This is a genomic window from Pseudomonas cuatrocienegasensis (assembly GCF_900110925.1).
Taxonomy (GTDB): Bacteria; Pseudomonadota; Gammaproteobacteria; order Pseudomonadales; family Pseudomonadaceae; genus Aquipseudomonas; species Aquipseudomonas cuatrocienegasensis.
The window spans coordinates 107250-164337 of sequence record NZ_FOFP01000004.1; the positions used below are offsets into that span (position 1 = coordinate 107250).

The 57088-nt window shown below is 62.0% G+C and carries 52 protein-coding genes and 1 tRNA gene (1 of these 53 running past the window's edge); 35 read left to right on the plus strand and 18 right to left on the minus strand.

Going from position 1 to position 57088, the window contains the following annotated elements; genetic code table 11:
* Positions 1–247: 247 nt before the first annotated feature.
* Entirely contained in the window at positions 248–925 is a 678-nt protein-coding gene (locus BMW49_RS07430; RefSeq protein ID WP_069517744.1) for a type 1 glutamine amidotransferase domain-containing protein, read from the minus strand.
* Positions 926–1122: 197 nt separating this feature from the next.
* On the opposite strand from BMW49_RS07430, the gene BMW49_RS07435 reads away from it, so the two are divergent.
* The 5 genes from BMW49_RS07435 to BMW49_RS07455 all read left to right on the plus strand — a co-directional run bounded on the left by BMW49_RS07435 (position 1123) and on the right by BMW49_RS07455 (position 10105).
* A complete protein-coding gene (locus BMW49_RS07435; RefSeq protein ID WP_069517742.1) occupies positions 1123–1707 on the plus strand; it encodes a TetR/AcrR family transcriptional regulator in 585 nt (194 codons plus the stop codon).
* A gap of 82 nt (positions 1708–1789) precedes the next feature.
* Positions 1790–5227: an AAA family ATPase gene (locus tag BMW49_RS07440; protein WP_069517739.1), complete on the plus strand. Its 3438-nt coding sequence runs from the start codon at positions 1790–1792 to the stop codon at positions 5225–5227.
* A gap of 161 nt (positions 5228–5388) precedes the next feature.
* Complete coding sequence (locus BMW49_RS07445; RefSeq protein ID WP_069517737.1) at positions 5389–7158, plus strand: methyl-accepting chemotaxis protein; 1770 nt, start codon at positions 5389–5391, stop codon at positions 7156–7158.
* Positions 7159–7481: 323 nt separating this feature from the next.
* Positions 7482–8780: an ABC1 kinase family protein gene (locus BMW49_RS07450; RefSeq protein WP_069517735.1), complete on the plus strand. Its 1299-nt coding sequence runs from the start codon at positions 7482–7484 to the stop codon at positions 8778–8780.
* 80 nt (positions 8781–8860) lie between these two features.
* Positions 8861–10105 (plus strand): SLC13 family permease, encoded by a 1245-nt coding sequence (locus tag BMW49_RS07455; protein WP_069517733.1) that lies wholly within the window; start codon positions 8861–8863, stop codon positions 10103–10105.
* Between the two features lie 296 nt (positions 10106–10401).
* Here the strand turns inward: BMW49_RS07455 and rlmF are convergent, their stop codons facing one another.
* The 7 genes from rlmF to BMW49_RS07490 all read right to left on the minus strand — a co-directional run bounded on the left by rlmF (position 10402) and on the right by BMW49_RS07490 (position 19769).
* Entirely contained in the window at positions 10402–11403 is a 1002-nt protein-coding gene (gene rlmF / locus BMW49_RS07460) for a 23S rRNA (adenine(1618)-N(6))-methyltransferase RlmF (protein ID WP_069517731.1), read from the minus strand.
* A gap of 198 nt (positions 11404–11601) precedes the next feature.
* On the minus strand, positions 11602–11898 hold the full coding sequence (locus BMW49_RS07465) for a winged helix-turn-helix domain-containing protein (RefSeq protein WP_069517729.1): 297 nt from the start codon (positions 11896–11898) through the stop codon (positions 11602–11604).
* Between the two features lie 49 nt (positions 11899–11947).
* A complete protein-coding gene (gene nhaD, locus BMW49_RS07470; protein ID WP_069517726.1) occupies positions 11948–13324 on the minus strand; it encodes a sodium:proton antiporter NhaD in 1377 nt (458 codons plus the stop codon).
* 972 nt (positions 13325–14296) lie between these two features.
* Positions 14297–17128, minus strand: coding sequence for a valine--tRNA ligase (locus BMW49_RS07475; RefSeq protein ID WP_069517724.1), 2832 nt, complete (start codon positions 17126–17128; stop codon positions 14297–14299).
* A gap of 214 nt (positions 17129–17342) precedes the next feature.
* Complete coding sequence (locus BMW49_RS07480) at positions 17343–17741, minus strand: DNA polymerase III subunit chi (RefSeq protein ID WP_069517722.1); 399 nt, start codon at positions 17739–17741, stop codon at positions 17343–17345.
* A gap of 7 nt (positions 17742–17748) precedes the next feature.
* A complete protein-coding gene (locus BMW49_RS07485; RefSeq protein ID WP_069517719.1) occupies positions 17749–18168 on the minus strand; it encodes a DNA polymerase III subunit chi in 420 nt (139 codons plus the stop codon).
* Between the two features lie 110 nt (positions 18169–18278).
* Positions 18279–19769 carry a leucyl aminopeptidase gene (locus BMW49_RS07490; RefSeq protein ID WP_069517717.1) on the minus strand — a complete coding sequence of 497 codons (1491 nt, stop codon included), beginning with the start codon at positions 19767–19769 and terminating at the stop codon, positions 18279–18281.
* Between the two features lie 143 nt (positions 19770–19912).
* Here BMW49_RS07490 and lptF point away from each other — a divergent pair, with 143 nt between their 5' ends.
* Complete coding sequence (gene lptF / locus BMW49_RS07495) at positions 19913–21034, plus strand: LPS export ABC transporter permease LptF (RefSeq protein WP_069517715.1); 1122 nt, start codon at positions 19913–19915, stop codon at positions 21032–21034.
* Complete coding sequence (lptG, locus tag BMW49_RS07500; protein ID WP_069517713.1) at positions 21027–22088, plus strand: LPS export ABC transporter permease LptG; 1062 nt, start codon at positions 21027–21029, stop codon at positions 22086–22088. Before lptF ends, lptG begins: the two co-directional genes overlap by 8 nt.
* Before the next feature lie 323 nt (positions 22089–22411).
* Here the strand turns inward: lptG and BMW49_RS07505 are convergent, their stop codons facing one another.
* The 3 genes from BMW49_RS07505 to BMW49_RS07515 form a co-directional block, all read right to left on the minus strand.
* Positions 22412–22909 carry an RDD family protein gene (locus BMW49_RS07505; protein ID WP_069517711.1) on the minus strand — a complete coding sequence of 166 codons (498 nt, stop codon included), beginning with the start codon at positions 22907–22909 and terminating at the stop codon, positions 22412–22414.
* 101 nt (positions 22910–23010) lie between these two features.
* Positions 23011–23223, minus strand: a complete 213-nt coding sequence (locus BMW49_RS07510) for a cold-shock protein (protein ID WP_069517710.1) — start codon at positions 23221–23223, stop codon at positions 23011–23013.
* Between the two features lie 309 nt (positions 23224–23532).
* Positions 23533–23617, minus strand: a tRNA-Leu gene (locus BMW49_RS07515).
* 116 nt (positions 23618–23733) lie between these two features.
* On the opposite strand from BMW49_RS07515, the gene queA reads away from it, so the two are divergent.
* The 6 genes from queA to BMW49_RS07545 all read left to right on the plus strand — a co-directional run bounded on the left by queA (position 23734) and on the right by BMW49_RS07545 (position 29781).
* Complete coding sequence (gene queA, locus BMW49_RS07520; RefSeq protein WP_069517709.1) at positions 23734–24783, plus strand: tRNA preQ1(34) S-adenosylmethionine ribosyltransferase-isomerase QueA; 1050 nt, start codon at positions 23734–23736, stop codon at positions 24781–24783.
* Between the two features lie 14 nt (positions 24784–24797).
* On the plus strand, positions 24798–25913 hold the full coding sequence (gene tgt / locus BMW49_RS07525; RefSeq protein WP_170829041.1) for a tRNA guanosine(34) transglycosylase Tgt: 1116 nt from the start codon (positions 24798–24800) through the stop codon (positions 25911–25913).
* Between the two features lie 40 nt (positions 25914–25953).
* Complete coding sequence (gene yajC / locus BMW49_RS07530; RefSeq protein WP_069517707.1) at positions 25954–26286, plus strand: preprotein translocase subunit YajC; 333 nt, start codon at positions 25954–25956, stop codon at positions 26284–26286.
* Positions 26287–26348: 62 nt separating this feature from the next.
* Positions 26349–28217, plus strand: coding sequence for a protein translocase subunit SecD (gene secD / locus BMW49_RS07535; RefSeq protein ID WP_069517706.1), 1869 nt, complete (start codon positions 26349–26351; stop codon positions 28215–28217).
* Between the two features lie 9 nt (positions 28218–28226).
* Positions 28227–29132, plus strand: coding sequence for a protein translocase subunit SecF (gene secF, locus BMW49_RS07540; RefSeq protein ID WP_069517699.1), 906 nt, complete (start codon positions 28227–28229; stop codon positions 29130–29132).
* 118 nt (positions 29133–29250) lie between these two features.
* Complete coding sequence (locus tag BMW49_RS07545; protein ID WP_069517697.1) at positions 29251–29781, plus strand: glycine zipper 2TM domain-containing protein; 531 nt, start codon at positions 29251–29253, stop codon at positions 29779–29781.
* Positions 29782–29873: 92 nt separating this feature from the next.
* Here the strand turns inward: BMW49_RS07545 and suhB are convergent, their stop codons facing one another.
* Complete coding sequence (suhB, locus tag BMW49_RS07550; RefSeq protein WP_069517695.1) at positions 29874–30689, minus strand: type III secretion system regulator SuhB; 816 nt, start codon at positions 30687–30689, stop codon at positions 29874–29876.
* A 412-nt stretch (positions 30690–31101) separates the two neighbouring features.
* Between suhB and trmJ the strand changes: the two genes are divergently transcribed.
* The 21 genes from trmJ to BMW49_RS07655 all read left to right on the plus strand — a co-directional run bounded on the left by trmJ (position 31102) and on the right by BMW49_RS07655 (position 50015).
* Entirely contained in the window at positions 31102–31881 is a 780-nt protein-coding gene (trmJ, locus tag BMW49_RS07555; RefSeq protein ID WP_069517694.1) for a tRNA (cytosine(32)/uridine(32)-2'-O)-methyltransferase TrmJ, read from the plus strand.
* Complete coding sequence (cysE, locus tag BMW49_RS07560) at positions 31874–32653, plus strand: serine O-acetyltransferase (RefSeq protein WP_069517692.1); 780 nt, start codon at positions 31874–31876, stop codon at positions 32651–32653. The genes trmJ and cysE overlap by 8 nt, the downstream gene beginning before the upstream one ends.
* Before the next feature lie 139 nt (positions 32654–32792).
* Entirely contained in the window at positions 32793–33284 is a 492-nt protein-coding gene (gene iscR / locus BMW49_RS07565; protein ID WP_069517690.1) for a Fe-S cluster assembly transcriptional regulator IscR, read from the plus strand.
* Between the two features lie 46 nt (positions 33285–33330).
* The gene (locus tag BMW49_RS07570) at positions 33331–34545 is read left to right on the plus strand and encodes an IscS subfamily cysteine desulfurase (RefSeq protein WP_069517688.1); all 1215 of its coding nucleotides are present in this window, start codon (positions 33331–33333) and stop codon (positions 34543–34545) included.
* A gap of 47 nt (positions 34546–34592) precedes the next feature.
* Entirely contained in the window at positions 34593–34979 is a 387-nt protein-coding gene (gene iscU / locus BMW49_RS07575) for a Fe-S cluster assembly scaffold IscU (RefSeq protein WP_069517686.1), read from the plus strand.
* 11 nt (positions 34980–34990) lie between these two features.
* Positions 34991–35314, plus strand: a complete 324-nt coding sequence (gene iscA / locus BMW49_RS07580; RefSeq protein WP_069517684.1) for an iron-sulfur cluster assembly protein IscA — start codon at positions 34991–34993, stop codon at positions 35312–35314.
* Between the two features lie 18 nt (positions 35315–35332).
* On the plus strand, positions 35333–35854 hold the full coding sequence (gene hscB / locus BMW49_RS07585; protein WP_069517682.1) for a co-chaperone HscB: 522 nt from the start codon (positions 35333–35335) through the stop codon (positions 35852–35854).
* A 50-nt stretch (positions 35855–35904) separates the two neighbouring features.
* A complete protein-coding gene (gene hscA, locus BMW49_RS07590; protein ID WP_069517794.1) occupies positions 35905–37770 on the plus strand; it encodes a Fe-S protein assembly chaperone HscA in 1866 nt (621 codons plus the stop codon).
* 2 nt (positions 37771–37772) lie between these two features.
* Positions 37773–38114 carry an ISC system 2Fe-2S type ferredoxin gene (gene fdx, locus BMW49_RS07595; RefSeq protein WP_069517680.1) on the plus strand — a complete coding sequence of 114 codons (342 nt, stop codon included), beginning with the start codon at positions 37773–37775 and terminating at the stop codon, positions 38112–38114.
* Between the two features lie 13 nt (positions 38115–38127).
* Positions 38128–38328, plus strand: a complete 201-nt coding sequence (gene iscX, locus BMW49_RS07600; protein ID WP_069517678.1) for a Fe-S cluster assembly protein IscX — start codon at positions 38128–38130, stop codon at positions 38326–38328.
* A gap of 359 nt (positions 38329–38687) precedes the next feature.
* Positions 38688–39119, plus strand: a complete 432-nt coding sequence (gene ndk / locus BMW49_RS07605; protein WP_069517676.1) for a nucleoside-diphosphate kinase — start codon at positions 38688–38690, stop codon at positions 39117–39119.
* A 24-nt stretch (positions 39120–39143) separates the two neighbouring features.
* Entirely contained in the window at positions 39144–40292 is a 1149-nt protein-coding gene (rlmN, locus tag BMW49_RS07610) for a dual-specificity RNA methyltransferase RlmN (protein ID WP_069517674.1), read from the plus strand.
* Between the two features lie 11 nt (positions 40293–40303).
* Positions 40304–41065: a type IV pilus biogenesis/stability protein PilW gene (gene pilW, locus BMW49_RS07615; protein WP_069517672.1), complete on the plus strand. Its 762-nt coding sequence runs from the start codon at positions 40304–40306 to the stop codon at positions 41063–41065.
* Positions 41062–42018, plus strand: coding sequence for a RodZ domain-containing protein (locus tag BMW49_RS07620; protein WP_069517670.1), 957 nt, complete (start codon positions 41062–41064; stop codon positions 42016–42018). Before pilW ends, BMW49_RS07620 begins: the two co-directional genes overlap by 4 nt.
* A gap of 3 nt (positions 42019–42021) precedes the next feature.
* Positions 42022–43134, plus strand: coding sequence for a flavodoxin-dependent (E)-4-hydroxy-3-methylbut-2-enyl-diphosphate synthase (gene ispG / locus BMW49_RS07625; RefSeq protein WP_069517668.1), 1113 nt, complete (start codon positions 42022–42024; stop codon positions 43132–43134).
* A gap of 28 nt (positions 43135–43162) precedes the next feature.
* Positions 43163–44452, plus strand: a complete 1290-nt coding sequence (gene hisS, locus BMW49_RS07630) for a histidine--tRNA ligase (protein WP_069517666.1) — start codon at positions 43163–43165, stop codon at positions 44450–44452.
* 26 nt (positions 44453–44478) lie between these two features.
* Positions 44479–45123 (plus strand): tetratricopeptide repeat protein, encoded by a 645-nt coding sequence (locus BMW49_RS07635; protein ID WP_083251695.1) that lies wholly within the window; start codon positions 44479–44481, stop codon positions 45121–45123.
* Positions 45116–46267: an outer membrane protein assembly factor BamB gene (gene bamB, locus BMW49_RS07640; RefSeq protein ID WP_069517664.1), complete on the plus strand. Its 1152-nt coding sequence runs from the start codon at positions 45116–45118 to the stop codon at positions 46265–46267. The genes BMW49_RS07635 and bamB overlap by 8 nt, the downstream gene beginning before the upstream one ends.
* Before the next feature lie 125 nt (positions 46268–46392).
* Positions 46393–47865, plus strand: coding sequence for a ribosome biogenesis GTPase Der (gene der, locus BMW49_RS07645; RefSeq protein WP_069517662.1), 1473 nt, complete (start codon positions 46393–46395; stop codon positions 47863–47865).
* A gap of 173 nt (positions 47866–48038) precedes the next feature.
* Positions 48039–49187: a pyridoxal phosphate-dependent aminotransferase gene (locus BMW49_RS07650; RefSeq protein WP_069517660.1), complete on the plus strand. Its 1149-nt coding sequence runs from the start codon at positions 48039–48041 to the stop codon at positions 49185–49187.
* Positions 49188–49211: 24 nt separating this feature from the next.
* Complete coding sequence (locus BMW49_RS07655; RefSeq protein WP_069517658.1) at positions 49212–50015, plus strand: amidohydrolase; 804 nt, start codon at positions 49212–49214, stop codon at positions 50013–50015.
* A gap of 29 nt (positions 50016–50044) precedes the next feature.
* On the opposite strand, the gene BMW49_RS07660 is transcribed toward BMW49_RS07655, so the two are convergent.
* Positions 50045–51148, minus strand: coding sequence for an alkene reductase (locus tag BMW49_RS07660; protein WP_069517656.1), 1104 nt, complete (start codon positions 51146–51148; stop codon positions 50045–50047).
* Positions 51149–51267: 119 nt separating this feature from the next.
* On the opposite strand from BMW49_RS07660, the gene BMW49_RS07665 reads away from it, so the two are divergent.
* Complete coding sequence (locus tag BMW49_RS07665; protein WP_069517654.1) at positions 51268–51633, plus strand: winged helix-turn-helix transcriptional regulator; 366 nt, start codon at positions 51268–51270, stop codon at positions 51631–51633.
* A gap of 387 nt (positions 51634–52020) precedes the next feature.
* On the opposite strand, the gene leuA is transcribed toward BMW49_RS07665, so the two are convergent.
* The 5 genes from leuA to xseA form a co-directional block, all read right to left on the minus strand.
* Positions 52021–53691, minus strand: a complete 1671-nt coding sequence (gene leuA / locus BMW49_RS07670) for a 2-isopropylmalate synthase (RefSeq protein WP_069517652.1) — start codon at positions 53689–53691, stop codon at positions 52021–52023.
* 290 nt (positions 53692–53981) lie between these two features.
* A complete protein-coding gene (locus BMW49_RS07680; RefSeq protein WP_069517650.1) occupies positions 53982–55226 on the minus strand; it encodes a mechanosensitive ion channel family protein in 1245 nt (414 codons plus the stop codon).
* 202 nt (positions 55227–55428) lie between these two features.
* Positions 55429–55971: an isochorismatase family protein gene (locus BMW49_RS07685; protein WP_069517648.1), complete on the minus strand. Its 543-nt coding sequence runs from the start codon at positions 55969–55971 to the stop codon at positions 55429–55431.
* Positions 55972–55978: 7 nt separating this feature from the next.
* Entirely contained in the window at positions 55979–56803 is an 825-nt protein-coding gene (locus BMW49_RS07690; protein WP_069517647.1) for a peptidoglycan DD-metalloendopeptidase family protein, read from the minus strand.
* 67 nt (positions 56804–56870) lie between these two features.
* On the minus strand, positions 56871–57088 hold the end of the coding sequence (xseA, locus tag BMW49_RS07695) for an exodeoxyribonuclease VII large subunit (protein WP_069517646.1). 1162 nt of this gene lie beyond the right edge of the window; the window shows 218 of its 1380 coding nt (coding positions 1163–1380); its start codon lies beyond the right edge, outside the window — the gene reads right to left on this strand; the stop codon is at positions 56871–56873.

The window sequence follows — 57088 nt, forward strand, 5'->3', positions numbered from 1 at the left end:
AGAGAAGGGGCACCTAACTTTTATTGGCGATGCTTTCGAGAATTTCGCGAATAAAGGCTAGGCGCCCCCTTCGCTCCTACAGGGGCGTAACAACCAATTGGGACGTAGCCAAAACTCAGGCCATGCCTCACCGCGTAGCCTGGGTAGAGCGAAGCGACACCCGGGGCATCGATTCCCGGGTATCGCGGAGCTCAACCCAGGCTACCAACTGTATGCACCGCCGATTTTTGCTGGGTGGCTGCGCGGATCAGCCCAGCAGGGCCAGCAGCGCTTTCGCCGCCGCTGCCGAGCTGGCCGGGTTCTGCCCGGTGACAAGCTTGCCATCGGTAAGCACATGCACCTGCCAGTCTGCGGTCTTGCTGTAGTGTGCGCCCAGGCGCTGGAACTCATCCTCGATCAAGAACGGCACCACCTCGGTAAGGCCGACTGCTGCCTCCTCCGCGTTGCTGAAGCCGGTCACGTTGCGCGCTGCGATCAACGGTTTGCCGTCGTTATCACGCACCTTGAGCAGTACGCCTGGCGCATGACAGACAAAACCCTGGGGTTTGCCGCTGCGGGCGAAGGCTTCGATCAAGGAAATCGAGTGGATATCGGTGGCCAGGTCCCAGAGTGGGCCGTGGCCGCCGGGGTAGAACACCGCGTCGAAATCGTCAGCGCTTACCTCGGCCAGCAGGCCGGTATTGGCCAGCGCCTGCTGCGCGGCGGGGTCGTTGCGAAAGCGCTCGGTTTCAGCGGTTTGTGCGTCGGGCTCATCGCTCTTCGGGTCGAGCGGCGGTTGTCCACCGGCCGGCGATACCAGAGTGACCTGGGCGCCGGCATCCTTGAAGGCGTAGTAGGGCGCGGCGAACTCTTCGAGCCAGAAGCCGGTTTTCTTACCGGTGTCGCCGAGTTGGTCGTGGGAAGTCAGAACCATCAAAATTTTCATAGAACCCTCTTGGGTTGGCAGGCCAGCGTTAGGCGAATGGCCTTGCTGTGGTTGCCTGCGGAGAATGTGAGGAAAGGTTAGGCAATAATAGACCAGTCGTCTAGTATTTTTTCCCTCTGCCTGCACCTCAGCGTTTATGACGCCTTTGCGGTGCATGAGAAATATACGACTGGTCTATTGTTTGCTATGTTCCGCCCATGAAAGCGACCTACGACAATACCCGCCAACACCTGCTCGATACCGGCCACCGCCTGATGGCTGATAAAGGCTTTACCGGTGTTGGTCTCAGCGAAATCCTGCAAGCCGCCGGTGTGCCCAAGGGCTCGTTCTATCACTACTTCAAATCCAAGGAGCAGTATGGCCAGGCCGTGCTGGAGCACTACTTCGTCGCCTACCTGGCTGATATGGACCGGCGCCTGGCGTTGCCAGGGCTGAGCGCCTACGAACGGCTGATGGATTACTGGCAAGGCTGGCAGGCGCGCTGCGTGGCGCCGGGGCAGGGTGATGAGTGTCTGGTGGTGAAGCTGAGCGCCGAGGTGGCCGACCTGTCGGAGTCGATGCGCCTGACCCTGCGCGATGGCGCCGAGCAGATCGTGTCGCGCATCACCGCCTGTATCGAGCAGGGGCAGCGTGAAAGCAGCTTGGCCGCAGAGGGTGATGCCCGCCACCTGGCGGAAACCCTCTACCAGCTCTGGTTGGGCGCCAGCTTGCTGAACAAGCTGCAGCGTACCGGGCGCTCGCTGGAGACGGCCATGCGCAGCACCAGGCTGCTGCTCGCCTGAGTCAGGGCGTGCGCCGACACAAGTCTGCAGCGCGCGCCCGAGAATGCCAGAATGGCCCACCCCAACGGCCTGCGACCCGTGCATGAAAATCCTCAGCCTGCGCCTCAAGAACCTCAACTCCCTCAAGGGTGAATGGAAAGTCGACTTTGCCGCCGAGCCGTTCGCCAGCAGCGGCCTGTTCGCCATCACCGGGCCGACCGGCGCCGGCAAGACCACCTTGCTCGATGCCATCTGCCTGGCGCTGTACCACCGCACACCGCGCATGAGCACGCTGTCGGCCGGCGGCAACGAGCTGATGACCCGGCACACTGCCGATTGCCTGGCCGAGGTCGAGTTCGAGGTGAAGGGGCAGGGCTACCGGGCGTTCTGGAGCCAGCGCCGGGCGCGGGACAAGGTGGACGGCGCGTTGCAGGCACCGAAGGTTGAACTGGCGCGGCTCGATGGCGAGATCCTGACCGACAAGATCCGCGAGAAGGAAACCCTGACCGCCGAGCTGACCGGCCTGGATTTCGAGCGCTTCACCAAATCCATGCTGCTGGCCCAGGGCGGTTTTGCCGCCTTCCTCGAGGCCAGCGCCAACCAGCGCGCCGAGCTGCTGGAGGAGCTGACCGGCACCGAGGTCTACGGGCGCATCTCCCAGCAGGTGTACGAACGGGCCAAGGCTGCGGAGCAGGACCTGCGCCTGCTCAGGGGCCGCGCCGAGGCCATGGAGCTGCTCGATGAGGCGCAACGCACCGCGTTACAGGCCGAGGCCGAGCAGCTGCAAGGCGAAGAACAACCGCTGCTGCAGCATCAGCAAGCCCTGCAAAGCCAGCGGCGCTGGCGTGAGGCGTTGCAGCAGGCCGAGCACCAGCAGCAACAGGCCAGTGCGCGTCTGGCTCAGGCGCAGCAGGCGCAAACCGGCGCTGCTGATGAGTTACAGCGCCTGGCCGCCAGCGAGCCGGCCGCCCGCTTGCAGCCGCTGCACCAGGCCTGGCAGCAGGCCCAGGCGGATCTGCAGCAGGGCGAGACGGCTCTGGCAGCGTTGCAGCACCAGCTTACGCAGAGCAGCGAACAGCAGGTCAGCAGCCTGTGGCAGGCCAGTCGCTACGCCGCGCAGTTGCAGCAGCAACGCCAGTTGGTCTGGACGCAGGTGGAGACGAAGCAGCGTGAACTGCAGGCGCAGTTAAGCGCCCAGCCCCAGCGAGCGCATCTTGGCGAACTGCTGGGCGGCTGGCGCGCGCAGTTCGCTCAGCGTGCGCAGATGCAGGCCGAGCAACAGGCGCTGGACGCGCGTCTTGCCCAGGAGGCGCAGCAGATCGCCAGCTTGCAGCGCCAGGGCGATGAGCAGGCGGCGCAGTTGAGCACAGCGCACGCACACCTGCAGGCCGCGCAGCAGGCCGAGACCCAGCAACAGGCTGTGCTGCAAACCCTGCTGGGCGAGGCGGGTGAAGCCGGGCTACGGGCCAGCTGGCAGCAGTTGCAGCAGCGCAGCCGGGTGCTGAACCGCCTCGAGCACCTGGCCCTGGCGCGTGAGAAGCTGGCCGCGCAGGCCGCCGAACTGCAGCCGCAACTTGCCCAGTTGCAGCAGTTGCACGGGCGCAAGAGTGACGAGATCAACCAGCTTCGCGAGCGTTACAAGGCGCTCAAACAGCAGGTCAGCGACAAGGAAAAACTCCTGGAGCAGGAGCAGCGCATCCAGGCCCTGGAGACCTATCGCGCGCAGTTGCAGGCCGATGAGGCCTGCCCGCTGTGCGGCTCCCATGAGCACCCGGCGATCAGCCAATACCAGGCGCTGAATGTCTCCGCCACGCAGCAGGCCCTGGCGCAGGCACGCGGCGAGCTGGAGGTCCTGGAAGCCCAGGGCGCCAGTCTGCGCGATGAGTTGACCCGCCTGGCCACGCAGATCAGCCAGGCGCAGCAGCAAGCCGAGCAGTACCGCGAACAGGGCCAGCAGCTCGACGCCGACTGGCAGCAACAACAGACCGAACAGGGCCTGAGCCTGGCCGATGGCGCCGCGCTACAGGCCGTGCAGCAGAGCCATGAGCAGACCCTGGCAAGCCTGCAGAGCCGCCTGACTGCCGTCGAGGCCGGGCAGGGCCAGCTGCAGCGTTTGCGTCAGGCGCGGGAAAGCGCCGAACGTGAACTGAGCGCCGTCGAACAGCGTCAGGCGCTGCTGGCTCGCGACCTGGACAATGCCCGCAAGCAGCACGCCGAGCTGACCCAGCGCTTGCAACACACTCAGGCTGAGGACGACCGTCAGGCCCAGGCGTTGCTGGCCAGCCTGGCAGGTTTTGCCAGTGAATTGCCGGCCGATGGCGCCGCCTGGCTGGCCGAGCAGGAGGCCGCCTGGCGCGATTGGCAGCAGGCTCAGGCGCAACAGCAAGCGCTGCACGAGCAAGCGCGCGAGGCCCAGCGGCTACTGGCCGATGCCGAGGTGCAGGCGGCGCAGTGGCTGACGCGTTGGCAGGCCAGCGGTGAGCCGGCGCGCAACGAGCCGGATAAGCAGACACTCCCTGAGCAGGCGCTGGAGACGGCGGCGGCCAGCTTGGCCGCGGCGCAGCGCGAGGGCGATGCCCTGCGCGGCCGCGAGCAAAGCCAGATCGCGCTGCTCGATCAGCTGCGCACACGTTTGACCGAGTGCGCCGAGGCCTGGTCCCAGGCGCTGCAGGCCAGCCCGTTTATCGATCTGTCGGCGTTTCAGGCAGCGCTATTGAGCGACGACGAGCGCCAGCGCCTGCTGGCGCGCAAAGCCGAGCTGGAGCGGGCACTGACCGAGGCGAGCGCTTTGCAGGTGGCGGCCCAGACGCAGTTGGACGCACTCAGCAGCGCACCGCAAACCGAGCTGGATGTGCCGGCGCTGGATGAGCAGTTGCAAGCCCTGGCCGGCCAGCTGCGCAGCCTGAGCCAACGCCAGGGCGAGCTGCGCGCGCAGTTGCAGGCCGACGACGCGCGGCGCGGTAGCCAGCAGGCGCTGTTCGCCGAGATCGAAAGCAAGGCCCGCGAGTACGGCCTGTGGCAGCAGCTCAACGGGCTGATCGGCTCGGCCGACGGCGCCAAGTTCCGCAAGTTCGCCCAGGGCCTGACCCTCGACCATCTGGTGTATCTGGCCAACCAGCAACTCGCCCGTCTGCATGGTCGCTACCAGTTGGCGCGCCGCCACAGCGGCGAGCTGGAACTGGAGGTGATCGACACCTGGCAGGCCGATGTCGCCCGCGATTGCCGCACGCTGTCGGGCGGTGAGAGCTTTCTGGTCAGCCTGGCCCTGGCGTTGGCGTTGTCCGACTTGGTCAGCCACAATACACGCATCGACTCGCTGTTTCTCGACGAGGGCTTCGGCACCCTGGACGGCGAAACCCTGGAAATCGCCCTCGACGCCCTGGATAACCTCAACGCCAGCGGCAAGATGATCGGCGTGATCAGCCATGTTGAAGCACTCAAGGAGCGCATTCCGGTGCAATTGAAAGTGCACAAAGGCGTTGGTTTGGGATACAGCCGCCTGGATCCTGAATTTGGCGTCAATACCCAGAAAGCCGGATAGCAATTGATGTTATTTTGATGCTATACAGATTGAAAGGTTATTCAACCGCAATATCAAACAATATTATAGTTTTTATCTATTGAAGAAACCGTTTCAGGTGTCCGCTAATTCTTAGCGTGATGCGACGCGTATTTCAGAATCGATCTTCATCGAGGCAGGCCATGGCACTGTTTAATTTATTTTCCGATCAAGGAGCTGTAATCACTGCGATCGATAAGTCGCAAGCGGTTATAGAATTCAATACAGACGGTACCATCCTGACTGCGAACTCAATTTTTCTTGGGCTTATGGGCTACGGCCTCGATGAGATAAAGGGCAAACATCATCGTTTGTTCGTGGAAGACGGTGAACGCACATCGGCAGAGTACGAGCGCTTCTGGCAATCGCTGCGTGATGGCAAGGCTCAGATTGCCGAGTTCAAGCGCATCACCAAAAGCGGCAAGGATGTCTGGGTTCATGCGTCCTACACACCAGTTGTCGGGCGTGGCGGCAAGGTGACGCGGATCATCAAGTTCGCCACCGACATCACCGAGCAGAAAAACCGCACCGCCGACAGCGAAGGTCAAATCCAGGCGATCGGCCGTTCGCAAGCGGTGATCGAGTTCGATCCACAGGGCATCATCCTCACGGCCAACGACAATTTCCTTAAAGTTGTCGGTTATTCCCTGGCTGAGGTTCAGGGTAAGCATCACCGCCTGTTCGTCCGCCCGGAATACAACGATTCTTTGGAATACAAGCAATTTTGGGAGTGTTTGCGCGCCGGTACGTTCCAGGCGGGTGAATTTCTGCGGGTGGGTAAACAAGGGAAAATGGTATGGCTACAAGCCACTTACAACCCGATTTTTTCCGCCGACGGCAAGCTGATGAAGATCGTCAAGTTCGCTTCGGACATCAGTGACCAGGTTCGTCAGCGCCATGAATTCGAACTGATGTCGCTGGTCACCAACGAGACCGATAACTCCATTGTCATCACTGATGCCGAGGGATTGGTGGTGTTCGTCAACCGTGGCTTCACGGCCCTCAGCGGTTATACGTTTGAAGAGGTGCGCGGCAAGAAACCGGGCCATCTTTTGCAGGGACCTCATACCAGCAAGGAGACTGTCGAGCTGATCCGGCAGAAGATTCACAACCGTGAGCCGTTCTACAACGAAATTCTCAACTATGACCGTAATAAGAATCCCTACTGGATTTCCCTGGCGATCAATCCGGTTTTCAATGCACAGCGTCAGCTGACCAACTTCATTTCGATTCAGGCGAATATCACCGAAACCAAGGAGCGCTCACTTGAGTTCACCAAGCGTTTCGAGGCCATCGGCGTTAACAACGCGGTGGCCGAATGGTCCTTGGGTGGCCGATTGACCAGCGCCAACACCTTCATCATCAAGCACTTGCATCACCGCAACGAGGAAGAGCTGTTAGCCAAAGCGCGCAATCTTCGCGAGGTAGTGGGCGAGGAAATTTTCGCGCGGGTGGTCAAGGGCGAGCAGGTGGTCGGCGAATTCACGATTTTCGATTCGCAGAACAATCCCTGCTGGTTCAACTGCACGCTGTGCCCGATCACCGATTCCGAGGGCCGCGTTCGCAACATCGTCACTTATGGCGTGGATATCAGTTCAAAGATCGAAGCGGCGCGTGTCACCGACCAGGAAATGACTCAGGTGATCACGTCCAGCGACAAGATCAGCGAGATTATCAGCGTGATCAACAACATCTCGTCGCAAACCAATTTACTGGCGCTTAATGCAGCCATCGAGGCGGCGCGCGCAGGGGAGGCAGGGCGCGGTTTTGCGGTGGTGGCCGATGAAGTGCGCAGCTTGGCGACTCGCTCGGCCGAGTCTGCGCATCAGATTCAAAAGTTGGTTAGCGAAACCGGTGAACGGGTCAAGCGGCTGGCCGACTCGTTGCGCCGTCTGAGCGGTCCCAGCGCCTGACGCGCGCCTGCTCCTAAGCGTTAAAAGCCCGCCTTGCGCGTAATGTTTTTCATTCGATGGTTCCCCCGCTCTGCGTGGTAACCCCTCTTGGAGCGCTCTGCGTCCGCCGTCTTGAGACGCGGAGTGTCTTTGGCTGCATGCCCACGTCGAGACGGTTCGACGTCTCGACGTGGGAACGATCAGCGTAAGCGCCATTGTGGGAGGGGCCGGGCGGCGTTCCGCTTTAGCCGCGACAGGGTCGACGCAACACTTGTGCAGTCAGGGCTTGGTGCCGGCAGACGACGGGCGCATCATCGGGGTCGATCTTCACGAGTGCGTTCGTTATGGCCAAGCCTCCCGTTTCACCGCCTTCCGCCTCAGCCCTGGGGCGCTTTCTGACTCTCGCCGGCACCGCCACACGGATTGGCGGCAGCTTGTTGGGGCAGCGCTTGCGACCTGGGCGCTCAGGGATCGACTGGCAGCCGGTGGGCGACCTGCTCAGTGAGGTGCTCGGGCAGATGAAGGGGCCAGTGCTCAAGCTCGGGCAGATGGCCTCGCAGTGGCAGGGCGTCTTGCCGGCGCCGGTGGCCGAGGCGCTCGGCGCGCTGCAGAACCGCGTTCCGGCCTTGCCTTTCAGTGCCCTGCGCGCGCATCTGCAGCAGGTGTATGGCGCCGATTTGGCGCAGTTCTTCCAGCATATCGACGAGCAGCCCTTTGCGGCGGCCTCGCTCGGCCAGGTGCACCGCGCGGTGGCGCTGGATGGCCGGGCATTGGTGCTCAAGGTGCAGTACCCGGGGATTGCCGAGATCTGCGCGGCGGACCTGCGCCAGGTACGCCGCCTGCTGCCGTTAGGCCGGCTGTTTCGTGCTCCGGCGGCGCAGCTTGAGGCGGTGTATCAGGAACTGCAGCGGGTGATCGAGGCCGAGCTGGATTACCCGGCCGAAATGCGCCGTCTGCAGCAGTACCGCGCGCACTTCGCAGCCTGGCCGGGGCTGCGCTTACCGATGCCGCTGGAAGACCTGTGCCGCCCCGGCGTGCTGGCCCTGAGCGAGGAGCCCGGCCTGCCGTTCGCCGAGGTCGGCCAGGCGCCGTTGGCGATCCGCGAGCGCCTGGCCAGCACCCTGGTGGCCTGGCTCAGCGCCCAGGCTTTTGAACTGGGCCAATTGCACGCCGACCCGCACCCCGGCAACTTCGCTTACACCGCCGAGGGCGAGTTGGTGGTCTATGATTTCGGCTGCGTCCAGGCGCTGTCGCCAGCATTGCGCACGGCCTATGCGCGCACCTACCTGGCGCTGCAGGCGCGTGATGGTGAACGCCTGGAGCAAGCTTTTCAGGCCCTCGGCACGCGCCAGCCGCGCTCGGCGATTCCCTACGGGTTGTACCGCCAATTGCACGGTTTGCTCGGCCCGCTGTTGCAGCGCGGTGTGCACTGGGATTTTGCCGCGACGCCGCTGCACCAGCAGATTCAGGCGTTGCTTCCGGATGTGCTGGCCGCCCTCGGCAGCCTGCAACCAGCCCCCGCCACCTTGTTGGTCAATCGCACCCTGGAGGGCCACTACTGGAACCTCAGCCGACTGGCCGTGGCGCTACCTCTGGCCGATCTGCTGCACGCACCGCTTACTGCCAGCTTGTCCGAGGGCTAAGCCGGGTCATCCGCGACTTGCATTGAACAGGCTGCTAGAGTGCGCCGCTGTTGCGGGGTGATGGCGAAGAGGAAGGTGGCATGACGAGCATGTCATGGGTGGTACTGGGCGTGTTCGTGTTGACCTACCTGGGCATGGCCGCTGGCGGTGTGCGTGGGCTGCGCATGGACCGCAGCTGGATCGCTGGCGCGGCCGCCGTGCTGTTGCTGTTTATCGGCGCGCAGACCCCGGCTGAGGCGGCCAGCCATCTGGATGCCGGGGCTTTGCTGCTGTTACTGGCGCTGATGCTGGTCTCGGCGCAGTTCGAGTTCTCGGGCGTGTACGCCTGGCTCAATGGCCGGCTGGAGTCCTATGCGACGCAGCCGGCGCGCTTGTTGGCGGCAGTGGTCGTGCTGGGCGGGGTGCTCTCGGCGGTGCTGGTCAATGACATCGTCGCCTTCGCCCTGACTCCGTTGCTGTGCCACAGCCTGCTGGCGCGCGGGCTCGATCCACGGCCGTTTCTGCTGGCGTTGGCGCTGGCCTGTAATGCCGGCTCGGCAGCGAGCCTGATCGGTAACCCGCAGAACATCCTCATCGGCCAGGCTGGCGGTCTGGATTTCTGGGGCTACACCGCCATCGCCGCGGTCCCGGCCATAGGCGCGTTGCTGATCACCTACCTGGTGATCCTTTGGCAATGGCGTCACCGCTGGGGTACGGCGCACTCGGTGACGACCGAGGCGGCACAACCCGCCCAGGTCTATGGCGCGCGCAGTTACCTCAAACCGGCCGTGGCCACCCTGGTGCTGCTGGGGCTATTTGCCAGCGATCTGCCGCGGGAATGGTCGGCGCTGATGATTGCCGTGCTGTTGATGGTCTCGCGCCGCGTCGCCAGCCGCGATTACGTGCAGGCGGTGGACTGGAACCTGTTGCTGCTGTTCGCCGGGCTGTTCGTGGTCACCGGTGCGGCCATGGCCTTGCCGCCCGTGGCTGGCATCGCCGCGCAGTTGGCGGATCGCGGGTTGCTGCCCCAGGGCGTGCTGTCGCTCGCTGCGGCTTCGCTGGTGGCCGGCAACCTGATCGGCAACGTGCCCTTTGTGATGCTCTTGCTCGGCGTGCTGCCGGAGATGTCGCCGTCCCTGCTGGTGGGCCTGGCGGTGATGTCGACCTTGGCTGGCAACCTGCTGCTGATCGGCAGCGTGGTCAACCTGATCGTTGCCGAAAGCGCCCGGCGCCAGGGTGTGCGTTTGGGCTTCGTCGATTTCGCCCGCAGCGGCGTGCCGGTGACGCTGCTGAGCATGAGCCTGGCTGGGGGGTGGTTAGTGCTGGGTGGCTGGCTGCCCTGGTAGGGCACCTCCAAAAACTACCTCGGCTTTGGCTTCCTGCGTCGCTCTACCTCCTGCATCCATGCAGACGTGCGTGGTCATCGCTGCGTTAAAAACAGGCTCACAGCCTTAAGGCTGAACGTGCTTTAGCACGGCCCCGAAGGGGTGAGCGAAGCGAATCAAATACTCATTTACAGCTCGTAAACTCGCATGCGAGCCCAGTCCGTTTTTCGCCTGTTTTGTGGGGCCGCCTAGGTGGGGCCGCCTTCGGTATTGCGCTGACTGCCTCGCCTACGTTTTTAGAGGTGCCCTAGTAGGGATTATTGCCAGCGCGTCTGCCGCCAGTGTTGTTGCTGCTCGGGCGTCTGGAAGGTCCAGGCGACAAAGCGGCTCTGCTTCTGGCCCTGGGCCATTTCCACGGTTTCGACTTGCAAGGCGCCGGCTTTTTTCAGCGCGTTGTAGACCCCTGGCAGGTTGCCGACCTTGGAGATCAGGCTGCTGAACCACAGCACCTGCTGGCCGACGGTGGCGCTTTCTTCGATCAAACGGCTGACGAAGGCCGCCTCGCCGCCCTGGCACCATAATTCTGCTGCCTGGCCGCCAAAGTTCAGCACCGGCAGTTTACGTTTCGGGTCGAGCTTGCCGAGGTTGCGCCATTTGCGCGTGCTGCCGCTGCTGGCCTCTTGCGCGCTGGCGTGGAAGGGCGGGTTGCACAGGGTCAGGTCGAAGCGCTCATCGCTGTGCAGCAGGCCCTGGAAGATATGGGCGCTGTCCGCTTGCAGGCGCAGCTCGATGGCATCACTGAGGCCTGGGTTGGCCTGGACAATGGTCTTTGCGGCGGCGATGGCGCTTTCGGCGATATCCGAACCGAGAAACTGCCAGGCGTATTCACGATTGCCCAGCAGCGGGTAGATGCAGTTGGCGCCGACGCCAATGTCTAGCGCCCGCACCTTGGCGCCACGGGGAACTTCCCCAGCATTACTGGCGGCCAGCAGGTCGGCCAGGTAATGCAGGTAATCGGCGCGGCCGGGGATCGGCGGGCACAGGTAGCCCGCCGGAATATCCCAATGATTGATGCCATAGAACTGCTTGAGCAGCGCGCGGTTGAACACCTTGACCGCCGCCGGGTTGGCGAAGTCGATGCTCTCGTTGCCATAGGGGTTAATGATCACAAAGGCCGCCAGCTCCGGGCTGGCCTTGATCAATGCGGGAAAGTCGTAGCGACCCTGGTGGCGGTTGCGCGGGTGCAATTGGCCCTTTTCGGCTTTTGCGCTGCTGGGTGCGCCGCGCTTTTGCTGCGGGCGATGGCGAGGTGTGGACATGCGGGGGGCTGATCGTCGTCGGGAAAGTGCCCATGTTCCCATAGCTGGGAGCGCTTTGCAGGGGGGCGATGCGTCTGGGCAGAAATCATCCCGGGTATCGCGTTGCTCAACCCAGGCTACGGGCGTGGGGTGGCCAGAGGAGAGGTAGCCTGGGTCGAGCGCAGCGACACCCGGGAAGGTATCGCGCTATGGGCAAGGTCAGGGATAGCCAAGCGTCGCGCGGATCTGCGGCAGGTGCGCGGTGATCCAGTGGCGGTCGATGGCGCCCCAGCTGCGGATCATGTAATAGCCGGCGTTGTTGCGCTCGCCGGGGTGTTGCACGAAGGCGCAGTCGATATCCAGGTCGGCGAGGGCAGCCAGGGTGTCCTGGGCGGTGCGCCTTGGCATGCCGGTGGCCTCCATTAGCGCGGCGACGCTGACGGCACTGCCACTGTCGATCAGCCAGGCCACGTAGAGGCGCCGGTAGAAGCTGGTTTTGGTCTTGCTGACGTCCATGCTCGTTCCTTGCGTAAATGGCCCGGCGTTGGCTGCCGGGCCCGTTGCATCAGCCAAGGGTGGCGATGCCGATATAGGTCGCCGCACCGGCAATATAGCCAATGAATGCCAGCAGGCTGATCTTCTTCAGGTACCAGATAAAGTTGATCTTCTCCATGCCCATGGCCGCCACGCCTGCGGCCGAGCCGATGATCAGGCAGCTGCCGCCGGTGCCGGCGCAGTAGGCCAGCAGTTCCCAGAAGGTGCCGTCGACCTGAAAGTTGCTCAGCCAGGCCGTGTCGGCCCCAGCCAGGTTCAGCGCCTCGGGGGTGACCAGCGGGTACATCTTCATGGCGCCAGCAACCAGCGGCACGTTATCGACCACCGATGACAACAGGCCGATGGCGATGTTGATCGCATAGACGTTGCCCAGGCTTTCGCGCAGCAGGGTGGCGACCTGGGTCAGGTGGCCGGCGGTGGCCAGGCTGGATACCGCCAACAGGATGCCGAGGAAGAACAGCACGCTGGTGGTGTCGATGCGGCGCAGTACGCCGACCACCGACAGTGGGTGCTTGTCTTCGTCGTTCTTGCCGCGGTGGATCACCTCGGTGACCACCCAGAGCACGCCCAGGCCCAGCAGAATGCCCATATAGGGCGGCAAGTGGGTGACCGTCTTGAACACCGGTACGAATACCAACGCGCCGATGCCGAGGATAAACACCAGATTGCGCTCGAAGGGGGTGGTCGGGTCACGGCGCTCTTCTTCCGATTCACGCACCTGCGGCCGCTGGATTTCGCCCTTCATGCTGAAGCTCAGCCACAGCAGCGGCGCGAGCAGACAGACCAGGCTGGGCAGGAACAGGCTGCCGACGATGCCGCTGACGGTGACCTGATTACCGATCCACAGCATGGTGGTGGTCACGTCGCCAATCGGCGACCAGGCGCCGCCGGCGTTGGCGGCGATCACCACGATGCCGGCGTAGAACCAGCGCTCCTTCTGATCGGCCACCAGTTTGCGCAGCAGCGAAACCATGACGATGGTGGTGGTCAGGTTGTCCAGGGCGGCCGAGAGGAAGAAGGTGATCAGCGCCACCACCCACAACAGGGTGACCCGCTTGTTGGTGCGGATACGGTCGGTGATCACCTTGAAGCCTTCGTGGGCGTCGATCAGCTCGACGATGGTCATGGCGCCCATCAGGAAGAACAGAATTTCGGAAATTTCCCCGAGGTGATGACGCAGCTCCTCGGTGACGTGGTGGCCGTTGTCGAAGGCGCCAGCCGTGCCGCTGCCGATCAGCGGCAGGATCACATCGGCGCCGAGGATCAGTACCGTCCAGCAGAATACTGCCGTCAGCAGCGCCGAGGCGGCCTTGTCGATCTTGAGCGGGTGTTCGAGGGCAATACACAGGTAACCAAGGACGAAAATCAACGCCATCAACGCATACATGTTCGGGGTCCGTTTGCAGGGCTTTGTTTGAGTTGGAAGTGCCAGTGACGCATAACGCGCGCAGACGATGCCTGAATTGGCGAAGAAATGGCAGAGGGCCGCTATGCGGGTTGCGTTAGGCCGGTGCGCCTTGCACGCGCCAGGCTGCGGTTTGACTGGGCTTGCATGATCTTGGCGAGGACTGCGACCAGGTGCCGCGCCGTTGCGCCGGCTGGCGGTGCTGTCGCGGCTAAAGCCCCTCCCACGGTGGTGTGGGCAGCGCGACTCTTGTAGGAGGCGCTTTAGCGGCGAGATTTTCAGGCAGGGAAAGCGTGGCTGATTCGCTCAGTTGCTGAAAAACAGCCAAAAATCGCGCCGGTAAGGGCGCGGTTCTGTCGCGGCTAAAGCCCCTCCTACGGGTGTGTGGGCAGCGCGACTCTTGTGGGAGGCGCTTTAGCGGCGAGCTTTTCAAGCTGGGAAGGCGTGGCAGGTTCGTTCAGCTGCTGAAAAAACAGGCAAAAAAGTCCGCGCCGGCTAAGGCGCGGCTCTGTCGCGGCTAAAGCCCCTCCCACGGGTGTGGGTAGCGCGACTGTTGTGGGAGGCGCTTTAGCGGCGAGCTTTTCAGGCGGGGAAGGCGTGGCTGGTTTGTTCAGCTGCTGAAACAGGCAAAAAAGTCCGCGCCGGCTAAGGCGCGGCTCTGTCGCGGCTAAAGCCCCTCCCACGGGTGTGGGTAGCGCGACTGTTGTGGGAGGCGCTTTAGCGGCGAGCTTTTCAGGCGGGGAAGGCGTGGCTGGTTTGTTCAGCTGCTGAAAAAACGGGCAAAAAAGTGCGCCGGTTAGGGGCGGTTCTGTCGCGGCTAAAGCCCCTCCCACGGTGGTGTGGGCAGCGCGATTCTTGTGGGAGGCGCTTTAGCGGCGAGCTTTTCAGGCGAGAAGGGCAGGGCCAAAAAAAACCGCGCCGTTGAGGGCGCGGTTTTCGGTGACGCACAGGCCGTCAGAGGGCGGCGATCTTGCCGCGCTGCTCGACCATCTTGCTCAGGGCCTGTTCGGCCTCGGCCAGCTTGGCGCGCTCTTTATCGAGTACTTCGGCCGGTGCCTTGGCGACAAAGCCTTCGTTGCTCAGCTTGCCGCCGACGCGCTGCACTTCACCGGAGAGGCGGGCGATCTCCTTGTCCAGGCGCGCCAGTTCGGCGTCCTTGTCGATCAGCCCGGCCATCGGCACCAGCACCTGCATATCGCCAACCAGCGTGGTGGCGGACATCGGCGCTTCTTCGCCCGCTTCCAGCACCCGTACCGACTCCAGCTTGGCCAGCTTGTTGAGCAGCGGCGCGTTGTCGGCCAGGCGGCGCAGGTCTTCTGCGCTGGCGTTCTGCAGGATGATATCGATGCGCTTGGCCATGGAGATTTTCATCTCGCCACGGATCTGCCGCAGACCGAGCATCAACTGCTTGACCCACTCGATATCGCCTTCAGCAGCAGCGTCGATGCGGCTCTCATTCGCCACCGGCCAGGCCTGCAGCATGATGGTGTCGCCGCTGACGCCAGCCTGGGCCTTGATGCGCTGCCAGATTTCTTCGGTGATAAACGGCATAAACGGGTGGGCCAGGCGCAGCGCCACTTCCAGCACGCGAATCAGCGTGCGGCGGGTGCCGCGCTGACGCTCGATCGGTGCGCTCTCGTCCCACAGCACCGGCTTGACCAGCTCCAGGTACCAGGCGCAGTACTCGTCCCAGATGAACTCGTACAGCGTCTGCGCGGCCAGGTCGAAGCGGAAGGCATCGAGGTGACGGGTGACGTCGGCCTCAGTGCGCTGCAGGGCGGAGATGATCCAGCGGTCCACCGAGGACAACTCGACCGGCTCACCGTTGACGCCAGTGTCCTGGCCGTCGGTGTTTTCCAGCACGAAGTTGGCGGCGTTCCAGATCTTGTTACAGAAGTTGCGGTAACCCTCGACGCGGCCCATGTCGAACTTGATGTCACGACCGGTGGAGGCCAGCGCCAGGTTGGTAAAGCGCAGGGCGTCGGTGCCGTAGGCGGCGATGCCTTCGGGGAACTCGGTGCGGGTCTGCTTGGCGATCTTCTCGGCGAGCTTGGGCTGCATCATGCCGCTGGTGCGTTTCTCCAGCAGCTCATCCAGGCTGATGCCATCGACGATATCCAGCGGGTCAAGCACGTTGCCCTTGGACTTGGACATCTTCTGACCCTGGCCATCGCGCACCAGGCCGTGCACGTACACGGTCTTGAACGGGATCTGCCCGGTCAGGTGGGTCGACAGCATGATCATCCGGGCGACCCAGAAGAAGATGATATCGAAGCCAGTCACCAGCACGTCGGTGGGGTGGAAGGTCTTCAGTTCTTCAGTCTGTTGCGGCCAGCCGAGGGTGGAGAAGGTCCACAGGCCGGAGCTGAACCAGGTGTCGAGAACGTCTTCATCCTGGCGCAGGTTGGCGTCACCAAGGTTGTTTTCAGCGCGTACTTCCGCCTCGTCGCGACCAACATATACATTGCCGGCATCGTCGTACCAGGCCGGGATGCGGTGGCCCCACCAGAGCTGACGGCTGATGCACCAGTCCTGAATGTCACGCATCCAGCTGAAGTACATGTTTTCGTACTGCTTGGGCACGAACTGGATTTCACCACTTTCGACCACGGCGATGGCTTTTTCGGCCAGCGGCTTGGTGCTGACGTACCACTGGTCGGTCAGCCACGGCTCGATGATGGTGCCGGAGCGGTCGCCTTTCGGTACTTTCAGGGCGTGGGCGTCGATGCTTTCCAAGAGGCCAGCGGCCTCGAAGGCGGCAACGATCTGCTTGCGCGCCTCGAAACGATCCAGGCCGGCGTATTCGGCCGGCAGGCTGCAGTCGATCTGGCTGTTGACGCTGCCATCGACATTGAACGCCTGGACCTGCGCAAGCACGGCGGCGTTTTTGTCGAAGATATTCAGCAGCGGCAGGTTGTGGCGCTTACCGACTTCATAGTCGTTGAAATCGTGAGCCGGGGTGATTTTCACGCAGCCGGTGCCGAATTCAGGGTCGCAGTAATCGTCGGCGATGATCGGGATACGGCGGCCAACCAGCGGCAGTTCGACGAAGGTGCCGATCAGCGCTTGATAGCGCTCGTCACTCGGGTTTACCGCGACGGCGCTGTCGCCAAGCATGGTTTCCGGGCGCGTGGTGGCAACGATCAGGTAATCCTTGCCGTCGGCGGTTTTGTTGCCGTCGGCCAGCGGGTAGCGCAGGTTCCACAGGCTGCCTTTCTCGTCGTGGCTTTCCACTTCGAGGTCAGAGATGGCGGTGTGGAACTTGGTGTCCCAGTTGACCAGGCGCTTGCCGCGGTAGATCAGGCCGTCTTTGTGCAGGCGCACGAAGGCTTCTTTCACCGACTCGGACAGGCCGTCGTCCATGGTGAAACGCTCGCGCGACCAGTCCACCGAGCTGCCCAGGCGACGGATCTGCCGGGTGATGGTGCCGCCGGACTGTTCCTTCCACTCCCAGACTTTCTCCAGGAATTTCTCACGGCCCAGGTCGTGACGACCAATGCCGTCGGCGGCCAGTTGGCGCTCAACCACCATCTGGGTGGCGATACCGGCGTGGTCGGTGCCCGGCTGCCACAGGGTGTTGCGGCCCTGCATGCGGCGGAAACGGATCAGCGCATCCATGATCGAGTTGTTGAAACCATGGCCCATGTGCAGGCTGCCGGTGACGTTCGGCGGCGGGATCATGATGGTGTAGGGCTCGCCTGCACCCTGCGGAGCGAAATAGTTATTCGCCTCCCAGTTCTGGTACAGGGCGGTTTCAATGGCGTGCGGCTGGTAGGTCTTGTCCATGCGCGGCGGGACCCTTATGACGGCTAGACGGAAAAGCCGCCAAGTATAGCGCCTTGCGCCGCCCGCTATAAGCGCCGCTTTGATCGGCGGCATAGCTTGGGGGTTTTTGTATCGCGGCGTCTCGGGGCGAGGCGTCTGCCTTCAATCCTGCAGAACGGTGGATCGATAACGCGTGATCCACCCTACGCACTGCCACCGAGACGTATCGCGGTTGTTAGGGTTTACGCGGTGGCAGCAGGCGGCTGAGGCGGGCGTCCAGGCGGCGTTTGAGTTCTGCTTCGATCTGCGGCACGAAGTCGTCGATCACGTCCTGCAGGATCAACTGCGCGGCGGCGCGTAATTCGCTGTCCAGGCGGTTGAGTTCGCTGTCGCGACTGATGCTGCGTTGCACCGTGTTGCGCAGGCTTTCGGTCAGGTTGGCCGGCGCGGGTTCGCTCGCCACGGTGGCTGGAATCGCGGGCGTGACGATATCCGAGAGCAGCGGGATGCTGTCCGGGTCGAGGCTATCGAGCAGCAGTGGCGGTTCGTCGTTTTGCTCGCCGAGCAGTTCGCGGATCGACTCCAGGTCGTTCAGCAACTGGACGGGCGGGTGTGCAGGTTTGGGGGTGTCCATGGTTCTTTCAGAGTTCAACTCGTTGGGGGTCATAGCCTTGTTGGCGGTAACGGCGGAAATTCTCGCGGCACGCGGCCAGTCGTTCGGGGGCCTGGTTGACGATCTCGATGACCCGACTGAACTGCGCGATATGCGCCGACAGCTGGTCGCTAAGGTTGATCAGCACGCCCTGGCCCACTTCGGGTGGCTGGTCCAGGCCAATCACCACCGGTGCACTGGGGTCGTCCTGGTGCAGGGCGTGGGGCACGAAAGCCTCGGCTTTGAAGGCCCACAACAGGGCATCCAGTTCGTTGCATTGTGCGGCATCTTCGCCACGCAAAAACACCGGCAGCCCGGCGCGCCAGGCTTTCATCGCCAACTGACACGCGGCGCGCAGGCGCTCGGCAGAGGTTGCGGAGGGCAACACGTAAAATTCGATTCGGGACATGGCGGAGAAGTCTCAGGCTTAAAGCTGCAGGCCGCAAGCTTCAGGCCGCAAGTAAAAGCGCAAAAGCGACGCGCGGGTTTTCAGGTCCGTGCGCCGCTTGTAGCTCGCTGTCAGGCGTTGCTGCGGTCGATCAGGTATTGGGTCAGCATCGGCACCGGGCGGCCGGTTGCGCCTTTTTCCTTGCCGCCGCTGATCCATGCCGTACCGGCGATGTCCAGGTGCGCCCAGTTATAGGCCTTGGCGAAGCGCGAGAGGAAGCAGCCGGCGGTGATGGTACCGGCTTTTGGCCCGCCGATATTGGCGATGTCGGCGAACGGGCTGTCGAGCTGCTCCTGGTACTCATCGAACAGCGGCAGTTGCCAGGCGCGGTCGTCGGCGTGCTGGCCGGCGCTGAGCAACTGCTGCACCAGCTCGTCATTGTTGCCCATCAAACCCGAAGCATTGCTGCCCAGGGCGACGATGCAGGCGCCGGTGAGGGTGGCGATATCGATCACCGCCTTGGGCTTGAAGCGTTCGGCGTAGGTCAGGGTGTCGCACAGCACCAGGCGGCCTTCGGCGTCGGTGTTGAGAATCTCCACGGTCTGCCCACTCATGGTGGTGACGATGTCGCCAGGACGGGTGGCGCGACCGCTGGGCATGTTCTCGGCGCAGGCCAGCAGGCACACCAGGTTGATCGGCAGTTGCAGCTCCAGCACGGCTTTGAGGGTGCCGAACACGCTGGCCGCGCCGCACATGTCGTACTTCATTTCGTCCATGCCGGCAGCGGGCTTGATGCTGATGCCGCCGGTGTCGAAGGTGATGCCTTTGCCCACCAGGGCATACGGCTGCTCGCCCTTTTTGCCGCCCTGGTAGTTGAGCACGATCAGCCGTGGCGGTTGCTCGCTGCCCTGGCCGACGGCAAGGAAGGCGCCAGCGCCGAGGGCCTGGAGTTTCTTCTCATCGAGGATTTCAACCTTGAGGCCCTTGTAGGCCTTGGCCAGGTCCTTGGCTTGCTCGGCGAGAAAGCTGGGGTGGCAGAGGTTGGGCGGCAGGTTGCCGAGGTCTTTGGTCAGGGCCATGCCGGCAGCAATGGCAACGGCCTGTTGGGTAGCCTGTTCAACAGCTGCCTGATTGGCCTTGTCGGTCAGCAGGGTGACTTTCTTCAGCGGGCTGGCTTCGGCTTTCTGGCTCTTGAAACGGTCGAACTGGTAAGTGCCATCGGCCAGGGTTTCTACCAGCAGACGGGCGATACCGTGGGCGTCGCGGCCTTTGACCTTTATGTCGGTCAGGGCCAGGCTGGCGTCCTTGCCACTGAGATTTTTCAGGGCGCCGTGGGTAGCGTTGAGCAATTTGCGCAATTGACGGTCAGAGAGTTCGGCTTCTTTGCCGTGGCCAACCAGCAGTACCCGCTCCGCCTTGAGGCCCGGCAGGTTGTGGGCCAGCAGGGTCTGGCCGAGCTTGCCGGCCAGGTCACCGCGCTTGAGCAGAGCACTGAGTGCGCCACCACTGGCGGCGTCGATGGCCTGGGCAGTAACACCCAATGCGCCACCTTCGGCGACGGGGATAACCAGGGTGGCAGTTTTCAGTGTTTCTGGACGTGCGCTTTTGACAATAAATTCCATGCGTATGGTTCCCAAGACAACGAGTCGGTATTGCAGGATAATGGCGGTTATTTTTTCAATGGTTCGTCCGTTGTGCGAACCGGCAAGCAGTGCGGCTAGTTTGAGCATAGCCGCCTGAGCCTGACAACCCTGGAGTGTCTGGTTTGATCGTCTTCCGTTATTTGTCCCGAGAAGTGCTGTGGACCCTCAGCGCGGTGACCGCCGTGTTGTTGGTGATCATCATGAGTGGTCGTTTCATCAAATACCTGGCGCAGGCTGCCCAGGGCGTACTCGATCCGGGTGTGCTGTTTCTGATCATGGGCTTTCGCATGCCCGGCTTCTTGCAACTGATCCTGCCACTGGGGCTGTTTCTCGGCATCCTCTTGGCGTACGGCCGGCTCTATCTGGACAGCGAAATGACCGTGCTCTCGGCCACCGGCATGAGCCAGCAACGGCTGATGCTTTACAGCCTGTCGCCCGCGCTGATCGTGGCCTTGCTGGTCGCCTGGCTGAGCATGGGGCTGGCGCCCCAGGGCGTTGCCCAGGTCGCGCGGATCCTCAACGAGCAGGACGCCCTGACTGAGTTCGATACCCTAGTGCCTGGGCGTTTCCAGTCAATGAAGGACGGCTCGCGTGTCACCTATACCCAGTCGCTTAGCGAAGACCGCAGCGAACTGGGCGGTATCTTCATTTCCGACAAGCGCCTGTCGCGGGCCGGCGACAAGGAGCGTGGCATCAGCGTACTGGTGGCCGAGCGCGGGCGTCAGGAGATTCAAGCCGACGGCAGCCGTTATCTGATTCTGGAAAACGGTTACCGCTATGACGGCAACCCCGGTCAGGCCGATTACCGCTCTATCCAATACGACACCTATGGCGTGTTGCTACCCAAGCCTTCGGTTAACGCTGACATCAGCGAGCGCGAGGCGATTCCAACGTCCCAGCTGATCGGCAGCGATAACCTGCGCCATCAATCCGAGTTGCAGTGGCGTCTGTCGTTGCCGCTGCTGGTGTTTATCGTGACGCTGATGGCGGTGCCGCTGTCGCGAGTCAATCCGCGCCAGGGCCGCTTCCTAAAATTGCTGCCGGCCATTTTGCTGTACATGGCTTACCTGGCCCTGTTGATCGCTGCCCGCGGCGCCCTGGATAAAGGCCGCATCCCGCCGACCCTGGGGCTCTGGTGGGTGCATGGCATCTTCCTGGCGATTGGCCTGTTGCTGCTGTATTGGGAACCCTTGCGCCTGAAGTGGGCGAGTCGCCGTGTGGGACAGGAGATGGCCCGTGGTTAAGTTGGATCGTTATATCGGTACGCAGGTGTTCTTCGCCATTCTCGGTGTGCTCGGCGTGATCGTCGGCCTGGCCCTGCTGTTTGCATTCATTGATGAGCTTGGGGATGTGGAGGGCAGCTATGGGCTGCTCGACGCCGCCTGGTATGTGCTGCTGACGCTGCCGCGGCGGCTCTACGAAATGCTGCCCATGGCTGCGCTGATTGGCTGCCTGATCGGCCTCGGCACCCTGGCGAGCAACAGTGAACTGACCATCATGCGCGCGGCGGGGGTATCCATCTCGCGCATCGTTTGGGCGGTGATGAGGCCGATGCTGGTGCTGATGCTGGTCGGGGTGCTGATTGGTGAGTATCTGGCTCCCTGGAGCGAGAACGTTGCCCAGGCGAATCGCTCCATGGCCCAGGGCAGCGGCGAAGCGCAAAGCGCAAAGCGTGGTCTGTGGCACCGCCAGGGGCAGGAGTTCGTGCACATCAACGCCGTGCAGCCGGATGGCGTGCTGTTTGGGGTGACGCGCTATCAGTTCGACGAGGAGCGGCGCATGCAGTCGGCCAGCTTCGCCCGGCGCGCGCAGTTTCAGGGTGACCACTGGCAGCTCGAAGATGTCGCCACCACACGTTTTGGCGAACGCAGCAGTGAGGTGGTCAAGTTGCCGACCGAGCGCTGGGATATCGAGCTTGAGCCGCAGTTACTCGGCACCGTGGTGCTGGAGCCTGAGGCGCTGTCGATTACCGGACTGTGGCGTTACATCCAGTACCTGAGCGAGCAGGGGTTGAACAACGGGCAGTACTGGCTGGCATTCTGGACCAAGATCCTGCAGCCGGTGGTCACTGCAGCCCTGGTGGTGATGGCGATTTCCTTCATCTTCGGCCCGCTGCGTTCGGTGACCCTTGGGCAGCGGGTGTTTACCGGGGTGCTGGTGGGCTTCGTGTTCAAGATCAGCCAGGACCTGCTCGGGCCGTCGAGCCTGGTGTTTGGCTTTCCGCCGCTGCTGGCCGTGTTGATCCCTGCCGCCATCTGCGCTCTGGCGGGTGCCTGGTTGCTGCGTCGAGCGGGGTAGGGCGCGGCAGCAGCATTGAAAAGCCGGCGTTTGCCGGCTTTTTCATGCCTACGTCTTGGCCTGTTACATGGTGTCGCAGCTTCTCGTCGGAGTCGCCCTCGCGGCGAATAGCGCCCATTCAGCGATATAGCAGAGAGACCAAAAGCTTCGCGCCGGGGCGGCGTATGACCTGCATGCGGCTGCAGCAGCCAATGCTGTTAGCTATTGCGTCCAGTGTAGGAATTTATTCGCGAAATCCACGACACCGTCGTGAATAAAGGCTGAGCGTCCCATTCGCTACAAAATCCCAAGAGGGTTGCGGCCGCCAATTGGTTTCATGCCTGCTATTTCTTGTGCGCGTTCTTTGGCAGTTGCACGATGCGGCTGTCGGAGTAGATGTCGTGCCAACTGCGGTTCTGCTTATCCCAGAGGATCCAGAGAAAGCCGAGGCCCACGATTAGCCAGGAGCCGATCGCCACGACGAAGCGCAGTAGCGCCTGCCAGAGGTCGATCGCGCGACCGTCGGCGTTCTGCACGCGCAGGCCCCAGGCCTGCATGCCGAGGGTCTGGCCATTATGGGTCCAGAACTTGGCGAAGAAGGCGAACAGGCTGAGCAATACCAGGCTAGCCAGGATCGGATCACGGTCCAGTTGGCCGGCCTGGGACATGGCCATTAGCGTCTCGCCACCATAAATCAGGCGCAGCACGCCCTGTTGGTAGATCAGGGTGACGACCATGACAAGGGCCACACAGAGTAAAAAGTCATAGAACAGGGCAGCAAGGCGGCGGATCAGGCCGGCGGCGGGATAGTCGCCCTGCGGGCTCAGCAGGTGGTTGGACATGGTCAGGCTCGTATGGCAGTTGCGGCGGGCTCACAGGGTAGCCGGGTCGGGGCATAAAAAAACCCCTGATGTCACCATCAGGGGTTTTCAGTGCGGCAGGATTACTCCTGGATTTGCACTTCGTCAGCCTGCATGCCTTTTTGCCCTTGCACCGCGATAAAGCTGACTTTCTGGCCTTCTTTCAGGCTCTTGAAGCCGTTGCCTTGGATCGCGCGGAAGTGCACGAACAGATCCGGACCGCTTTCAGGCGTGATAAAACCAAAACCTTTTTCGTCGTTAAACCACTTGACGGTACCGCTCTGACGATTCGACATGTCTGAATTTCCTTGGAACTTGAGTTAATGACAGCCTCCATCCGAATAACGGAGGGCTGAAACTGGTTGCAAGGAGTAATAGAAGTCGAGCGGGATGTAGCGGATCTGAAGATCTACTGCACCAGGTCACGATTCACGGCGACCCATGCAAACACAGTTGGCCGAACTCTACGCCAACTCAAAGGCAAATGCCAACCCCTGCCAGGCCGCGCTCTAGCATGGCTGATATGGGCTGTTTCGGAGAGGTTTGCGACAACTCGAGGATTGTCTGCTAGCCGCTGGCGTGGATGCCAGCCTGGCTGATAAGAATGGTGCCCCGGGGGAGACTCGAACTCCCACTTCTTTCGAAAACGGATTTTGAATCCGCCGCGTCTACCGGTTCCGCCACCGGGGCACAATGGCGGCGCAGTATAGGGATGGTATTGAGGTTGGTCAATGCACTTGCGTGGTCAGCGTGCAGCATTTCCGGTAAGCTCTTGCGCCCTTGCTGAATGACCCCTTATAGCCATCATGCGTGTTGCCGATTTTCACTTCGAGCTGCCTGACGCTCTTATCGCCCGTTACCCGCTGGCCGAGCGGCGCGCCAGCCGCCTGCTGGTGCTCGACGGGCCTACGGGCACGCTCGCCCACCGCCAGTTCAGCGATCTGCTGGAGTACCTGCGTCCGGGCGATCTGATGGTATTCAACAACACCCGGGTGATTCCGGCGCGGCTGTTTGGGCAGAAGGCCAGCGGCGGCAAGCTGGAAGTTCTGGTTGAGCGAGTGCTCGATAGCCATCGCGTACTCGCCCATGTTCGCGCGAGCAAGTCGCCCAAGCCGGGTTCGATGATTCTTATCGATGGCGGTGGCGAGGCCGAGATGGTCGCCCGGCATGATGCACTGTTCGAGCTGCGCTTCAGCGAAGAGGTTCTGCCGCTGCTTGAGCGTGTCGGCCATATGCCGCTGCCTCCTTATATAGACCGGGCCGATGACAGCGCTGACCGCGAGCGTTATCAGACGGTGTACGCCGAGCGCGCCGGTGCGGTCGCCGCGCCCACCGCCGGGTTGCATTTCGATCAGGCGCTGCTCGCATCCATCGCCGAGATGGGCGTGGCCACGGCCTTCGTGACCCTGCATGTGGGGGCCGGCACTTTTCAGCCGGTGCGCGTCGAGCGCATCGAAGACCATCACATGCACAGCGAGTGGCTCGAGGTCGATCAAACCGTGGTCGATGCCGTTGCAGCTTGCCGCGCACGTGGTGGCCGGGTGATCGCCGTGGGCACCACCAGCGTGCGTTCGCTGGAGAGTGCGGCGCGCAGCGGTGAGCTGCAGGTGTTCAGTGGCGACACCGATATCTTTATCTATCCGGGACGTCCGCTGCATGTGGTCGATGCCCTGGTCACCAATTTCCACTTGCCGGAGTCGACCCTGCTGATGCTGGTGTCGGCGTTCGCCGGGTACCCCGAAACCATGGCGGCCTACCAGGCGGCCGTGGCCGAGGGTTATCGCTTCTTCAGTTATGGCGATGCCATGTTTATCACCCGCAACCCCGCGCCCCGCGGTCCCGAGGATGTTCTATGACGCGCACCTGCCGCATGTCTTTCGAGTTGTTGGCCACCGACGGCAAGGCGCGCCGTGGGCGTGTGACCTTCCCGCGGGGTGTGGTCGAGACCCCGGCCTTTATGCCGGTGGGCACCTATGGCACGGTCAAGGGCATGCTGCCGCGCGACATCGAGGCGACGGGCGCGCAGATCATCCTCGGCAATACCTTTCACCTGTGGCTGCGTCCGGGCACTGAGGTCATCAAGAAGCATGGTGATCTGCACGATTTCATGCAGTGGCAGGGGCCGATCCTCACCGACTCCGGTGGCTTCCAGGTGTTCAGCCTGGGCGCCATGCGCAAGATCAAGGAGGAGGGCGTGTACTTCGCCTCGCCGGTGGATGGCGCCAAGGTCTTCATGGGGCCGGAAGAGTCGATGCAGGTGCAGCGCGACCTGGGCTCGGACATCGTGATGATCTTCGACGAATGCACGCCCTATCCGGCCGAGTTCGATGTGGCCAAGCGCTCCATGGAGCTGTCCCTGCGCTGGGCCAAGCGCTCCAAGGAGGCCCATGGCGACAGCACGGCGGCGCTGTTCGGCATCGTTCAGGGCGGCATGTATGAAGAGCTGCGCAAAGTCTCTCTGGATGGGCTGGAGCAGATCGGTTTCGATGGGTATGCCATTGGCGGCCTGTCGGTCGGCGAGCCCAAAGATGAAATGATCAAGGTGCTGGATTATCTGCCCGCCGAGTTGCCGGCCGATAAGCCGCGCTACCTGATGGGCGTAGGCAAGCCGGAAGACCTGGTCGAAGGTGTGCGCCGCGGCGTGGACATGTTCGACTGCGTGATGCCGACCCGCAATGCGCGCAACGGTCATCTATTCGTGGAGACCGGCGTGCTGAAGATCCGCAACGCCTTCCATCGCCATGACGACTCACCCCTGGATTCGACCTGCGACTGTTACACCTGTAAACACTTCTCGCGGGCGTATCTTCATCACCTCGACAAGTGCGGTGAAATGTTGGGCAGTATGCTCAATACAATCCACAACTTACGCCACTATCAGCGCCTGATGGCTGGTTTGCGCGAGGCTATTCAACAGGGTACATTGGCCGCCTTTGTCGACGCCTTCTACGCCCGGCGGGGCCTGCCAGTGCCGCCGCTGGACTGATGACACCTCTTTCTGATCCCCCTTTTATTAGGAGTGCTACATGAACTTTTTGATCCCTGCTGCATACGCTGACGGCGCTGTTCCGGCCGGTCCTGCTGGTTCCGGTTTTGAGTGGGTATTCCTGCTCGGCTTCCTGGTCATCTTCTACCTGATGATCTGGCGTCCCCAGGCCAAACGCGCCAAAGAGCACAAGAACCTGCTCGGCAGCCTGCAAAAGGGCGACGAAGTGGTGACCAGCGGCGGTATCGCCGGCAAGGTCAACAAGGTAACTGATGACTTCGTTGTGATCGAAGTGTCCGACACCGTCGAGCTGAAGATCCAGAAAGTAGCCATCGCGGCGACCCTGCCTAAAGGCACGCTCAAGGCTATCTAAGCAGCACACTTTCACCATTCGACGGGGCGCTTCAGGCGCCCCGCGTCATAACGGGCGGCGTCATGCTCAATAGATTCCCATTCTGGAAATACCTGCTGATCCTGGCTGTGCTGGCGATCGGCTTCATTTATTCAGCGCCTAACCTCTACCCGGATGACCCGGCGATCCAGATCAGCGGCACCAGCAGCGCCAAGCTGATCGAGCAGGCCGATCTGGCGCGTGCGAGCCGTGCGCTGAGCGAAGCCGGTATCGAGGTCAAAGGTCAGGAAGTGGCTGAAGCGGGCCGCGGTGGCCTGTTGCGCCTGACCAATGCCGAAGACCAGTTGCCGGCCAAAGATGTGGTCCGCAAAGCTTTGGGCGACGATTACGTTGTCGCGCTGAACCTGGCGCAGACCACGCCGGACTGGTTGCGCAGCATTGGCGCCAGCCCGATGAAGCTGGGTCTGGACCTCTCCGGTGGTGTGCACTTCCTGCTGGAAGTCGACATGGAGAAAGCCCTCGAAGCCCGTCGCAAGGTGTACGAAGGCGAGGTCAAGAGCCTGCTGCGCAAGGAGCGTGTGCGCTACCGCAGCCTGCCTGAACTCAATGGCGCGATTCAGCTCGGCTTTGCCGACGCCGATAGCCTGGAGAAGGCGCAGAGCCTGATCCGCAAGGACTTCACCGATTTCGAAATGACCGCTGCCGAGCGTGGTGGTCAGCAGGTCCTGCGTCTGGCTCTGACCCAGGCCAAGCTGGCAGAAATTCGCGAATATTCGATCCGCCAGAACCTCACCACAGTACGCAACCGGGTCAACGAGCTGGGCGTGGCCGAGCCGCTGGTCCAGCGCCAGGGTGCCAACCGTATCGTCGTCGAACTGCCGGGTGTGCAGGATACCGCTGAAGCCAAGCGTATCCTCGGCAAGACCGCCAACCTGGAGTTCCGTCTGGCCGCAGGCCCGGATGCTTCGCGTGCCTCGACCGAGGCTTTCGAGTTTCGCGAAGAGGGTCGCCCGCCGGCACAGCTTGAGCGTGAGCTGATCATCACTGGTGACCAGGTGACCGATGCCCAGGCCAGTTTCGATGAGAATGGCCGGCCGCAGGTCAACATTCGTCTCGATGGCCATGGCGGCGACCTGATGAACCGCGCCACCCGCAATAACGTCGGGCGCAGCATGGCGGTGATCTTTATCGAGCAGAAACCAAGCACGCGTTACACGCGTGAGCTGGTCGATGGCGTCGAGCAGGAAGTGGCGGTGCCGGTGTTCACCGAAGAGAAGCGCATCATCAGCCTGGCAACCATCCAGTCACCGCTTGGTAGCCAGTTCCGCATTACCGGCCTGAATGGCCCGGGCGAGTCGAGTGAGCTGGCTCTGCTGCTGCGGGCTGGTGGCCTGGCGGCGCCGATGTACTTCGCTGAAGAACGTACCATCGGCCCGAGCCTGGGCGCTGACAACATCACCAAGGGTGTCAGTGCTTCGCTGTGGGGCATGCTGTTCGTGTCGCTGTTTATCATTGCCATCTACCGTTTCTTCGGTGTGCTGGCAACGGTGGCGCTGGCGCTGAACATGGTCATGTTGCTGGCGTTGATGTCGCTGCTGAGTGCGACCCTCACCCTGCCGGGTATTGCCGGTATCGTGCTGACCATGGGTATGGCGGTGGACGCCAACGTGCTGATCTTCTCGCGGATTCGTGAGGAGATTGCCAATGGCCTGTCGGTGCAGCGCGCGATCCATGAGGGCTTTGATCGGGCGTTCTCGGCGATTATCGACGCCAACCTGACCACCCTGCTGGTCGGCGGCATTCTGTTCGCCATGGGCACCGGGCCGGTCAAGGGCTTTGCCGTGACACTGTCGCTGGGCATCCTGACATCAATGTTCACCGCGATTCTGGTGACACGTGCCATGGTCAACCTGATCTACGGCGGCCGTGACTTCAAGAAGTTGTGGATTTAAGGGGCTGACATGAATCGTACGATCAACTTCATGGGCGTGCGCAACCTTGCGTTCGCCATGACCGTGGTCCTGACGCTGGTGGCCATTGGTGCCGTCGCGTTCAAGGGCCTGAATTTTGGCCTCGACTTTACTGGCGGTACGCAGATCGAACTGGGCTATGAGCAGCCTGCTGATCTGGGCAAGGTGCGTGAGCAACTGGCCGCCGGTGGCTTCGGCGACGCCGTGGTGCAGAGCTTTGGTGCGACCACCGATATCGTGGTGCGCATGCAGGGTGACGACCCTGAGCTGGGCAACAAGGTTGCGGCTGTGTTGCAGAAAGGCGGTGATCAGCTCGTGGTCAAGAAGGTCGAGTTCGTCGGCCCGCAGGTTGGTGAGGAACTGCGTGACCAGGGCGGCCTCGGCATGCTGCTGGCGCTGGGCGGCATCATGCTGTACCTGGCTTTCCGCTTTCAGTGGAAATTCGCGCTGGGTGCCATCGTCTCCCTGGTGCATGACGTTATCGTCACGCTGGGTGTGCTGGCGTTGTTCCAGATTACCTTCGACCTGACGGTGCTGGCTGCGCTGCTGGCGATCATCGGCTACTCGCTGAACGACACCATCGTGGTCTTCGACCGGGTGCGGGAGAACTTCCGCGTGCTGCGCAAGGCAACGCTGATCGAGAACATCAACATCTCGACCACGCAAACCCTGCTGCGCACCCTGGCGACCTCGATCTCCACCTTGTTGGCAATTGGCGCGCTGCTGATGTTCGCAGGCGATAACCTGTTCGGCTTCTCCTTTGCGCTGTTCATCGGTGTGTTCGCCGGTACTTATTCGTCGGTGTATATCGCCAACGTGGTACTGATCTGGCTGAACCTCAGCGTCGACGACCTGATTCCGCCGGTGGCGACCGAGGAGGTCGACGAGCGGCCTTGAGTCTCTTTGGTTGTGCAGGTTCAGACAATTTCTCGTGGGGCTGAACTTGCCTCGCCTTAACCCTGTCCAAGGCTGGGTATAAGGCGAGAAGCCGATAAAAGAGAGTCAGGAGTTAGCTATGAACAAGTCTTTGTTGGTGGGTGCGGTGTTGGGTGCTGTCGGTGTAACCGCCGGTGGTGCTGTTGCCACTTACAGCTTGGTGGGTGGTCCGGATTACGCTGAGGTCCTGGCGGTAGAACCGATCAACGAAACCATTCGTACGCCGCGTGAGGAGTGCAAAGACGTAGCGGTCACGCGTCAGAAGCCCGTACAGGATCAGCATCGCATCGCCGGCACCGCCATCGGTGCAGTGGTTGGCGGCTTGCTGGGTAATCAGGTGGGTGGCGGTACTGGCAAGAAGATCGCAACGGTTGCGGGTGCAGTCGGTGGTGGTTACGCCGGCAATCAGGTGCAAGGCAACATGCAGGCTGGTGACACCTACACCACCACAGAGACGCGCTGCAACACGGTGACCGATACCAGTGAAAAGCTGGTGGGCTATAACGTGAAGTACGAACTCGACGGCAAGGTTGGTCAGGTGCGCATGGACAAAGACCCGGGTAGTCGCATCCCGGTCGAAGACGGCAAGCTGGTACTGGCCACGCAGTAAGCGTTAACCCTACGAACAAGGCGCCTGATGGGCGCCTTTTTCGTGGGCGTAAAAAAACCGGCTTAGCGCCGGTTTTTTGCTGCCGTTTAAGCTTAGCGCTTGAGCGAAGCCGACAGGTGCGGCTGGATCGCTGTGAGTACGGCTTTGAAGCACTTGGTGTTGCCGGCAACGATCTGGCCTTTCTCGAGGAATTCGTGGCCGCCGCTGAAGTCGCTGACCAGGCCGCCTGCTTCCTGAATCAGTAGTGCACCTGCAGCCATGTCCCACTCCGACAGGCCGAACTCCCAGAACGCATCGAAGCGCCCGGCAGCGACATAAGCCAGGTCCAGGCTCGCAGCGCCGGCGCGGCGCACGCCGGCGGTCTGGCCAACCAGGCTGCGGAACATATTCAGGTAGTTGTCCAGATTGTCCAGTTGGCTGTCGCGGAACGGGAAGCCGGTACCCAGCAGGGCGCCTTCCAGGCTCTTGCGCGGGCTGACGCGCAGGCGGCGGCCATTGAGGGCGGCGCCACGACCGCGGCTGGCGGTGAATTCTTCCTGGCGCACCGGGTCGATGACCACAGCATGCTCCAGGCGACCACGGTACTTGCACGCCAGGCTGACGGCGAAGTGCGGTACACCGCGTACGAAGTTGGTGGTGCCATCCAGCGGGTCGATGATCCACAGATAGTCGGCGCCTTCGCCGCTGCCGGGGATCAGGCCGCCTTCCTCGCCCAGAAAACCGTGGGTCGGGTAGGCCTTGCGCAGCGCCTGAATGATCAACTGCTCGGCCGAGCGGTCGATTTCAGTCACGTAGTCTTTGGCATCTTTCTCGTCGACCGAGATGACGTCCAAGCGTTCGATCGAGCGGAAGATCATTTCACCGGCGCTACGGGCTGCGCGCAGCGCGATATTCAGCATGGGCTGCATGGATGTTCACCTGGGTCGTTAAAGAAAGCCGGCCATGTTAGCAGAAAAAATAGGGTCTGTTGCCGTTTCGTCGCGAGCCGCGTTGCCGCGCAAAATCTCGCCAGGCTAGGCGGCGGGCGCAGGTAATGGTTGTTCCCTTGCCAAGTCCTCCAACAACGCATGGCGAGATTTGGCGCGCAACCCGAAGGGCCGGGCCAGTTTTAGCGCGATGCTGCGTTTCTCGATGGCTCATTTAGCCGGCTAAACTTCGCATCTCGTGCCTTGCCTCGCGCTAAAACTGGCTCCGGCGCGGCTGCGAACGAAGCGGCAACAGACCCTCGGCAGATGAAGAGGTGTCTGCGCGTTGCATGGCATTGGTCCCGGTGCTTCTGTAAGATTTGACGCCCCTTCGCCAGACATGTGAGCGCCTGTTTTGCTGCAGAACATTCGAGTGGTTCTGGTCAACACCAGTCATCCCGGCAATATCGGTGGAGCTGCGCGCGCCATGAAGAATATGGGGCTGTCGCGCCTGGTCCTGGTCGATCCAATCGACTTCCCGAGTGAGGAGGCCAATGCGCGCGCTTCTGGCGCCACCGATATCCTTGATTCTGCGCAGGTGGTGGCGACGCTGGAGGAGGCCTTGGTCGGCTGCAACCTGGTCGTTGGCACCAGTGCGCGGGATCGCCGTATTCCCTGGCCGATGCTCGACCCGCGCGAGTGCGGTAACGCTGCCTGTGAGCAGGCGGCAATCGGTGGTGAGGTCGCGATGGTCTTCGGTCGTGAGTATGCGGGGCTGACCAATGAAGAGCTGCAGCGCTGTCAGTACCATGTGCATATCCCGTCCGACCCGACGTTCAGTTCGCTGAATCTGGCAGCGGCGGTCCAGGTGCTTTGTTATGAAGTGCGCATGGCCTGGCTGGCGGCCGAAGGTTTGCCGAGCAAGATGGCCAAGGTAGAGGGTACGACCGAGCTCAATACCCAGCCGGCTACGGCGGACGAACTGGAATCCTACTACGCGCACCTGGAGGCCACGCTGGTTGAGATCGGCTTTCTCGACCCGGCCAAGCCGCGTCATCTGATGAGTCGGCTACGGCGCCTGTATGGCCGTGCAGGCATCAGTAAGCTGGAAATGAATATCCTGCGTGGCGTGCTGACGGAAACCTTGAAGGCGGCGCAGGGCAAGCATCACAAGCGGGGGCAGGGCGATGTTTGAGCAAATGCGTGAAGACGTGCGAAGTGTATTTCATCGTGACCCGGCAGCGCGCAACACGCTCGAGGTGGTGACCTGCTATCCCGGTCTGCATGCCGTCTGGCTGCACCGGGCAGCGCACGCGTTGTGGCGGCGGGAGTGGAAGTGGCTGGCGCGGGTGGTGTCGAACTTTGCACGCTGGATGACCGGTATCGAGATTCACCCAGGCGCGCGTATCGGGCGGCGCTTTTTTATCGACCATGGCATGGGCATCGTCATCGGCGAAACCGCCGAGATCGGCAATGACGTGACGCTCTATCAGGGGGTAACCCTGGGTGGCACGAGCTGGGATGCGGGCAAACGCCACCCGACGCTGGAGGATGGTGTGGTGGTCGGGGCTGGTGCCAAGGTGCTGGGGCCTTTCACGGTGGGTGCTGGTGCGAAGATTGGTTCCAATGCCGTGGTGACCAAGGCTGTGCCGGCGGGCGCTACGGCGGTCGGTATTCCGGCACGCATTATCGTGCCGCTGAATGACGAGCAGGCCGAGCGGCGTCAGGCCATGGCCAGCAAACTGGGGTTCGACGCTTACGGCGTTGGCCAGGACATGCCGGACCCGGTGGCGCGGGCGATTGGCCAGTTGCTCGATCATCTGCATGCCGTCGATGGGCGTCTGGAGGGCATGTGCAAGGCTTTGCAAGGGTTGGGCAGCGATTATTGCGCAAAGGACCTGCCGGCCCTGCGTGACGAAGACTTTGCCGGGGTCTGCCGTGACCCCGGTGAGGCGCCGCGCGCCTAATGCAAGGGGCGCGGTGATTTGCTATCCTATGCGCCCTTCAAAGCTGCTAAACCCGACTAAAACTATCGGGCTTATAGTTGACTTAAATACTCGGGAATTGCATACTCGCGTCACATTGTAATTCCGTGGTAACCCTCCGATGCGACTGACTACTAAAGGCCGATACGCCGTCACCGCCATGTTGGATCTGGCGTTGCACGCGCAGCATGGGCCGGTTTCCCTCGCCGATATTTCTGAGCGTCAGGGCATTTCCCTTTCGTATCTGGAACAGTTGTTCGCCAAGCTGCGCCGCGGCAATCTGGTTTCCAGTGTGCGGGGTCCGGGTGGCGGTTATCAGCTGTCGCGGGCCATGCAGGGTATTCAGGTGGCCGAGGTGATCGACGCGGTCAACGAGTCGGTCGATGCCACGCGCTGTCAGGGGCAGGGTGATTGCCATGCGGGCGACACCTGCCTGACTCATCACCTGTGGTGTGACCTCAGTCAGCAGATTCATGAATTTCTCAGTGGCATCAGTCTGGCCGACCTGGTCACTCGCCGCGAAGTACAAGAAGTCGCCCAGCGCCAGGATCAGCGCCGTTGCAACGGCAGGACGCCGCAGCTGGACAAGATACAAGCGTCTGTCGTCGATTGATGGCAGAGGCAGGCCTGCCGTGGCCCGACCTGATAGGAGAGAACTGATGAAATTGCCTATTTACCTTGATTACTCTGCGACCACGCCGGTCGACCCGCGCGTGGCGCAAAAGATGAGCGACTGCCTGCTGGTTGACGGCAACTTCGGTAACCCGGCGTCGCGCTCCCACGTCTTTGGCTGGAAGGCCGAGGAAGCGGTTGAGAACGCTCGTCGCCAGGTCGCCGAGCTGGTCAATGCCGACCCCCGTGAGATTGTTTGGACCTCGGGTGCGACCGAGTCGAACAACCTGGCGATCAAGGGCATTGCGCACTTCTACAGCAACAAGGGTAAGCACATCATTACCTCGAAGATCGAGCACAAGGCGGTGTTGGACACCACCCGCCAACTCGAGCGTGAGGGGTTTGAAGTGACCTATATCGAGCCGGGCGAAGATGGCCTGGTTACCCCTGCCATGGTCGAGGCGGCGCTGCGCGAAGACACCATTCTGGTGTCGCTGATGCACGTGAATAACGAGGTCGGCACCATCAATGACATTGGCGCAATCGGTGAGTTGACCCGTTCGCGCGGCGTCTTCCTACATGTCGATGCGGCCCAGTCGACCGGCAAGGTGGAGATCGACCTGGACAAGCTCAAGGTCGACCTGATGTCCTTCTCCGCACACAAGACCTACGGCCCCAAAGGCGTTGGCGCGCTCTACGTGCGCCGCAAGCCGCGCGTGCGTCTGGAAGCGCAGACCCACGGTGGCGGTCACGAGCGTGGCATGCGCTCCGGCACCCTGGCCACCCACCAGTGCGTCGGCATGGGTGAGGCATTCCGTATCGCCAAGGAAGAAATGGCCCAGGAAAACCTGCGTATTCTGGCGCTGCGCGATCGCTTCTTTAAGCAAGTTGATGGCCTGGAAGAGCTGTACGTCAACGGCAGCATGACTGCCCGTGTGCCGCACAACCTCAACCTGAGCTTCAACTACGTTGAGGGCGAGTCGCTGATCATGGCGCTCAAGGACCTCGCGGTTTCCTCCGGCTCGGCCTGTACCTCGGCTTCGCTGGAGCCGTCCTACGTGCTGCGTGCCCTGGGCCGCAATGACGAGCTGGCACACAGTTCTATCCGCTTTACCTTCGGCCGCTTCACCACTGATGAAGAAGTCGATTATGCCGCGCAGAAAGTGTGCGAGGCAGTCACCAAGCTGCGCGAGTTGTCGCCGCTTTGGGATATGTACAAAGACGGCGTCGACATCTCCAAGATCGAGTGGGCGGCGCACTAAGTAGTCGCCGAGCAAGAGCGACTCTCTGATGAGGAAGGAATACCAACATGGCTTACAGTGAAAAGGTCATCGACCACTACGAAAACCCGCGCAACGTCGGCAAGATGGATGCCGAGGACCCGAATGTCGGGACCGGTATGGTCGGCGCGCCGGCCTGTGGCGACGTGATGCGTCTGCAGATCAAGGTCAACGAGCAGGGCGTGATTGAAGACGCCAAGTTCAAGACCTATGGCTGTGGTTCGGCCATCGCCTCCAGCTCCCTGGCCACTGAGTGGATGAAGGGCAAGACGCTGGATGAGGCGGAGACCATCAAGAACACTCAGCTCGCCGAAGAACTGGCATTGCCGCCGGTGAAAATTCACTGCTCGGTGCTCGCCGAGGACGCCATCAAGGCGGCCGTGCGCGATTACAAGCAGAAGAAAGGTTTGGTTTAAAGGAGGTTTCGATGGCGATCAGCATGACTGAAGCGGCCGCCCAGCACGTGCGGCGTTCGCTCGATGGGCGCGGCAAGGGCGAGGGTATTCGCCTTGGCGTGCGTACCACGGGCTGTTCGGGCCTGGCCTATGTACTGGAGTTCGTCGACGAGACCGCCAGTGAAGACCAGGTGTTCGAGAGCCACGGGGTCAAGGTGATCATCGATCCCAAGAGCCTGCTGTACCTTGACGGTACCGAGCTGGACTTCGTCAAGGAAGGCTTGAACGAAGGCTTCAAGTTCAACAACCCCAACGTGCGTGGCGAATGTGGCTGCGGCGAAAGCTTCAATATCTGAGTATTGGGGTAGACGCTAGTGGGCAGTCCCTGTCATTTCGCCCTGTTTGATTTGCAGCCGAGCTTCCGTCTGGACCTCGATCAGCTTGCCGTGCGTTATCGCGAGCTGGCGCGTGCCATTCATCCGGATCGCTTTGCCGATGCCTCCGAGCGCGAGCAGCGCCTGGCGCTCGAACAGTCGGCTTCGCTCAATCAGGCGTACAGCACGCTAAAGAGTGCGCCGCAGCGCGCGCGCTACCTGCTGACCCTGCGCGGGCCGGAGTTGCCGCTTGAGGTGACGGTGCAGGACCCTGAGTTCCTGCTGCAGCAGATGCAGTGGCGCGAAGAGCTCGAAGACCTGCAGGACAGTGCGGATCTGGCGGGCGTAGCCGTGTTCAAGCGGCGCCTGAAAAGCGCCGAGCAGGTGTTGGGTGACGAGTTTGCCGAGTGTTGGGATGAGCCAGCACAGCGTGAGCAGGCCGAACGCCTGATGCGCCGCATGCAGTTTCTCGACAAGTTGTCCCACGAGGTGCGTCAGCTCGAAGAGCGCCTCGACGATTAATGCCGGTGTGCCCGTGAAGCATGCCCGCCAGCCTATAAGCACTGATGACCATGGCCTTACTGCAGATCGCTGAACCCGGCCAGAGCCCCCAGCCACACCAGCGCCGTCTGGCCGTGGGGATCGACCTGGGCACCACCAATTCGCTGGTTGCTGCCATGCGCAGTGGCCTCTGTGAGCCTATTGCCGATGAGCAGGGGCAGGTCATCCTGCCGTCCGCCGTGCGCTATCACGTCGACCACATTGAAGTGGGTGCGCTGGCCAAGGCTGAGGCCTCACGCGATCCGCTGAATACCGTGCTGTCGGTCAAGCGTCTGATGGGGCGTGGCCTGGCGGACGTCAAGCAATTGGGTGATCAGCTGCCTTATCGATTTGTCGAGGGCGAGTCGCACATGCCGTTTATCGCCACCGCCCAGGGTCCGAAAAGCCCGGTGGAAGTGTCGGCCGATATTCTCAAGGTGCTGCGCCAGCGTGCCGAGACGGCGCTCGGTGGCGAGCTGGTTGGTGCGGTGATCACGGTGCCCGCGTATTTCGACGACTCCCAGCGCCAGGCCACTAAAGACGCTGCGCGTCTGGCCGGGCTGACTGTTCTGCGCCTGCTTAACGAACCCACTGCAGCAGCGGTCGCTTATGGCCTCGATCAGCACGCCGAAGGCGTGGTGGCGATCTATGACCTGGGTGGTGGGACCTTCGATATTTCCATTCTGCGTCTCACTGGTGGCGTGTTCGAGGTACTGGCCACCGGTGGCGATAGCGCCCTGGGTGGTGATGATTTCGATCACGCGATCGCCGGCTGGATCGTCGAGCAGGCGGGTTTGTCTGCCGATCTCGATCCGGGTGAGCAGCGCCGCCTGTTGCAGGCTGCCTGCGATGCCAAGGAACAGCTCAGTAGTGCGGGCGTCGCGCAGCTCGTCTATGGCGAGTGGCAGGGTGCGCTGAGCCGTGCCCAGTTCGATGCGCTGATCGAGCCGATGCTGGCGCGCAGCCTCAAGGCTTGTCGGCGTGCTACCCGCGATGCAGGTATCGAGCTTGATGAGGTCGAAGCGGTGGTCATGGTCGGCGGCTCCACCCGTGTGCCGCGTGTGCGTCAGGCGGTGGCCGAGCTGTTCGGGCGTGAGCCGCTGACCGATATCGACCCGGATCAAGTGGTGGCTATTGGTGCCGCGATCCAGGCGGATGCCCTGGCAGGTAACAAGCGCGCCGATGGCGAAGAGCTGTTGCTGCTCGATGTGATTCCGTTATCGCTTGGCCTGGAAACCATGGGCGGGCTGATGGAGAAGGTGATTCCGCGTAACACCACGATCCCGGTGGCGCGCGCCCAGGAGTTCACCACCTACAAAGACGGCCAGTCGGCCATGATGATTCATGTGCTGCAGGGCGAGCGCGAGCTGATCAGCGATTGCCGTTCTTTGGCGCGCTTCGAGCTGCGCGGCATTCCGCCGATGGTCGCCGGTGCGGCGAAGATCCGTGTGACCTTTCAGGTCGATGCGGACGGCCTGCTCAGTGTCTCGGCCCGCGAGCTGGCTTCGGGCGTCGAATCAAGCATTCAGGTCAAGCCGTCCTACGGACTGACTGATGGCGAGATCGCCCGCATGTTGCAGGACTCCTTCCAGAACGCCAGCGATGACAAGGTGCAGCGCGTGCTGCGCGAGCAGCAGGTCGATGCCCAGCGCCTGCTCGAGGCGGTCGAGGCCGCCCTGGAAGCTGATGGTCAGCGCCTGCTCGATGATGAAGAGCGCCTGGCCATCGCGGCGCAGATGGAGCAATTGCGCGAACTGATGGCTGGCAGCGATGGCCTGGCCATCGAACAGCAGACCAAGCGCCTGACCCAGGTCACCGACGCCTTCGCGGCGCGGCGCCTGGACGCTACGGTCAAAGCCGCCCTGGCGGGCCGTAGTCTTAACGAGATTGAGGAATAAGCATGCCGCAGATCATTTTCCTGCCCCACGCGGTGTTGTGTCCGGAGGGTTTGGTCGTTGATGTTGAGCCGGGTACGTCGATTCTCGACGTGGCCCATGAGCACCACATCGAGATCGAAAGCGCCTGCGGCGGTGTCTGTGCCTGCACCACCTGCCACTGCGTGATCCGCGAAGGCTTCGAGTCGCTGAATGAAGCGGACGAGCTGGAAGAGGACATGCTCGACAAGGCTTGGGGGCTGGAGTCGCAGTCGCGCCTGTCGTGCCAGGCGATTATTGGTAGCGAGGACCTGACAGTCGAGATTCCCAAGTATTCGCTGAACCACGCCGCCGAAGCGCCGCACTGATCCGGGAGTTGTTATGAGCCTGAAATGGACCGATGTGCTGGAAATTGCCATCCAACTGGCCGAAAGCCAGCCGGAGGTTGACCCGCGCTACATCAATTTCGTCGACTTGCATCGCTGGGTCGTGGCGCTGCCCGAGTTTGCCGATGACCCGCAGCGTGCGGGGGAGAAGGTGCTCGAAGCGATCCAGGCTGCCTGGATCGAAGAGGCCGACTGACGTGTAGGGTTTGTTCCCGTTTCGTTCGCGGCCGCGCCGGAGCCAGTTTTAGCGCGAGGCAAGGCACGAGATGCGAAGTTTAGCGTGCTAAATGAGTCATCGAGAAACGCAGCATCGCGCTAAAACGGGCCCGGCCCTGCGGGTTGCGCGTAAAATCTCGCCATGCGTTGTTGGAGGACTTGGCAAGGGAACAACCATTACCGGCGTCCTCCGCCTAGCCTGGCGAGATTTTGCGCAGCAACGCGGCTCGCGACGAAGCGGGTACAGACCCTAGGCACCGCGCTACGCATTTAACCGGAACCCGCGTATAATTCGCGGGTTTAATTTTTCGCTTTACTCAATCGTTTCTGGAGTTTCACATGGCTGTTCAACGTACCTTCTCCATCATCAAGCCCGACGCTGTTGCCAAGAACGTAATCGGCGAAATCGTTACCCGTTTCGAGAAAGCCGGCCTGCGCGTCGTTGCTTCGAAAATGGTGCAGCTGTCCGAGCGCGAAGCCGCTGGCTTCTACGCTGAGCACAGCGAGCGTGGCTTCTTCAAAGACCTGGTGGCATTCATGACCTCCGGTCCGGTTATCGTCCAGGTTCTGGAAGGTGAAGAGGCTATTGCCAAGAACCGTGAGCTGATGGGCGCTACCAACCCGAAAGAAGCCGCTGCCGGTACTATCCGCGCCGATTTCGCCGTATCCATCGACGAGAACGCCGTTCACGGTTCCGACTCCGAAGCTTCCGCTGCTCGCGAAATCGCTTACTTCTTCGCATCCACCGAAGTTTGCGCGCGCATTCGCTAAGGCGAATGGAGTGAGGGTGAAACCATGACCACAACGACCGGCAAGATCAATCTTCTGGGCTTGACCCAGGCAGAGATGGAGCAATTCTTCGACAGTATCGGGGAAAAGCGTTTCCGTGCCGGTCAGGTCATGAAGTGGATCCATCACTTTGGCGTCGATGATTTCGCCGCCATGACCAATGTCGGCAAGGCCTTGCGCGAAAAGCTCGAGGCCTCTGCCGAAATTCGCGGCCCGGAAGTGGTCAGCGAAGATATTTCTACCGATGGCACGCGCAAGTGGGTAGTGCGTGTGGCGTCGGGCAGCTGCGTCGAGACGGTGTACATTCCCCAGGGCTCGCGCGGTACCCTGTGTGTGTCCTCACAGGCTGGCTGTGCCCTGGACTGCAGTTTCTGCTCCACCGGCAAGCAAGGTTTCAACAGCGATCTGACCGCCGCCGAGATCATCGGTCAGGTGTGGATTGCCTGCAAATCCTTCGGCAGTGTTCCGGCGAAGATCGACCGTGCTGTCACCAATGTGGTGATGATGGGCATGGGCGAGCCGCTGCTGAATTTCGATAACGTGGTCGCCGCCATGAAGATCATGATGGATGACCTCGGTTATGGCATCTCCAAGCGCAAGGTGACGCTGTCCACCTCGGGCGTGGTGCCGATGATCGACAAGCTGGGTGAGGTCATCGATGTTTCCCTGGCGCTGTCGCTGCACGCGCCCAATGATGCGCTGCGCAATCAGTTGGTGCCGATCAACAAGAAGTACCCGCTGGAAATGCTCCTGGCTGCCTGCAAACGCTATGTCGCGCGGTTGGGCGAGAAGCGTGTGCTGACCATCGAGTACACCCTGCTCAAAGATGTCAACGACAAGGTCGAGCACGCCGAGGAGATGATTGCTCTGCTGGCCGATATGCCGTGCAAGATCAATCTGATCCCCTTCAATCCCTTCCCGCACTCGGGTTATGAACGGCCGAGTAACAATGCCATACGCCGTTTTCAGGACCTGCTGCACAAAGCCGGGCACAATGTCACCGTACGCACCACCCGCGGCGAGGATATTGACGCTGCCTGTGGTCAACTGGTCGGGCAGGTCATGGACCGCACGCGTCGCAGCGAGCGCTACATTGCCGTACGCCAGTTGAACAGTGAGGCTGAGACGCCGCTTTCTGCTGCCAATCGAACCTAGGGAGGATTTCCATGAGTGTGCGCCCAGCGCTGTTCTTGTTAGCCGCCAGCCTGCTGGCAGGCTGCGTATCGACGGGTGATGTCGATCCGATGAGAACCGAAAAAGGTCGCAACGAGGCACGAGATGCCTACATCCAGCTCGGTATCGGTTACATCCAGCAAGGCTCCAGCGAGCGTGCCAAGGTCCCCCTCAAGAGTGCGCTGGAGCTTGATCCCACGAGTGCCGATGCTCACGCAGCGCTGGCGCTGGTGTTCCAGATTGAAATGGAACCCAAACTGGCCGACGAGCATTTTCTCAAGGCCCTGTCCCAGCGCCGTGACGACCCGCGTCTGTTGAACAACTACGGCAGCTTTCTGTTCGAACAGAAGCGCTACAAGGAAGCTTACGAGCGCTATCAGCAGGCCGCCCAGGACACGCTTTACCCCGAGCGCTCGCGGATTTTCGAGAACCTCGGCATGACCGCCATGATGCTCAAGCAGCGTGAAGAGGCGAGAACCTATTTCCAGCGTTCGCTGCGTCTTAACAGCCGTCAGCCTCGGGCTCAGTTTGAGTTGGCCGTGATGGCCTACGAAGATAAAAACTATGTGGACGCCAAGCGCTATTACGATGCCTTCAGCAGCTTGAGCGAGCAGACCCCGGCCAGCCTGTTGCTGGGTACGCGTCTGGCGACGATCTTCGAGGATCGTGATCGCGCTGCCAGCCTGGGGCTGCAGTTGAGACGTCTTTATCCCGGTACGCCGGAGTATCAGCAATATTTGTCGGAGCAACGATGAAAGCGCAGCAACCCGAAGTAGTCGCCAGCGCACGGATCAATCCGGGCGACACCCTGCGTGAGGCCCGTGAACAGAGGGGCTGGAGCGTCGAGGATGTAGCCACACGCCTGAACCTGACGGGCCAGCGCCTGTTACAGATCGAGGCCGGTGCGTTCGACAAGCTGCCCGGCGTTACCTTTGCCCGTGGCTATGTCCGCGCGTACGGCAAACTGCTGGGGCTCGATCAGGAACGTCTGGTGATCGAGTTCGACCAATTCACCGGTACCGATTCGGTAGGCGCCAATGTGCACAGCCTGGGTCGCATCGAGGAGCCCGCCCGCTATTCGCAGCACATCCTGCGCGTGGTGAGTTTCCTGCTGCTGGCCGGCCTGGCCGCGCTTGGCTTCTATTGGTGGCAGCAGCAGGGCAGCTGGCAGGTCGAGAGCGCCGCGGTAGGCAGCGGCCATATCGTGGTCGACAGTGCCGATGGCACAACCCAGATTCACCCGCTTGATGAGCCCGAAGATCAGGCCGTGATTGCTGCTCAGGACAATGCCGAGTTGAGCCTGCCGATGGCGCCCTCTGCCGAGGAAGCCACCGGTGATGCGCCTGCCGCCACGGGTGATGCGCCCGCTGCAGCGGGCAGCGAAGCACCCGCAACGGTGCCTGCGCCGACGGCTGAAGCCGCACCTGTTGCGCCCGCTGGCGAAGCCCCAGCGGCTGTTGCAGCCGGTCAGGGCCGGGTGAGCATTGTGTTCACCGCCGATTGCTGGACCCAGGTCACCGATGCTGATGGCAAAATGCTGTTTGGCGCGCTCAAGCGTAAGGGCGACAGCCTGGACGTGGTCGGCAAGGCGCCGCTGGAATTGCGCCTGGGCTATGCCCGTGGTGCACAGGTCAGCTACAACGGCACGTCCGTCGACGTGTCGCCGTTCGTCTCGGGCGAAACCGCACGCCTGAAATTGGGGTTGTAAGCCATGCATTGCGAATCGCCGATCACGCGTCGCGTGTCGCGCAAGATCTGGGTCGGCTCAGTGCCGGTGGGTGGGGATGCTCCCATCGCCGTGCAGAGCATGACCAACACCGACACCAATGATGTGGCCGCGACCGTGGCCCAGGTGCGCCGTCTGCAGGATGCCGGCGCCGATATCGTGCGTATTTCGGTTCCCGACATGGACGCCGCCGAGGCGTTTGGACGGATCAAACAGCAGGTCAGTGTGCCGCTGGTTGCCGACATTCACTTCGATTACCAGATCGCCCTGCGCGTGGCTGAACTGGGTGTCGACTGCCTGCGTATCAACCCCGGCAATATCGGTCGCGAAGACCGGGTCAGGGCGGTGGTCGAGGCGGCGCGTGACAAAGGCATCCCGATTCGTATTGGGGTGAACGCCGGCTCCCTGGAAAAGGACCTGCAGAAGAAGTACGGCGAACCCACCCCTGAGGCGCTGGTGGAGTCGGCCTTGCGCCATGTCGAGCACCTGGACCGCCTGAACTTCCCTGACTTCAAGGTCAGCGTAAAGGCCTCGGATGTGTTTATGGCGGTCGCTGCCTACCGCCTGCTGGCCAAGCAGATCGAACAGCCCCTGCACCTGGGTATCACCGAGGCCGGTGGTCTGCGCTCCGGTACGGTGAAGTCCGCCGTGGGCCTGGGTATGCTGCTGGCTGATGGCATTGGCGATACCATCCGCATCTCCCTGGCGGCCGATCCGGTCGAGGAGATCAAGGTTGGCTTCGACATTCTCAAGTCGCTGCGTCTGCGCTCGCGCGGGATCAACTTCATCGCCTGCCCGAGCTGCTCGCGGCAGAACTTCGATGTGGTCAAGACCATGAACGAGCTGGAACAGCGGGTCGAAGACCTGCTGGTGCCGCTCGATGTCGCCGTGATCGGTTGTGTGGTCAACGGGCCGGGTGAAGCCAAGGAGGCGCATATTGGCCTCACCGGTGGTTCGCCAAACAATCTGATCTATATCGACGGCAAGCCCGCACAAAAATTGAACAACCACAATCTGGTCGATGAGCTGGAAAAGCTGATCCGCGAGAAGGCCGCCGAGAAGGTCGCTGCCGACGCCGCCGTGATCGTACGCGGCTGACGCGCATCTGTAGCGCTAAGGAAATGAATTGAGCAAGCCCCTGCAAGCCATCCGTGGCATGAATGACATCCTCCCCGAGCAGACGCCGCTGTGGCGCTACTTTGAGGGTCGCGTTGCCGGTCTGCTCGACGGTTACGGCTACCGCCAGATGCGCATGCCCATCGTCGAGTTCACCGAGCTGTTCAAGCGCTCGATCGGCGAGGTCACCGATATCGTCGAGAAGGAGATGTACACCTTCGAAGACCGCAATGGCGATTCCCTGACCCTGCGTCCTGAGGGCACCGCCGCCTGTGTGCGGGCGGTGCTCGAGCACGGTCTGAGCGGCGGCGGGCAGACCCAGAAACTCTGGTACATCGGCCCGATGTTCCGTCACGAGCGTCCGCAGAAGGGGCGTTATCGCCAGTTCCACCAGATTGGTGTGGAAGTCTTCAATATCGACGGCCCGGACATCGATGCCGAACTGATCGTGCTGACCTGGCGCCTGTGGGCGATGCTCGGCATTCGTGATGCGGTGACTCTGGAGCTCAACAGCCTGGGCACCAGTGCCGCCCGTGCGGTGTATCGCGATGCGCTGGTCGAATTCCTCACCGCTCATGCGGATCAGCTCGACGAAGACAGCCAGCGTCGTATGGGCACGAATCCGCTGCGGGTACTCGACAGCAAAGCACCGCAAACCCAGGCGTTGCTGGTCAATGCACCTAAGCTTGCGGATTACCTGGATGACGAGTCGCGGGTGCATTTCGAAGGCCTGAAGGCGCGTCTGGACGCGGCCGGTGTGCCTTATGTGATCAACCCCAAACTGGTCCGTGGCCTGGATTACTACAGCAAGACCGTGTTCGAGTGGGTCACCACCGAGCTCGGTTCCCAGGGCACCGTGTGTGCCGGCGGGCGCTACGACGGCCTGGTCGAACAGATGGGTGGCAAGCCCACCGCAGGGGTCGGTTTTGCCATGGGTATCGAACGCCTCGTGCTGTTGATCGAAACCTTGGGTAAAGTGCCGGCAGAAATTGCCCGTCAGGTCGATGTTTACCTGTGCGCTCTGGGCGAGCCAGCCGAGCTGGCTGCCCTGGCGTTGGCCGAGCGTCTGCGTGACGCCTTGCCGGCCTTGCGCCTGCAGGTCAACGCCGGTGCCGGAAGTTTCAAGAGCCAGTTGAAGAAGGCGGACAAGAGCGGCGCGCTCTACGCCCTGGTACTGGGTGAAGACGAACTGGCCCAGCAAGTGGTAGGTTGCAAGCCGCTACGGGGCCAGGGAGAACAACAAAGCATCGCCTGGTCGGCATTGGCCGATCATCTGGCATCCTGCACCACGCAGGCTTAAGCGACTTAGCGAATAGGAGTATTGGGGTGGTTTCGCGTACCGATGATGAAGACCTGGCGGTAATCAAGGACTGGTGGCAGCGTAACGGCATGCCGCTGTTGATCGGCGTGGTGTTGGCGCTGGTGGTCGTATTCGGCTGGCAGGGCTGGCAGAAATACCAGAGCAACCAGGCCGAAGGCGCGTCGATCGTTTACCAGCAGTTGCTGGAAGCGGCCCTGGCACCCAGTGGCCAGGCCGATACGGCTAAAGTGGTGGAGTTTGCCAACCAGTTGAAGAACGATTTCGGCGGCACCCAGTACGCCCAGTACGGCAGCCTGTTCGTGGCCAAGGTCGCGGTCGAGTCCGGCAAGCTGGACGATGCCGCCAGCGAGCTGCGCGCGATCGTCGACAAGCCTGCCGATGCCAACCTCGGTGAGCTGGCGCGTCAGCGTCTGGCCCGTGTTCTGGCTGCCCAGGACAAAGCCGACGAAGCACTCGCGCTGCTCGACGGCGATACTGAAAAGGCGTTCCTGGCCAGCCGTGAAGAACTCAAAGGTGACCTGCTGGTACAGAGCGGTCGTACCGATGACGCCCATGCTGCGTATGAAAAGGCCAAGGCTGCGTTGTCGGAAGACGCTGCGGTAGGCGCCCTGCAAATGAAGATCGACGACCTGGCGAAAGGGGATGCGTGACGTGATGCGTTGGAAGAATGCGGCACTGTTGGCCCTGGCCGTTCTGGTCGTGGGTTGCAGCAGCAACAGCAAGAAGGAACTGCCCCCGGCCGAACTGCCCGACTTCGAAGAAGAAGTGGTGCTGCAAAAGGAATGGAGTCGTTCGATTGGCGAAGGCCAGGGCGAGACATTCAACATGCTGGTCCCGGCAGTCGATGGCGAGCAGATCTTCGCTGCCGACGTGGAAGGCCTGGTTGTCGCCATGGATCGCATCACCGGCAAGGTCAACTGGAAAGAAGAGCTCGATCTGCCGGTTTCCGGGGCTATCGGTGCAGGCTATGGCCTGGTACTGGTCGGCACCCTGAAGGGCGACGTGATCGCCCTGGATGCCTACAGCGGTGAAGAAAAGTGGCGTGCGCGGGTGACCAGCGAAGTGCTGGCGCCGCCAGCTGTGAATGGCGATATCGTGCTGGTACAAACCCAGGATGATCGGCTGATCGCCCTGGATGCCAGCACCGGTAGCCAGCGCTGGATCTTCGAGAACACCCCGGCCGTGCTCACTCTGCGTGGCACCGGTAGCCCGGTGTTGACCAACCGTCTGGCCGTAGCCGGGTTGTCGACTGGCAAGGTCATTGCCCTTGATGCGCAGCGCGGCATCCCAGTATGGGAACAGCGTGTGGCCATCCCGCAAGGCCGTTCCGAACTGGATCGCGTGGTCGACATCGACGGCGGTCTGCTGCTGTCCGGCGGTACTCTGTATGCGGTCAGCTATCAGGGCCGTGTAGCGGCGCTGGACCTGGAAAGCGGGCGCATGCTGTGGCAGCGCGAAGCCTCCAGCTCCGTGGGCGTGGCCCAGGGTTTCGGCACCGTTTACGTCAATATGGCCAGCGGTACCGTTGAAGGTATCGACGAGCGTTCGGCGTCGGCACTGTGGAGCAACGATGCGCTGGCCCGTCGGCAACTGTCGGCGCCAGAAGTGTTCTCCAGCTACGTGGCCTTTGGCGATCTGGAGGGTTACCTGCACCTGATTAGCCAGGTAGACGGGCGTTTCGTCGGCCGTATCCGCATCGACAGCGATGGCCTGCGGGCTCGTCCGCTGGTGGTCGGTGACTGGCTGTATGCCTATGGCAACGGTGGCAAGCTGGTCGCTCTGACGATCAAGTAAGCCGTTGCAGACCGTTCGGCTAGGCTTCCCTCTTAAGAAAGCCTAATCGAGCGGGTCGTGTGAATTCCGGCCGCTGCCCGTGCAGCGGCTTTTGTATTTATTGAAATAACGAAGTGGAGAGCCTAATGGTTCCCGTAATTGCCCTGGTGGGCCGCCCGAACGTCGGCAAGTCCACCCTCTTTAACCGCTTGACCAAAAGCCGCGACGCGATTGTCGGCGACCTGTCCGGTCTGACCCGTGATCGCCAATATGGTGAGGCCAAGTGGCAAGGGCGCACCTACATTGTCATCGACACCGGTGGCATTTCCGGTGACGAGGAGGGCATCGACGCAAAGATGGCCGAGCAGTCGCTGCAGGCCATCGAAGAAGCCGATGCTGTGCTGTTCATGGTGGATGCCCGTGCCGGCCTGTCGGCATCCGATCAGATGATCGGCGAGCACCTGCGCCGGCGTAACAAGCGCAGCTTCCTGGTGATCAACAAGGTCGATAACCTTGATCCTGATCTGGCGCGTGCCGAGTTCGCCAGCATGGGTATGGGCGAGTCCCTGGCCATTGCCGGTGCCCACGGGCGCGGCATCACCCAGATGCTCGAAGCTGTGCTGGGTTCCTTCCCCAAGGATGCCACCGAGCCGGAAGAAGGCGAGGAAGAGGAAATCGTTCTCGAAGGTCAGGAAGCCAAGCGCATCCCAGGCCCAAGCGAAAAGGACGGCATCAAGCTGGCGATCATCGGCCGGCCTAACGTCGGCAAGTCGACCCTGGTCAACCGCATGCTCGGTGAAGAGCGGGTTATCGTTTATGACCAGGCCGGGACGACACGCGACAGCATCTACATCCCGTTCGAACGCGATGAAGAGAAGTACACCCTGATCGACACTGCCGGCGTGCGTCGCCGCGGCAAGATCTTCGAGGCGGTGGAAAAGTTCTCGGTGGTAAAAACCCTGCAGGCGATCCAGGACTCCAACGTCGTGGTGTTCGTCATGGACGCACGCGAAGGCGTGGTTGACCATGACCTCAACCTGCTTGGCTTCGTCCTAGAAAGCGGCCGCGCTCTGGTGATCGCGCTGAACAAGTGGGATGGCATGGAGCCCAGCGAGCGCGACTATGTGAAGGTCGAGCTGCAGCGTCGGTTGTTTTTCGTCGACTTTGCCGACATTCACTTTATCTCGGCACTGCACGGCACCGGGGTGGGCAACCTGTACAAGTCGGTGCAGGCCTCGTTCAAGTCGGCGATCACCCGCTGGCCGACCAACCGCCTCACGCAGATTCTCGAAGATGCGGTGAGCGACCACGCGCCACCCATGGTCAATAACCGTCGCATCAAGCTGCGCTACGCCCACCTCGGTGGCGCCAACCCGCCGCTGATCGTGATCCACGGTAACCAGGTCGAGTCGGTGCCCAAGTCCTATATTCGTTACCTGGAGAACACCTACCGCCGGGTACTCAAGCTGGTCGGTACGCCAATCCGCATCGAGTTCAAGGGTGGTGAGAACCCGTATGAGGGCAACAAGAACACCCTCACCGATCGTCAGGTGAACAAGAAGCGCCGCCTGATGAGCCACCACAAGAAGGCCGAGAAGAAGCGCAAAGACAAGCGATAAGCGCGTTCTGGCGGCATGAAAAGGCACCTTCGGGTGCCTTTTGTGCATCTTGGCGATGGGCTATTCTGCGTGTTCGCCCCGTTCTACGGCCTCCTGCCGCGAATGCTTCGGCGCCCGCTGGTGACGCAACGCGTCGCTGCCTGATCCTTCGCCAGATGGCCAGACCCCGCGCTATGTTCGAGAGCAAACTCCCCACCGTAGGCACCACTATTTTCACCCGCATGTCGCAGCTGGCTGCCGAAACCGGTGCGCTGAATCTGTCCCAGGGTTTCCCGGATTTCGACGGGCCGCAGGCGCTGCGCGATGCCTTGGCGCAGCACGTAGCGGCCGGGCATAACCAGTACGCGCCCATGGCCGGGCTGCCTGCCCTGCGTGAGCAGGTCGCGGCGAAGATCGCGCGCAGCTATGGGCGCATGCTCAGCGCCGATCTGGAAATCACCATCACGCCCGGCGCGACCCAGGGTATTTTCTGTGCGATTCATGCGCTGATCCGCCCGGGTGACGAGGTGATCGTCTTCGACCCCTGTTACGACAGCTACGAGCCTGCGACGGTGCTGGCTGGCGGGCATTGTGTGCATGTGCCGCTGGCCTTGCCGGACTTTGCCATCGACTGGCAGCGCCTGAGCGATGCCATCAGCCCACGCACTCGTCTGATCGTCATCAACAGCCCGCATAACCCCAGCGGCGCACTGTTCAGCCGTGACGACCTGGATCGCCTCGCCGCGCTGATTCGTGGGCGGGACATCTATCTGCTCAGCGACGAGGTCTACGAGCACCTGGTTTTCGATGGGGCTCAGCACGCCAGTGTGCTTGCCCATGAGGAACTGTACGCGCGGGCCTTTGTGGTCAGCTCGTTCGGCAAGACCTACCACGTTACCGGCTGGAAAACCGGTTATGTGGTCGCGCCACCAGCGCTGACCGCCGAGCTGCGTAAGGTGCACCAGTACGTCAGCTTCTGCTGCGTCACCCCGCTGCAATGGGCACTGGCCGATTACATGGCCGCGTACCCCGAGCACGTCAATCAGCTGCCGGCGTTCTACCAGGCCAAGCGCGACCTGTTTTGCCAGCAGCTGGCCGGCTCGCACCTGCAGTTCACACCTACGGCCGGTACCTACTTCCAGCTCGCCGACTACTCGGCAATTCGCGATGACCTGGACGATGTTGCCATGGCGCAGTGGCTGACCCGCGAGCATTGCGTGGCAAGCATTCCGGTGTCGGTGTTCTATCAACAGCCGCCGGCCAATCTGCGCCTGATCCGCTTCTGTTTCGCCAAGCGTGAAGACACGCTGCGCCAGGCCGCCGAGAAGCTGTGCGCGATTTAACCCGATTCGCCCTACGGAGTTGTTATGAACGCTAAAGCCGATCTCGACATTGCCCTGGTGCAGACCACCCTGGCCTGGCAGGCACCTGCTGCCAACCGCGAGCGTTTTCAAGGGCTACTGGCGCAGGTTCGTGGCGCCGACCTGATCGTTCTGCCGGAAATGTTCAGCACCGGTTTTTCCATGGACTCGGCCGCCCTGGCCGAGCCAGAGGAGGGGCCGACCAGTCAGTGGTTGCGCGAACAGGCCCAGGCGCTGCAGGCGGTGGTCACTGGCAGCCTGATCATCCAGGCTGCCGATGGCAGCTACCGCAATCGTCTGCTCTGGGCGCGCCCGGATGGCTCCATGGCGCATTACGACAAGCGTCATCTGTTCCGTATGGCCGGCGAGCACGAGTATTACAGTGCGGGCGATCAGCAGGTGCTGCTGGAGGTGAAGGGTTGGCGGGTGCGGCCGTTGATCTGCTACGACCTGCGCTTCCCGGTGTGGAGCCGTGATGCGCAGACCACCGACCTGCTGCTGTACACCGCCAACTGGCCCGCGGCACGACGCAATCACTGGAACCGCCTGCTGCCGGCGCGGGCCATCGAAAACCTCTGCTACGTGGCAGCGGTGAACCGTGTCGGCGAAGACGGCAAGGGCCACGCCTACAGCGGCGACAGCCAGGTGCTGGACTTTCAGGGCGAGGCGCTGCTTGAGCCGGGTGCGGCCGATGGGGTGTTCCGCGTACGCCTGCAGGCCGCCGCGCTGGCGGCCTACCGGGAACGTTTTCCGGCGTATCAGGATGCCGATGCGTTCTCCCTGGCGAGTACATCCAGCGACCCCGCGTAACGGCCTGTGCCGGGTCGCTGGATGAGCGCTTAGCCGAGGGTTGGGTAGTCGGTATAGCCTTCGGCACCGCCGCCGTAGAAGGTCGCGGCATCTGGCGTATTCAGCGCCGCGCCTTGGGCGAAACGCTCGACCAGGTCGGGGTTGGCGATGTACGGACGACCGTAGGCCACCAGATCGGCCAGACCTTCGGCAATCGCCTGCTCACCGCTTTCTGCGCTTTGGCCACCGGCCAGAATCAAGGTGCCGGTATACAGCGCGCGCAGGCTGCGCAGCAACTGATCGAAGCCCTCGAAACTGCCACCCAGCCAGTCCGGCCGGTTGACGTGCAGGTAGGCGAGGTTGCGGCTGTTCAACTGCCCGACCAGGTAGCTGAAGGTCTCTTGCGGGTTGGCGTCGTGCATGTCGCCGAAGGTGCCCATGGGCGAGATACGAATGCCAACGCGACGGCTGTCACCGACGCTCGTGACCACTGCATCGACTACTTCCAGTACCAGGCGCGCGCGGTTTGCGGCGCTGCCGCCGTAGGCATCGTCACGTTGGTTGCTGTTGGAACAGAGAAATTGGTCCAGCAGGTAGCCATTGGCTGCGTGCACCTCGACTCCGTCAAAACCCGCGCGCATAGCATTGCGTGCGCCCTCCGCGTAGGCGCTAACCACTTCGGGCAACTCTGCCAGGTCCAGGGCGCGAGGCTTGGCCGTAGGTGCCTTGTGGTGGCTGCCATCGGCTTCCTGCACGTAGCATTCGGCATTGGCCTGGATTGCCGAGGGCGCGACCGGGTCGGCGCCACCGGGCTGCAGCAGCGGGTGGGAGATCCGCCCGACGTGCCAGAGTTGCAGGTAGATGCGCCCACCGGCGCCATGCACCGCTTCGGTAACCTGACGCCAGCCGGCGACCTGCGCCTCGCTATGAATGCCAGGCGTCCAGGCGTAGCCCTGGCCCTGGGGGCAAACCTGGGTGGCTTCGCTGATCAGTAATCCGGCGCTGGCGCGTTGTGCGTAATAGCTGGCATTCAGGGCGTAGGGCAGGTTGCCCGGCTGTTGGCTGCGCTGGCGGGTCAGGGGTGCCATGACCACGCGGTTGGGCAGCGTGAGTGGGCCGAGGGGCAGCGGAGCAAGCAAATGATCGGTAGACATGAAGCCTCCAGACAAGGATGCACTGGCCGAAATAGGCCATGGCGGTCATTATGGAGGTGGCTTCGTAAACAACAAGTACGTACGAATCTGAACGTCACTTACCCTGAGGTAATACGATAATGAGCGAAATCACCCTCCAGCCTACTGAAGACAAACGTTTGGTGGCGGGGGACAAGGTCTACAACACCCCGGTCGAGGTCACGCTCGAAGTCATTGGGGGTAAGTGGAAGTCCGTACTGGTCTACCACCTGCTTTCTGGCGCGCTGCGGTTTTCCGAGCTCAAGCGGCGTGTGCCGGATATCACCGAAAAGATGCTGACCCAGCAGTTGCGCGAGCTGGAACGTGCCGGGGTTATCAGTCGCAAGGTGTTTGCCGAAGTCCCACCACGGGTCGAGTACCGGGTGACAGACCATGGCGCGACACTCAAACCCGTGCTGGAAGCCATGTGCACCTGGGGTCGCAGCCACTGGCAGCAACAGGGCTGAATCTGACGCAGAAAATGCTTTATTGATGCGTCGCTTGGCTTATTTAGGCGCGCAGGGGTGGGGCGCTTTCATTCGCGATTGTGCGGCGAATTTCGCGAATAAAGGCTAGGCGCCCCCTTCGCTCTCATCAAACAACCTTTATGTCATTGATTTTATGAATTATTACGCTATCTGTGGGAGGGGCTTCAGCCGCGAACTCTTCGCGGCATAGCCAAAACTTTGCGGTTAAAGCAGAGCGGCCGCGCGGCCCTGCCCACAACAGCGAGCCCCGCGCGCATCCAGTTCGCTGCGCGACAGCACGGCGTCTCGACGACGGGGCATCTCCTACAGAATATCGGCCAGAAAAAACCCGCTGTGAGGCGGGTTTGATCAACGCGATGGATACCCTCAGGCAGCCTGTGCGTCACTCTGCTTGAGGGCGCGGTTCAGGGCGCTGAACAGCGCACGGAAGCTCGCGGTGGTGATGTTCTCGTCGATACCCACGCCGTGCAGGGCGCGTCCGCCGTCGACACGCAGCTCGATATAGGCCGCTGCCTTGGCATTGGTGCCCGCGCCGATGGCGTGCTCGGAGTAGTCCATGATCTCTACCGCGACCGGCAGGCCGGCCACCAGGGCTTCCAGCGGGCCTTTGCCGATGCCGCGCCAGTGGTGGCTTTCACCGGCTTCGCTGACTTGCACATCGACCGCCGTAGTGCCGTTCTCTTCCTGCAGGCGGTGGCCTTTCAGGGCGTAGGGCGCGGTGGCTTGCAGGTACTCGCTCTCGAGCAGCTTGTAGATCTGTGCGGCAGTCATTTCCAGACCAAGGCGGTCGGTTTCCTTCTGCACCACCTGGCTGAACTCGATCTGCATGCGGCGCGGCAGGTTGATGCCATATTCCTGCTCCAGCAGGAAGGTAATGCCACCTTTGCCCGACTGGCTGTTGACGCGGATCACCGCCTCGTAATCGCGGCCAATGTCGGCCGGGTCGATTGGCAGGTAGGGCACTTCCCAGAGGGTACCGTCCTGACGCTGGGCGAAGCCCTTGCGGATGGCGTCCTGGTGCGAGCCGGAGAACGCGGTGTGGACCAAATCGCCGACATAAGGGTGACGTGGGTGCACCGGGATCTGGTTGCAGTCTTCGACCACCTTGCGCACGGCGTCGATGTCGGAGAAGTCCAGTTCCGGATTGACGCCCTGGGTGTAGAGGTTCAGTGCCAGGGTTACCAGGCAGACGTTGCCGGTGCGCTCGCCGTTGCCGAACAGGCAACCTTCGACGCGATCGGCGCCGGCCATCACGGCCAGCTCGGAGGCGGCCACGCCAGTGCCACGGTCGTTATGGGTGTGCACGCTGATCAGCACGCTGTCGCGCTTGTCGACATGGCGGCCGAACCACTCGATCTGGTCGGCGTAGTTGTTCGGCGTGGCGCATTCGATGGTCGCCGGCAGGTTGAGAATCAACTTGTTCGCCGGGGTCGGCTGGAACACGCCGATCACCGCGTTGCACACCTCGACGGCGAAATCGATCTCGGTGCTGCTGAATACTTCCGGCGAATACTCGAAGCCCCATTGGGTTTCCGGCGCAGCATCGGCCAGGCGTTTGATGGTGGTGCCGGCCGCCACGGCAATGGCTTTGACGCCGGCTTTGTCCTGATTGAAGACGATCTTGCGAAAGCTCGGCGCGCAGGCGTTGTAGTAGTGAACGATGGCCTTCTTCGCGCCTTTCAGCGACTCGAAGGTGCGTTCGATAAGGTCGTCACGGGCCTGGGTCAGCACCTGGATGGTCACGTCGTCAGGGATATGGCCGCCTTCGATCAGTTCGCGGACGAAGTCGAAGTCGGTCTGCGAGGCGGACGGGAAGCCCACTTCGATTTCCTTCAAACCCACGGCCAGCAGGCACTTGAAGAAGCGCATCTTCTTCTCGGCATCCATCGGCTCGATCAGCGACTGGTTACCGTCGCGCAGGTCGGTGGACAGCCAGATCGGCGCCTTGTCGATGATCTTGTCCGGCCAGGTGCGGTCTGGAATCTGAATCTGGGTAAACGGGCGGTACTTCTGCGAAGGGTCTTTGAGCATGCTCATGGGAAAATCCTTGGGGCGGCGGGGCCGAACGAAAACGGAGAAGAAAACGGTGGCGAGGACGTGCGTTCAGCCACGCAGTCGCTGGGCAACCAGGCACAGGTTGGCGTGTTGCCGTAGCAGGATGAGGGTTTGCGAAGTCGTCATGGCGTCAACCCTACTCAGGCGGGGTAAAGCTGGCAAGCATTCGTAAAAAAATGGTGATTACCGCCAATTTATGCGATTCAGTGAATTTTTATTGCTGTTTTGGTGCGTTTTTGAGGGGCGTCTTGCGGCGCCCCTTACCGTGTCGCTCAACGTGCTGGAGTCGGGCGCAGCTCTCGCATATCAGCGCCGCTGGGGTGTTGGAACACCCGCAGGCCAAACTCCGGCAGGATCGCCAGCAGGTGGTCGAAAATGTCCGACTGGTAGCTCTCGTAAGGCACCCAGGCCACCGTATTGGTAAAGCAATACAGCTCCAGCGGCAGGCCATCCGCCGTGGGCTGCAGCTGGCGCACCAGTTGCGTCATGCTCTGGTTGATCCCGGGATGCTGGCGCAGGTAGTGCTCGACATAGGCGCGGAAGGTGCCGAGGTTGGTCACCCGGCGCGTGTTGGCCGGCTCCTGGGCAGCATCGGCCAGCTCGGCGTTCCAGCTCAGCAGCTCGCTCTGCTTGCTGCTCAGGTACTGACCGAGCAACAGGAAGCGCTGCAGGCGGGCGATTTCGTCCGGGCTGAGGAAACGCACGCTGGTTTGATCCAGGTACAGGCTGCGTTTAATGCGCCGCCCGCCAGATTCCTGCATGCCGCGCCAGTTCTTGAATGGGTCGCTGATCAGGCGCTTGGTCGGGATGGTGGTGATGGTCTTGTCGAAGTTTTGCACCTTGACTGTGTGCAGGGCGATGTCGATCACATCGCCGTCGGCATTAAGCTGCGGCATCTCGATCCAGTCGCCGACGCGCACCATGTCGCTGGAGGAAATCTGCACACTGGCCACCAGCGACAGCAGGGTGTCCTGGAAGATCAGCATCAGTACCGCGGCCATGGCGCCGAGGCCGGACAGCAGGATCAGCGGCGAGCGATCGATCAGCGTGGCGATCATCAGGATGGTGGCAATGGCGAAGACCAGGATCTTCACCACCTGCACGTAGCCCTTGATCGGTTTGAGGTGCGCGTCGGGGCGACGCTGGTAAAGCGCGCTGATCAAACTCAGCACGCCGCTGATGGCCAGTGCCAGGGTCAGCACGATAAAGGCGCTGCAGACGTTCTGGGTGACGGTGACCAGGGCCGCAGGTAACTCTGGGACCAGAGCGATGCCGCTCGACAGCACGATGGCCGGCACCACGTTGGCCAGGCGCGCGATGATATTGGAGTCGGCCAGCGATTGGTCCTGGCCGATGGCTGTGGCGGCTAAAGCACGGTACAGGCCGCGAATCAGGATGCGTTTGACCACCCAGTTGGCCATCCAGGCTGCCAGCAGCAACAGGCACAGGCTGATCAGGCTGTGCAGCTCGGGGTAGCGTTCGACCCATGCCAGGGCCGCGGCGTAATGCTCTTTCATAAACTCCTCGGGTGTTCTTTACCGATGCCGCCCATCCGGGTTGGCGGCGCGTACCTTAGCAAAGGTTATGTTCCAGTCGTGCGTTGCGATCAGATGTCGAGGGATCTGACTTCGTAGGGTGCGCCGTGCGCACCTGCGGCCCCGCCAGATATCTGCCAGGCACGTATAGCCTTAGCAGAACACTGTGAACGGCAGAGGATGCTCAGCGCAGAAAGCCCTGGCTGATCTCGCGAAAGCGCTCATCACCGGCCTTGTCCAGCCACTCGAAGGCGACCATCTCGCGCGATACCAGCACCGCGCCGGCTTGCTGCATGCGCGTCAGGGCCAAGGCCTTGTCGCTGGCCTGGCGTGAGGCGACGGCCTCGACCACGACGAATACCCTACGGCCCAGAGCCAGCAGGTCGAGTACCGTTTGCAACACGCAGACATGGGCCTCGGCACCGCACACCACGAACTGCTCGCGCTCGCCACCGCTGCGCTGTAGCAGCTCGCCTTCGGTTACCGCCGAGAAATGCAGCTTCTCGACGATGCGCTCTGCGGCGTGTGCCTCGCGCAGGATGGGCAGGGTCGGCCCCAGGCCTTTGCTGTACTGCTCGGTCAGCAGGCTCGGCACCTGCAGGCGCTGGGCGATCTGCAGCAGCCAGTGGCTGTGGACCAATAGTGCGTCGCCGTCCTCCAGGGCGGGGAACAGGCGGGTCTGGATATCGATCAGCAGCAGGGTGCTGGTTGCCGCGCGGATACGCATGCTCACCTCAGGGTTTGAAGGCGCCGATAAAGATCGCCGGGTCGACGCGGGCGTCGTTGAGGCTGACGTTCCAGTGCAGGTGCGGGCCGGTCGCCCGGCCGGTGGCGCCGACCTTGCCGAGTACGCCGCCACGGGGCAACTCGTCGCCGACCTTTACGCCGATCTCCGAGAGATGGCAGAACATGCTGATCAGGCCCTGGCCGTGGTCGACAAACACCGTCTTGCCGTTGAAGAAGTAATCGCCCACCAGGATCACCTTGCCAGCCGCTGGCGCCTTGATCGGCGTGCCGCGGTTGGCGGCGAAGTCCAGCCCGGAGTGCGGGTTACGCTCTTCACCATTGAAGAAGCGACGCAGGCCGAACGGGCTGGACAGCGGGCCGTTGACCGGTTTGTCGAACAGCAGGTTGCTCGGCTGGCGCGGGCTGAACTGCTGGTAGGCGCGGGTTTGTTCAGCCAGCTCGCGCTTGATGCGTTTGAGGTTGGCGGCGTTCGGGTTGACCTGCTGCTGGTTCTTGATGGTGATGCGTTGCTCGACGTAGGTCTTGCTGCCGACCTCGAAGCTGAGCTGGCGGCCATCATCGAGGCTGATCTGCTGACGGCCGGGTTTGACGCTCAGGGGGATGCCGACGATGGCGATCCAGCGTTGGCCGTCCTCGTGAATGGTCAGCACCGGTTTACCCTGGTAACGCACAGCCGGTGCGGCAGGCCCTGGGCCTAAGTCGACCACGGCCACGCCACCTGGTACGGGTTTGTTGAGCAGGCGGCTGATAAAGCCCTCGGCATGGGCGGGCAGGGTGAGCAACAGCATCAGCAGAATCGAGAAACAGCGCATGGGTAGCCTTGTGTCGGGTGGATCGGGGCGCGTAGCTGAGGCGTCGTTCATCCACCGTGGATGTTGATCAATCGAGCAGCGACAAGGTGGCCGGCTGCACATGGTTGTCTTCGACCCGCACGTCCAGTTCGCCTGTGCCCAGGCGGGCTTTCAGGCGCTGGCCGGGGCGGGTATCGGCGGCCTGGCGAATGGCTCGGCCACGCTCGTCGAGCAGGATGCTGTAACCGCGCCCCAGGGTGGCCAGCGGGCTGACCACGTTGAGGGTTTGCGCCAGGCTCTGTAAGC

Coding starts and splice junctions, on each gene's coding strand:
- BMW49_RS07430 (WP_069517744.1), bottom strand. CDS start 925: ATGAAAATTTTGATGGTTCTGACTTCCCACGACCAACTCGGCGACACC.
- BMW49_RS07435 (WP_069517742.1), top strand. CDS start 1,123: ATGAAAGCGACCTACGACAATACCCGCCAACACCTGCTCGATACCGGC.
- BMW49_RS07440 (WP_069517739.1), top strand. CDS start 1,790: ATGAAAATCCTCAGCCTGCGCCTCAAGAACCTCAACTCCCTCAAGGGT.
- BMW49_RS07445 (WP_069517737.1), top strand. CDS start 5,389: ATGGCACTGTTTAATTTATTTTCCGATCAAGGAGCTGTAATCACTGCG.
- BMW49_RS07450 (WP_069517735.1), top strand. CDS start 7,482: ATGGCCAAGCCTCCCGTTTCACCGCCTTCCGCCTCAGCCCTGGGGCGC.
- BMW49_RS07455 (WP_069517733.1), top strand. CDS start 8,861: ATGACGAGCATGTCATGGGTGGTACTGGGCGTGTTCGTGTTGACCTAC.
- rlmF (WP_069517731.1), bottom strand. CDS start 11,403: ATGTCCACACCTCGCCATCGCCCGCAGCAAAAGCGCGGCGCACCCAGC.
- BMW49_RS07465 (WP_069517729.1), bottom strand. CDS start 11,898: ATGGACGTCAGCAAGACCAAAACCAGCTTCTACCGGCGCCTCTACGTG.
- nhaD (WP_069517726.1), bottom strand. CDS start 13,324: ATGTATGCGTTGATGGCGTTGATTTTCGTCCTTGGTTACCTGTGTATT.
- BMW49_RS07475 (WP_069517724.1), bottom strand. CDS start 17,128: ATGGACAAGACCTACCAGCCGCACGCCATTGAAACCGCCCTGTACCAG.
- BMW49_RS07480 (WP_069517722.1), bottom strand. CDS start 17,741: ATGGACACCCCCAAACCTGCACACCCGCCCGTCCAGTTGCTGAACGAC.
- BMW49_RS07485 (WP_069517719.1), bottom strand. CDS start 18,168: ATGTCCCGAATCGAATTTTACGTGTTGCCCTCCGCAACCTCTGCCGAG.
- BMW49_RS07490 (WP_069517717.1), bottom strand. CDS start 19,769: ATGGAATTTATTGTCAAAAGCGCACGTCCAGAAACACTGAAAACTGCC.
- BMW49_RS07505 (WP_069517711.1), bottom strand. CDS start 22,909: ATGTCCAACCACCTGCTGAGCCCGCAGGGCGACTATCCCGCCGCCGGC.
- BMW49_RS07510 (WP_069517710.1), bottom strand. CDS start 23,223: ATGTCGAATCGTCAGAGCGGTACCGTCAAGTGGTTTAACGACGAAAAA.
- queA (WP_069517709.1), top strand. CDS start 23,734: ATGCGTGTTGCCGATTTTCACTTCGAGCTGCCTGACGCTCTTATCGCC.
- tgt (WP_170829041.1), top strand. CDS start 24,798: ATGTCTTTCGAGTTGTTGGCCACCGACGGCAAGGCGCGCCGTGGGCGT.
- yajC (WP_069517707.1), top strand. CDS start 25,954: ATGAACTTTTTGATCCCTGCTGCATACGCTGACGGCGCTGTTCCGGCC.
- secD (WP_069517706.1), top strand. CDS start 26,349: ATGCTCAATAGATTCCCATTCTGGAAATACCTGCTGATCCTGGCTGTG.
- secF (WP_069517699.1), top strand. CDS start 28,227: ATGAATCGTACGATCAACTTCATGGGCGTGCGCAACCTTGCGTTCGCC.
- BMW49_RS07545 (WP_069517697.1), top strand. CDS start 29,251: ATGAACAAGTCTTTGTTGGTGGGTGCGGTGTTGGGTGCTGTCGGTGTA.
- suhB (WP_069517695.1), bottom strand. CDS start 30,689: ATGCAGCCCATGCTGAATATCGCGCTGCGCGCAGCCCGTAGCGCCGGT.
- cysE (WP_069517692.1), top strand. CDS start 31,874: ATGTTTGAGCAAATGCGTGAAGACGTGCGAAGTGTATTTCATCGTGAC.
- iscR (WP_069517690.1), top strand. CDS start 32,793: ATGCGACTGACTACTAAAGGCCGATACGCCGTCACCGCCATGTTGGAT.
- BMW49_RS07570 (WP_069517688.1), top strand. CDS start 33,331: ATGAAATTGCCTATTTACCTTGATTACTCTGCGACCACGCCGGTCGAC.
- iscU (WP_069517686.1), top strand. CDS start 34,593: ATGGCTTACAGTGAAAAGGTCATCGACCACTACGAAAACCCGCGCAAC.
- iscA (WP_069517684.1), top strand. CDS start 34,991: ATGGCGATCAGCATGACTGAAGCGGCCGCCCAGCACGTGCGGCGTTCG.
- hscA (WP_069517794.1), top strand. CDS start 35,905: ATGGCCTTACTGCAGATCGCTGAACCCGGCCAGAGCCCCCAGCCACAC.
- fdx (WP_069517680.1), top strand. CDS start 37,773: ATGCCGCAGATCATTTTCCTGCCCCACGCGGTGTTGTGTCCGGAGGGT.
- iscX (WP_069517678.1), top strand. CDS start 38,128: ATGAGCCTGAAATGGACCGATGTGCTGGAAATTGCCATCCAACTGGCC.
- ndk (WP_069517676.1), top strand. CDS start 38,688: ATGGCTGTTCAACGTACCTTCTCCATCATCAAGCCCGACGCTGTTGCC.
- rlmN (WP_069517674.1), top strand. CDS start 39,144: ATGACCACAACGACCGGCAAGATCAATCTTCTGGGCTTGACCCAGGCA.
- pilW (WP_069517672.1), top strand. CDS start 40,304: ATGAGTGTGCGCCCAGCGCTGTTCTTGTTAGCCGCCAGCCTGCTGGCA.
- BMW49_RS07620 (WP_069517670.1), top strand. CDS start 41,062: ATGAAAGCGCAGCAACCCGAAGTAGTCGCCAGCGCACGGATCAATCCG.
- ispG (WP_069517668.1), top strand. CDS start 42,022: ATGCATTGCGAATCGCCGATCACGCGTCGCGTGTCGCGCAAGATCTGG.
- bamB (WP_069517664.1), top strand. CDS start 45,116: ATGCGTGACGTGATGCGTTGGAAGAATGCGGCACTGTTGGCCCTGGCC.
- der (WP_069517662.1), top strand. CDS start 46,393: ATGGTTCCCGTAATTGCCCTGGTGGGCCGCCCGAACGTCGGCAAGTCC.
- BMW49_RS07650 (WP_069517660.1), top strand. CDS start 48,039: ATGTTCGAGAGCAAACTCCCCACCGTAGGCACCACTATTTTCACCCGC.
- BMW49_RS07655 (WP_069517658.1), top strand. CDS start 49,212: ATGAACGCTAAAGCCGATCTCGACATTGCCCTGGTGCAGACCACCCTG.
- BMW49_RS07660 (WP_069517656.1), bottom strand. CDS start 51,148: ATGTCTACCGATCATTTGCTTGCTCCGCTGCCCCTCGGCCCACTCACG.
- BMW49_RS07665 (WP_069517654.1), top strand. CDS start 51,268: ATGAGCGAAATCACCCTCCAGCCTACTGAAGACAAACGTTTGGTGGCG.
- leuA (WP_069517652.1), bottom strand. CDS start 53,691: ATGAGCATGCTCAAAGACCCTTCGCAGAAGTACCGCCCGTTTACCCAG.
- BMW49_RS07680 (WP_069517650.1), bottom strand. CDS start 55,226: ATGAAAGAGCATTACGCCGCGGCCCTGGCATGGGTCGAACGCTACCCC.
- BMW49_RS07685 (WP_069517648.1), bottom strand. CDS start 55,971: ATGCGTATCCGCGCGGCAACCAGCACCCTGCTGCTGATCGATATCCAG.
- BMW49_RS07690 (WP_069517647.1), bottom strand. CDS start 56,803: ATGCGCTGTTTCTCGATTCTGCTGATGCTGTTGCTCACCCTGCCCGCC.